This window comes from Rhizobium sp. NZLR8 (assembly GCF_019685025.1).
Taxonomy (GTDB): Bacteria; Pseudomonadota; Alphaproteobacteria; order Rhizobiales; family Rhizobiaceae; genus Rhizobium.
Map to the genome: position 1 here is coordinate 172599 of NZ_JABDVY010000008.1, position 57333 is coordinate 229931.

The 57333-nt window shown below is 58.9% G+C and carries 51 protein-coding genes and 2 pseudogenes (2 of these 53 running past the window's edge); 22 read left to right on the forward strand and 31 right to left on the reverse strand.

Translation table 11 applies throughout. The features are described from left to right. From HJB89_RS19095 to HJB89_RS19110, 4 genes are all read right to left on the reverse strand, one after another. A protein-coding gene (locus HJB89_RS19095) for a sugar ABC transporter substrate-binding protein (protein WP_207585753.1) crosses the window boundary here: on the reverse strand, nucleotides 1–622 show its 5' end (the start). It extends 635 nt beyond the left edge of the window; 622 of the gene's 1257 nt are visible here — the first part of the coding sequence; it begins with the start codon at nucleotides 620–622; its stop codon lies beyond the left edge, outside the window. Nucleotides 623–654: 32 nt separating this feature from the next. Continuing rightward, on the reverse strand, nucleotides 655–1614 hold the full coding sequence (locus tag HJB89_RS19100) for an N-acetylglucosamine kinase (protein WP_221150397.1): 960 nt from the start codon (nucleotides 1612–1614) through the stop codon (nucleotides 655–657). Further along, a complete protein-coding gene (locus HJB89_RS19105; RefSeq protein ID WP_221150418.1) occupies nucleotides 1611–2405 on the reverse strand; it encodes a DeoR/GlpR family DNA-binding transcription regulator in 795 nt (264 codons plus the stop codon). The genes HJB89_RS19100 and HJB89_RS19105 overlap by 4 nt, the downstream gene beginning before the upstream one ends. Before the next feature lie 161 nt (nucleotides 2406–2566). After that, nucleotides 2567–3883: an alpha-glucosidase/alpha-galactosidase gene (locus HJB89_RS19110; RefSeq protein WP_221150398.1), complete on the reverse strand. Its 1317-nt coding sequence runs from the start codon at nucleotides 3881–3883 to the stop codon at nucleotides 2567–2569. Nucleotides 3884–3985: 102 nt separating this feature from the next. Between HJB89_RS19110 and HJB89_RS19115 the strand changes: the two genes are divergently transcribed. Beyond that, nucleotides 3986–4852 (forward strand): helix-turn-helix domain-containing protein, encoded by an 867-nt coding sequence (locus HJB89_RS19115; protein ID WP_221150399.1) that lies wholly within the window; start codon nucleotides 3986–3988, stop codon nucleotides 4850–4852. Nucleotides 4853–4981: 129 nt separating this feature from the next. Here the strand turns inward: HJB89_RS19115 and HJB89_RS19120 are convergent, their stop codons facing one another. The 4 genes from HJB89_RS19120 to HJB89_RS19135 form a co-directional block, all read right to left on the reverse strand. Next, a complete protein-coding gene (locus tag HJB89_RS19120; protein ID WP_207585758.1) occupies nucleotides 4982–5413 on the reverse strand; it encodes a type II toxin-antitoxin system VapC family toxin in 432 nt (143 codons plus the stop codon). Next, nucleotides 5410–5664, reverse strand: coding sequence for a FitA-like ribbon-helix-helix domain-containing protein (locus tag HJB89_RS19125; RefSeq protein ID WP_221150400.1), 255 nt, complete (start codon nucleotides 5662–5664; stop codon nucleotides 5410–5412). The genes HJB89_RS19120 and HJB89_RS19125 overlap by 4 nt, the downstream gene beginning before the upstream one ends. 180 nt (nucleotides 5665–5844) lie before the next feature. Next, nucleotides 5845–6831 carry a quinone oxidoreductase gene (locus HJB89_RS19130; protein ID WP_207585760.1) on the reverse strand — a complete coding sequence of 329 codons (987 nt, stop codon included), beginning with the start codon at nucleotides 6829–6831 and terminating at the stop codon, nucleotides 5845–5847. 78 nt (nucleotides 6832–6909) lie between these two features. After that, nucleotides 6910–7146 (reverse strand): nitroreductase family protein, encoded by a 237-nt coding sequence (locus tag HJB89_RS19135; RefSeq protein ID WP_259672079.1) that lies wholly within the window; start codon nucleotides 7144–7146, stop codon nucleotides 6910–6912. Nucleotides 7147–8150: 1004 nt separating this feature from the next. Between HJB89_RS19135 and HJB89_RS19140 the strand changes: the two genes are divergently transcribed. The 4 genes and pseudogenes from HJB89_RS19140 (at nucleotide 8151) to HJB89_RS19155 (ending at nucleotide 12477) form a co-directional block, all read left to right on the forward strand. Continuing rightward, on the forward strand, nucleotides 8151–9335 hold the full coding sequence (locus HJB89_RS19140; RefSeq protein ID WP_221150401.1) for an MFS transporter: 1185 nt from the start codon (nucleotides 8151–8153) through the stop codon (nucleotides 9333–9335). A gap of 399 nt (nucleotides 9336–9734) precedes the next feature. Further along, nucleotides 9735–10940 (forward strand): MFS transporter, encoded by a 1206-nt coding sequence (locus HJB89_RS19145; RefSeq protein ID WP_221131283.1) that lies wholly within the window; start codon nucleotides 9735–9737, stop codon nucleotides 10938–10940. 25 nt (nucleotides 10941–10965) lie between these two features. After that, a pseudogene (locus tag HJB89_RS33780) lies at nucleotides 10966–11391 on the forward strand (Lrp/AsnC family transcriptional regulator); the annotation flags it as partial. Nucleotides 11392–11808: 417 nt separating this feature from the next. After that, entirely contained in the window at nucleotides 11809–12477 is a 669-nt protein-coding gene (locus HJB89_RS19155; protein ID WP_221116258.1) for a hypothetical protein, read from the forward strand. Nucleotides 12478–12750: 273 nt separating this feature from the next. Here HJB89_RS19155 and HJB89_RS19160 read toward each other — a convergent pair whose 3' ends face one another. After that, the gene (locus tag HJB89_RS19160) at nucleotides 12751–14532 is read right to left on the reverse strand and encodes a hypothetical protein (protein WP_221150402.1); all 1782 of its coding nucleotides are present in this window, start codon (nucleotides 14530–14532) and stop codon (nucleotides 12751–12753) included. Nucleotides 14533–14787: 255 nt separating this feature from the next. Here HJB89_RS19160 and HJB89_RS19165 point away from each other — a divergent pair, with 255 nt between their 5' ends. Both HJB89_RS19165 and HJB89_RS19170 read left to right on the forward strand, forming a co-directional pair. Then, entirely contained in the window at nucleotides 14788–15249 is a 462-nt protein-coding gene (locus HJB89_RS19165; protein ID WP_207585932.1) for a hypothetical protein, read from the forward strand. A gap of 36 nt (nucleotides 15250–15285) precedes the next feature. Beyond that, nucleotides 15286–15789 carry a CYTH domain-containing protein gene (locus HJB89_RS19170; protein ID WP_207585765.1) on the forward strand — a complete coding sequence of 168 codons (504 nt, stop codon included), beginning with the start codon at nucleotides 15286–15288 and terminating at the stop codon, nucleotides 15787–15789. A gap of 96 nt (nucleotides 15790–15885) precedes the next feature. Here HJB89_RS19170 and HJB89_RS19175 read toward each other — a convergent pair whose 3' ends face one another. From HJB89_RS19175 to HJB89_RS19185, 3 genes are read right to left on the reverse strand one after another with little or no spacing between them, the layout of a single operon-like run. Further along, nucleotides 15886–16818 (reverse strand): DUF2950 domain-containing protein, encoded by a 933-nt coding sequence (locus HJB89_RS19175; protein WP_221116257.1) that lies wholly within the window; start codon nucleotides 16816–16818, stop codon nucleotides 15886–15888. Nucleotides 16819–16851: 33 nt separating this feature from the next. Next, nucleotides 16852–18249, reverse strand: a complete 1398-nt coding sequence (locus tag HJB89_RS19180; RefSeq protein ID WP_221150403.1) for a DUF3300 domain-containing protein — start codon at nucleotides 18247–18249, stop codon at nucleotides 16852–16854. A gap of 41 nt (nucleotides 18250–18290) precedes the next feature. Next, complete coding sequence (locus tag HJB89_RS19185; protein WP_207585768.1) at nucleotides 18291–18602, reverse strand: hypothetical protein; 312 nt, start codon at nucleotides 18600–18602, stop codon at nucleotides 18291–18293. A gap of 320 nt (nucleotides 18603–18922) precedes the next feature. Between HJB89_RS19185 and HJB89_RS19190 the strand changes: the two genes are divergently transcribed. From HJB89_RS19190 to HJB89_RS19210, 5 genes are all read left to right on the forward strand, one after another. Then, the gene (locus HJB89_RS19190) at nucleotides 18923–19264 is read left to right on the forward strand and encodes a DUF3302 domain-containing protein (RefSeq protein ID WP_207585769.1); all 342 of its coding nucleotides are present in this window, start codon (nucleotides 18923–18925) and stop codon (nucleotides 19262–19264) included. Then, complete coding sequence (locus tag HJB89_RS19195; RefSeq protein ID WP_207585770.1) at nucleotides 19264–20421, forward strand: HlyD family secretion protein; 1158 nt, start codon at nucleotides 19264–19266, stop codon at nucleotides 20419–20421. The genes HJB89_RS19190 and HJB89_RS19195 overlap by 1 nt, the downstream gene beginning before the upstream one ends. 120 nt (nucleotides 20422–20541) lie before the next feature. Next, nucleotides 20542–22242, forward strand: a complete 1701-nt coding sequence (locus HJB89_RS19200) for a SulP family inorganic anion transporter (protein ID WP_246762909.1) — start codon at nucleotides 20542–20544, stop codon at nucleotides 22240–22242. A gap of 17 nt (nucleotides 22243–22259) precedes the next feature. After that, nucleotides 22260–23102 (forward strand): polyphosphate kinase 2, encoded by an 843-nt coding sequence (gene ppk2, locus HJB89_RS19205; RefSeq protein ID WP_207585772.1) that lies wholly within the window; start codon nucleotides 22260–22262, stop codon nucleotides 23100–23102. Nucleotides 23103–23134: 32 nt separating this feature from the next. Continuing rightward, nucleotides 23135–24244, forward strand: coding sequence for an AI-2E family transporter (locus tag HJB89_RS19210; RefSeq protein WP_207585933.1), 1110 nt, complete (start codon nucleotides 23135–23137; stop codon nucleotides 24242–24244). Between the two features lie 93 nt (nucleotides 24245–24337). Here the strand turns inward: HJB89_RS19210 and HJB89_RS19215 are convergent, their stop codons facing one another. The 9 genes from HJB89_RS19215 to HJB89_RS19255 all read right to left on the reverse strand — a co-directional run bounded on the left by HJB89_RS19215 (nucleotide 24338) and on the right by HJB89_RS19255 (nucleotide 35382). Further along, on the reverse strand, nucleotides 24338–24574 hold the full coding sequence (locus tag HJB89_RS19215; RefSeq protein ID WP_207585773.1) for a hypothetical protein: 237 nt from the start codon (nucleotides 24572–24574) through the stop codon (nucleotides 24338–24340). 220 nt (nucleotides 24575–24794) lie between these two features. Continuing rightward, entirely contained in the window at nucleotides 24795–25130 is a 336-nt protein-coding gene (locus HJB89_RS19220; RefSeq protein WP_207585774.1) for a potassium channel family protein, read from the reverse strand. 257 nt (nucleotides 25131–25387) lie between these two features. Continuing rightward, the gene (gene cax, locus HJB89_RS19225) at nucleotides 25388–26482 is read right to left on the reverse strand and encodes a calcium/proton exchanger (protein WP_207585775.1); all 1095 of its coding nucleotides are present in this window, start codon (nucleotides 26480–26482) and stop codon (nucleotides 25388–25390) included. 22 nt (nucleotides 26483–26504) lie between these two features. Beyond that, on the reverse strand, nucleotides 26505–27431 hold the full coding sequence (locus HJB89_RS19230; RefSeq protein WP_207585776.1) for an amino acid ABC transporter substrate-binding protein: 927 nt from the start codon (nucleotides 27429–27431) through the stop codon (nucleotides 26505–26507). A gap of 16 nt (nucleotides 27432–27447) precedes the next feature. Continuing rightward, on the reverse strand, nucleotides 27448–28803 hold the full coding sequence (potE, locus tag HJB89_RS19235; protein ID WP_207585777.1) for a putrescine-ornithine antiporter: 1356 nt from the start codon (nucleotides 28801–28803) through the stop codon (nucleotides 27448–27450). Beyond that, nucleotides 28800–31187, reverse strand: coding sequence for an ornithine decarboxylase (gene speC / locus HJB89_RS19240; RefSeq protein ID WP_221150404.1), 2388 nt, complete (start codon nucleotides 31185–31187; stop codon nucleotides 28800–28802). The genes potE and speC overlap by 4 nt, the downstream gene beginning before the upstream one ends. Next, a complete protein-coding gene (locus tag HJB89_RS19245) occupies nucleotides 31184–33445 on the reverse strand; it encodes an arginine/lysine/ornithine decarboxylase (protein WP_207585779.1) in 2262 nt (753 codons plus the stop codon). The genes speC and HJB89_RS19245 overlap by 4 nt, the downstream gene beginning before the upstream one ends. Before the next feature lie 163 nt (nucleotides 33446–33608). Continuing rightward, a complete protein-coding gene (locus tag HJB89_RS19250; RefSeq protein WP_221116262.1) occupies nucleotides 33609–34535 on the reverse strand; it encodes a cation diffusion facilitator family transporter in 927 nt (308 codons plus the stop codon). A gap of 487 nt (nucleotides 34536–35022) precedes the next feature. After that, complete coding sequence (locus tag HJB89_RS19255) at nucleotides 35023–35382, reverse strand: hypothetical protein (protein WP_207585780.1); 360 nt, start codon at nucleotides 35380–35382, stop codon at nucleotides 35023–35025. 280 nt (nucleotides 35383–35662) lie between these two features. Here HJB89_RS19255 and HJB89_RS19260 point away from each other — a divergent pair, with 280 nt between their 5' ends. After that, on the forward strand, nucleotides 35663–37018 hold the full coding sequence (locus HJB89_RS19260) for an amino acid permease (protein ID WP_221150405.1): 1356 nt from the start codon (nucleotides 35663–35665) through the stop codon (nucleotides 37016–37018). Between the two features lie 117 nt (nucleotides 37019–37135). Here HJB89_RS19260 and arcC read toward each other — a convergent pair whose 3' ends face one another. The 4 genes from arcC to HJB89_RS19280 form a co-directional block, all read right to left on the reverse strand. Beyond that, entirely contained in the window at nucleotides 37136–38071 is a 936-nt protein-coding gene (arcC, locus tag HJB89_RS19265; protein WP_221150406.1) for a carbamate kinase, read from the reverse strand. A 1-nt stretch (nucleotide 38072) separates the two neighbouring features. Next, the gene (locus HJB89_RS19270; protein WP_207585783.1) at nucleotides 38073–39077 is read right to left on the reverse strand and encodes an ornithine carbamoyltransferase; all 1005 of its coding nucleotides are present in this window, start codon (nucleotides 39075–39077) and stop codon (nucleotides 38073–38075) included. Nucleotides 39078–39114: 37 nt separating this feature from the next. Continuing rightward, on the reverse strand, nucleotides 39115–40344 hold the full coding sequence (arcA, locus tag HJB89_RS19275) for an arginine deiminase (RefSeq protein WP_207585784.1): 1230 nt from the start codon (nucleotides 40342–40344) through the stop codon (nucleotides 39115–39117). Nucleotides 40345–40490: 146 nt separating this feature from the next. Next, entirely contained in the window at nucleotides 40491–40697 is a 207-nt protein-coding gene (locus HJB89_RS19280) for a hypothetical protein (protein ID WP_207585785.1), read from the reverse strand. Nucleotides 40698–41195: 498 nt separating this feature from the next. Here HJB89_RS19280 and HJB89_RS19285 point away from each other — a divergent pair, with 498 nt between their 5' ends. The 3 genes from HJB89_RS19285 to HJB89_RS19295 all read left to right on the forward strand — a co-directional run bounded on the left by HJB89_RS19285 (nucleotide 41196) and on the right by HJB89_RS19295 (nucleotide 44939). Next, on the forward strand, nucleotides 41196–42443 hold the full coding sequence (locus HJB89_RS19285; RefSeq protein ID WP_207585786.1) for a sensor histidine kinase: 1248 nt from the start codon (nucleotides 41196–41198) through the stop codon (nucleotides 42441–42443). Next, on the forward strand, nucleotides 42409–43071 hold the full coding sequence (locus HJB89_RS19290; RefSeq protein WP_207585787.1) for a response regulator transcription factor: 663 nt from the start codon (nucleotides 42409–42411) through the stop codon (nucleotides 43069–43071). Before HJB89_RS19285 ends, HJB89_RS19290 begins: the two co-directional genes overlap by 35 nt. A gap of 62 nt (nucleotides 43072–43133) precedes the next feature. Continuing rightward, nucleotides 43134–44939 carry a hypothetical protein gene (locus HJB89_RS19295; RefSeq protein ID WP_207585788.1) on the forward strand — a complete coding sequence of 602 codons (1806 nt, stop codon included), beginning with the start codon at nucleotides 43134–43136 and terminating at the stop codon, nucleotides 44937–44939. A 66-nt stretch (nucleotides 44940–45005) separates the two neighbouring features. On the opposite strand, the gene HJB89_RS19300 is transcribed toward HJB89_RS19295, so the two are convergent. Next, complete coding sequence (locus HJB89_RS19300; RefSeq protein ID WP_221131127.1) at nucleotides 45006–45971, reverse strand: hypothetical protein; 966 nt, start codon at nucleotides 45969–45971, stop codon at nucleotides 45006–45008. A gap of 150 nt (nucleotides 45972–46121) precedes the next feature. Here HJB89_RS19300 and HJB89_RS19305 point away from each other — a divergent pair, with 150 nt between their 5' ends. Beyond that, nucleotides 46122–46766 (forward strand): helix-turn-helix domain-containing protein, encoded by a 645-nt coding sequence (locus HJB89_RS19305; RefSeq protein ID WP_207585790.1) that lies wholly within the window; start codon nucleotides 46122–46124, stop codon nucleotides 46764–46766. A gap of 147 nt (nucleotides 46767–46913) precedes the next feature. Beyond that, complete coding sequence (locus HJB89_RS19310) at nucleotides 46914–47264, forward strand: hypothetical protein (RefSeq protein ID WP_221150407.1); 351 nt, start codon at nucleotides 46914–46916, stop codon at nucleotides 47262–47264. Nucleotides 47265–47398: 134 nt separating this feature from the next. Here HJB89_RS19310 and HJB89_RS19315 read toward each other — a convergent pair whose 3' ends face one another. After that, nucleotides 47399–49324 carry a mechanosensitive ion channel family protein gene (locus HJB89_RS19315; RefSeq protein ID WP_207585792.1) on the reverse strand — a complete coding sequence of 642 codons (1926 nt, stop codon included), beginning with the start codon at nucleotides 49322–49324 and terminating at the stop codon, nucleotides 47399–47401. Nucleotides 49325–49335: 11 nt separating this feature from the next. Next, entirely contained in the window at nucleotides 49336–50547 is a 1212-nt protein-coding gene (locus tag HJB89_RS19320) for an alpha/beta hydrolase (RefSeq protein ID WP_207585793.1), read from the reverse strand. A gap of 333 nt (nucleotides 50548–50880) precedes the next feature. Between HJB89_RS19320 and HJB89_RS19325 the strand changes: the two genes are divergently transcribed. From HJB89_RS19325 to HJB89_RS19335, 4 genes and pseudogenes are all read left to right on the forward strand, one after another. After that, nucleotides 50881–51120, forward strand: coding sequence for a hypothetical protein (locus tag HJB89_RS19325; protein WP_246762910.1), 240 nt, complete (start codon nucleotides 50881–50883; stop codon nucleotides 51118–51120). A gap of 190 nt (nucleotides 51121–51310) precedes the next feature. After that, complete coding sequence (locus tag HJB89_RS19330; protein ID WP_207585794.1) at nucleotides 51311–51838, forward strand: sigma-70 family RNA polymerase sigma factor; 528 nt, start codon at nucleotides 51311–51313, stop codon at nucleotides 51836–51838. 16 nt (nucleotides 51839–51854) lie between these two features. Beyond that, nucleotides 51855–51980: pseudogene (locus HJB89_RS33785) on the forward strand (cytochrome C); the annotation flags it as partial. Between the two features lie 73 nt (nucleotides 51981–52053). Next, nucleotides 52054–52275, forward strand: a complete 222-nt coding sequence (locus HJB89_RS19335; protein WP_221116248.1) for a hypothetical protein — start codon at nucleotides 52054–52056, stop codon at nucleotides 52273–52275. Between the two features lie 91 nt (nucleotides 52276–52366). Here HJB89_RS19335 and HJB89_RS19340 read toward each other — a convergent pair whose 3' ends face one another. The 3 genes from HJB89_RS19340 to HJB89_RS19350 all read right to left on the reverse strand — a co-directional run. Further along, nucleotides 52367–52750 carry a response regulator gene (locus HJB89_RS19340; protein WP_207585796.1) on the reverse strand — a complete coding sequence of 128 codons (384 nt, stop codon included), beginning with the start codon at nucleotides 52748–52750 and terminating at the stop codon, nucleotides 52367–52369. Then, the gene (locus HJB89_RS19345) at nucleotides 52743–56717 is read right to left on the reverse strand and encodes a CheR family methyltransferase (protein ID WP_221150408.1); all 3975 of its coding nucleotides are present in this window, start codon (nucleotides 56715–56717) and stop codon (nucleotides 52743–52745) included. The genes HJB89_RS19340 and HJB89_RS19345 overlap by 8 nt, the downstream gene beginning before the upstream one ends. Nucleotides 56718–56781: 64 nt before the next feature. Then, nucleotides 56782–57333: the 3' portion of a chemotaxis protein CheB gene (locus HJB89_RS19350; protein WP_221150409.1), read on the reverse strand. It continues 471 nt past the right edge of the window; the window shows 552 of its 1023 coding nt (coding positions 472–1023); the start codon falls outside the window, past its right edge — the gene reads right to left on this strand; its stop codon occupies nucleotides 56782–56784.

Here is a 57333-nt window from a genome sequence, read left to right on the forward strand (position 1 = left end):
CCTTGTCGAAAAGCTCACCGCCGAAGGCCTTCGTCAATAGATACCAGCTCGTCGAAGCACCCTCCGTTGCCGAAAGCGGCAGGCCGATCGGATACTGGGCGATGCCCTTTTCCTTAATTTTCTTGGCGGCGGCGACGAGGTCGTCCAGTGTCTTGGGCATTTCCGACACACCAGCATCGGCAAAATGCTTCTTGTTTACCAACATGACTCGGAAGTCGTTCGTATAGGGAATGCCGAGAAGCTTCCCATCGACGGTGAAGATCTTCGCCACACCGATATCCTTGAGAGTATCGGCATCGATCACATCATCCAGCGGCAGGAACCAGCCCGCCGCACTGAACTGCCCTGTCCATGACCAGTCGAATTCGGTAACGTCGGCCGGCGCGGTGCCCGCGACCAGAGCCGTCACCAGCTTGGGCCGGATATCGTCCCAGGAGAGCGTCTGTAGGTCGACATGGATGCCAGTCTCTGCTTCGAAGTCCGCCGCAATGGTCGGACCCTGGGGTGACGGCATCAACACCGTGATCGACTGGCCGGCGAGCGGTTTTGCGTCGTCCGCCAAAGCGGGCACGGCAAAGACCAAGGCCGCTGAACCAAGTAGTCGCAAGACAAATTTGTGCATGTTCCCATCCTTCATTGTTCTTGATGCTCGGTTTAAGTCGCGTGCGCGCCAAGGCTCTGAGCAGTGGCCGCGATTTGCCCGAACCAGCTCTCGTCCAAGGGCCAGTCGAGAAGTTGGGCAGCAGCCAGAAGGGCGCCACCAATGGGGGGAAGTTTCGGTGGCGCCGGAGGCTTTCCAATCCTCCGCTCGAGTGCTCCCAAAAGGAGCCGGCTGGAGAAGGTGCCGCCAGCATAAGTCCAATCGGCATTGGCATCGCAATGCCCGGAAATCGCACTGTGGTGCTTTGAGAGTTCACCGGCTGCCTGCTCCAGCAACCCCGTGGCACCCTCGTCGCCATCGCACGCGACCCGATCCACGACAGCCGAAATCGCCGCGATCTCCGCCCTTGGGTTTGAAAGCGCGCTTGCCCAGTCGCCAAGCCCGTTCATGGGATCGGCAGGATCGATGCGGAGGTGGTCGAACAGGGCCCTCGCCAGAGCGGTCGCCGCGGCGCGCCCGTCCAGGCTTTGGCTGACGAGGTTGAGTGCCCTCTGCCCGATCCAGTGACTGCTTCCTTCGTCGCCGATCAGATCGCCCCACCCGCCGGTGCGTGCCGAACTGCCCGTCTGATTACGCGCCCAGGCCATCGAACCCGTACCGGAGAGAATGAGAATGCCGGGCTTGCCGCCAAAGGCGCCAAGATGTGCCGCATCGACGTCGTTGAGAACTTGGCGGAGAGCATTCGGGAAGGCGCGCTGGATCGCATCGCGTTGCAAGGCCGACAGGCGTGCGACCTCGCCATACGCGGGCAGCCCTGCGGCGACCGCCATTAGCTTTGGCTCATTGCGAAAAGGAAGCAGATGCTGCTCCAGCTCTTCCAGCCAGTTCGGATTGTCCATCGGATTGACGCCGCGGCCGCGGGAGCTGCGCAGGATTCGGCCGCTCCGGTCTGCGAGGGCGACGAAAACCTTGCTTCCGCCACCGTCAATACCGAGGATCAGCTCGTCGCTCATTCCTTGGCCCCCAGCTCTGCGATCGTCGCGTCGACGCCGAAATTAGCCAGTTCCTCGCGCCAATGGCGCGGGAGTGCGGAATCGGTAATGACCTTTGCACTGTTGAGCGGCGCCACCTTGTAGGTCGCCATCGTTCCGAACTTCGATGAGTCGGCCAGGACGAAGCGATTTGACGATCGAGCCAGCATACGTCGATTGAGGCTGGCTTCCGCGCTATCGACGCTATAGATGGCGCCGTCGGGACTGATGGCGCTTGCGCCAAGAAAGAGCTGGTCGAACCAGATCGTCTCGATCATCGCTTCTGCCTGGGGCCCGACCAATGATGCGTTTTCGCTGCGCAGCTGGCCGCCGAGAAGCACCACTTCGAGGTTCGGAATGTTCAGGAACTCCTGCGCCACCGTCAAGCCGTTCGTGAATATCCTGAGTGGAATCGGGTTAATCCTGATGAGGCGCGCAAGCTGCAGGACGGTGGTGCCGGCATCGAGGAAGATTGCCGTGCGCGGATGCAGCACTTCATAGGCAGCGGTGGCAATGGCGCGCTTGGCCGATAAATGGCGCTTTTCGCGCTCCTGAAATGCGACCTCGACCGACGACCCATCCGCAATGCGGGCTCCGCCGTGCACACGATCGATCGCCCCCTCCTGCTCAAGAATCTGAAGGTCTCTGCGTACGGTGGCGAGCGACGCCCCGATCGCGTCGGCAAGCGCCTGGATCGTGGAAAAGCCGTTCGCGTAGAGGTGGCTGCGGATGGCATCCAGACGATCAACCTTCACTCCGCCTGCCTGATTCACCGGAAAGCTCCTCCAACAATGTTCGCCATATTGATCATATTTCCACTCTAATCGATCAGAGTCAATCAAAGTATTGGTGTTTTATGATTTTATTCTGGTCACTGACGAAGAAACGCGCCGCGGATGCCGCGGCGCGTCTTGGAGAAGCAGTGATGATGATTTCACTGATACTGAGGCAGGAGATCGCCGTGAGCGTCGATAAGATCGTCGACCATGCTCCAGATTTGGTCGGGCGAGAGTTCTGCGGAGGTATGAGGATCCAGCAGAGCGGCTTGATAAATGCGCTCGCGGCTCTTTGTGAGGGCGGCCTCCACGGTCAACCGTTGCACGGAAACACTCAAATTCATGACAGCCGACAGCTGGGACGGAACCCGTCCGATGCGAACCGGCTGGATGCCGTTTCTGTCGACGCAGCAGGGCACTTCCACGATGCAGTCCGCAGGCAGGTTCTCGATCAGGCCATTGTTTGCGACATTGCCGTAGATCAAGGCCGGAGTGCCGGTTACCGCAGCGTGGATGATGCCGGCAGCATATTCATTGCTACGGCAAACCTCGATCGGTCTCTCGCCTTCTAGCTCCTGCCGCAGAGCATGCCATTCGCCTATCTGGACCTCGCAGCGGCGGAGGTATTCATCCAACGGAATGTTGAGCCGGTCGATCAGGTCGTTTCGACCCTCCTTGATGTACCAGGAGGTATATTCGGAGAAATGCTCGCTGGACTCGGTGACGAAGTGGCCAAGGCGCTGGAGCACGTCGAAGCGTACGCGGTCATCGACCGGAACACGACCCTCGACCGCCAGCGCTTTCAATCGCGGATAAAGGTCTTCCCGGCGGCCGTCGCGATGAACTTTCTCGTATTTCAGGAAGAAGGCGACGTGATTGATACCGGCGGACACGTAATTGACGTCGGCAACGTCTTCGTCCAGGCATTTTGCAAGATGGGCGGCAGTGTGTTGAACGCTGTGACACAGGCCGACCGTGCGGATTTCCGGCGCCAGTTCGTTGATCGCCCAGCAATTGATGGCCATCGGGTTGACGTATTGCATCAGCAGCGCTTGCGGGCAGACATCTTGCATATCCCGGCAGATCGCTTCCAATACCGGGATCGTGCGCAAGCCGCGGAAAATGCCGCCGATGCCGAGAGTGTCGGCAATCGTTTGACGCAAGCCGTATTTCTTCGGAACGTCAAAGTCCGTCACCGTCGCCGGCTTATAACCGCCGACCTGCATCATGAGGATGACGAAGTCCGACCCGCGAAGAGCGTCGCGCCGGTCCAAAGTGGCTTCAATCTTGACGCTTGAACGCCCCAGTGCCTCGCAAATCCGGCGAGCAACGATTTCGGATGTCTTTAGCCGCTCCGGGTCGATATCGAACAGGCTGATGACGTAAGCCCCCTGCGTTTGCGAGGACAAGACATCTCCCAGAATGTTCTGCGCAAATACGGTGCTACCGGCGCCCACCAGGCAAATCTTCGGCATTGCAATCTCCCTATCGGTTATGATTGCTTAGTGCTCCTTCTGAATCAGAATTTCCTCCTGCTATCCGACTAATAATTCCGGAATTCGAGTCGAAGCCAGAAAATGAAACGGAATCACGATCGCGCCGAATGGATTGCATCCAGAGATGCATTCCTGATCGAGCGTCACATGGCCGATGCGATGGCAGCGCCGCACTGGCACGACCACGTCGAGTTGAACCTGTTGATGGAAGGCCAGATGACCTACCTGTTCAACGGCAGACAGGAACAGGTAGAGGCCGGGCGGCTGGTTCTGTTCTGGGCGGCGATCCCGCACCAGACGATCGCCGTTACCGAAAACGCGCCTTTGGTGTGCGCTTATCTTCCCCTCGTCGATTTCCTTGCCCTGCCGGTAGACAGAGGGGCCAGGCAATTGATCATGCAGGGCCGCTTCCTGACGCAGGGACCTCAGGAAAACCCGGATGTTTCGATGTTTGCACGCTGGGAAAGGGAATGGCAGTCAGGGAGTAAGGCAAGGCGCAAATTGATCGTGGATGAGGTGCGCCTGCGCATAAGACGCCTGATCCTGGACAATGCTAAAATCGAGACCGTGCCGACCCAATTGTTTCCGGCGCCTATGGCCGGCCACGCGGTGGGATACGTCGAGGGGCTCATCGACCTGATCAATATGCACTATGCAAACCCGATCAGCATCCCCGAGCTCGCGAAGCGCGCAAATATCCACCCGAGCACGGCCAACAGTGCTTTCCGCAAGGTGTTGGGAATATCGGTCAACGAGTATTTGATCCGATATCGGATGGCGCGGGCGATGCAGCTTCTGACCGACACCGACGCTCCCATCCTGCAGATCGGCTATGACTGCGGCTTTGGCTCCAGTAGTCGCTTCTACGAGATATTCAAGGGGCGAACGGGGACCACTCCGCGTCATTTCCGCGAATCGGTGAGCGGGATGAACCCTTTGGCAGGCTGAATTTGTCGGAAGCGCAACGTCTTCCGCAAGAAGTGCACCTCTGAAATTACGATGTGTTCCCAAGGCGCCCAGCTGAGGCCCGGATGCGGATAAAAATGCTGGGGTCTTGAACGATACGAAGCTCGACGTTCAAGATGATTTTGGTGAAGACCAAGGATTGATCACCTTCAGCCCGGCGGCCTCGAAAGGGCTCGTGTCGCGCGTCGCGACCGCGAGACCGTGCGCCGCTGCCGTGGCCGCAATATATCCATCAGCTTTGCCGATCGCTTTCCCGGACAGCCGAGCACGCGCCATGAGGTCTGAATAAAACTGCGAGGTGGTGACGCCGAAGGGTAGAATGCGCTCGACAAAATGCAGAAGCACTTCGCGCTCCAGGCGATCGTGAAGGATAGCCTGCCGTTTGCCTGGGGGCATGGAAGCAATCCCAAAACGAAGTTCGGCAATTGTTATGGTAGAAAGGAACAGTGTCTCGATTGCTTGTGCGTCCAACCAAGCGATCACTGCCACGTCGGGAACCGATCTCCACGGCTCTGATATGACGTTGGTGTCCAGCAATATCATTCGAACGTCATCGGCTCCGCAGGTGCCTTATCGCGACCCTGCTGCAGGGCTCCAACATCATCGTCGGAAAGCTCGGCATCCCGACCTATCGCCGCAAGTAAAGAGCCGAGTTTCACGCGCTCAGATGGACGAACGGCAGCCTCGAGGATGTCACGGATTTCAGCCTCGGTGCTTCTGCCATGATGAGCTGCTCGCACCCGCAGGGCGCGATGTGCCTCATCCGAGAGATTGCGAATGGTGACCGCTGGCATTGATATCATCCAACCAAACATGATTTCGTTGATATCAAATTATGCCGGATGATTTCTCTTTTCAAGTGGATTCAGAAGCATCGAAATAACTTCAGTGTTATCAGATCAAGCGAGACCTGAATTGATGAAAGACACCCGCCCTGGACAAGTACGACCGCCGCGCGGCTTCCGTTCTTTTCGCTACTGCGTCACGCGAAGGACCGCTGAACCCGTTGTCAATCGACCTTCAAGATCCCGATGAGCCTCGACGAGGTCGTCGAATGAATAGATGCGGGTAGGGTCGACCCTCAGGACACCCGATTTGATTGCCGCAAACAGATCGGCGGCGGCCTCAGCGGTCTGGGCAGGCGTTGAAACGTAATGCTGCAGCATTGGCCATGTCAGATGCAGCCCTCGCGGGCCAAGTTCATAGGGATCAAGTGGAGTAATTTCGCCGGATACCTTACCGAACTGGACCAAGGTGCCACGAACTTTGAGTACGGCAAGCGAACCACGGAAGGTGTCTTCTCCGACGGAATCAAACACCGCGTCTACGCCAACTCCATCAGTCAGTTCGAAGGTGCGCGCCACGAAATCTTCCGTGCTGTAATTGATGACGTGGTCACATCCCGCCCGGCGTGCAACGTCTGCCTTGCTTTGGCTGGATACTGTTCCAATGACACGATACCCGAGTGACTTAGCCCACTGCACGAAGATCTGGCCCACGCCACCCGCGGCGGCGTGATAGAGGATCGTGTCGCCGGGCTTCAAAGGTACAACGTCCTTGACCAGATATCTCGCCGTCAAACCCTTCAAAAAACTGCCCGCGGCCTGCTCGTCGGTGACACCGTCCGGTATAATCACCAACCGGTCGGCGGGATGGAGGCCCGCACTGGCGTAAGCGCCTGTGCTGTGACCGAAGACGACGCGGTCGCCGACTTTCACCGAGGCAACGTTTCTTCCGACGGCCTCGACGACACCCGCTGCCTCGTTGCCGATAATTGCGGGAAATGACGGAACCTCCATCGTGCCGCGTCTGAAATAGACATCCACAAAATTGAGGCCAATGACTGTGCTGCGGACACGGACCTCTGCGTCACCAGGATCTGGGACTAGGATGTCTTCGAACTCCAGGACCTCAGGCGGACCGTACTGATGAATGCGTGCTGCTCGTGCTTTGAGCGACATTATGATTTCCTTTCAGCGAAATAGCGGCACTGTTTTGCGTGACGGTCACAAAGACTGGCGTTCGACATATTGAACGTTTCAGCCCGTTTGATAGTCCTGTTGCTTTCTTGTTCGTCCAGGGTCGCCGGCGGCCACGGTTTTCCGGCGCGCTGCTTGCTCGGCAAGCGTCGCACCACTCACCATGGAGGTGTTACACGGCTGTATATTCGATCCAGACGGCGCCCAGCTCGCGACGGACAGCACGCGCTCCAGCACTTCCTTCGGGATCTCGCGGTCGGTGAACCTGCGCGCCTGTCGGGGTCGTGACCGCCTCATACGCGTCCATGATCCTTGCTCAGACAATCACAAAGATATCAATTCGAGATGAGCCGGCCAATTCTGCTCGGTGTTAGTCCGCACACTCCATTTGGTGGCCGAAATCACACCAAGGGTGAGAGAACGTCCTACCGACGTCGAGGATGTGGGGAGTTGAACAGCCGATCCGCTGTTTTCAGGATGCCGTTGGGCGGAGACAACAGTTGCCCGGGCCTACAGGCCTGCTGGTGCGCACTTTATGCCGGCGTTACTGCAATCAGCCGCGCGCCTCGCCTGACGTCAAAATGCGCAGTGGATGAGGTTCGCGCTCGAACAGTGGCCTATCGCGCAAGGGGATGAAATGACCACGCGTGATGTCAGGGGCGTTTGCTTTTATCCCGGTTTTGTCGGGATCCGGAGTTCAGACCGTCTGAATTCGGGACAAAGACAACTGGGCGGCGAGTTGACCGGCTACCGACAGCCCTCTAATTTTCCAGCTTCGCAGCTGCAATAGCGTGCGGCATTAGGAACGCAGCAAGCTCCGGGATGACATTCCTCGCCCCCTCAAGCGAAAAATCCCGGGCACAACGGCCTATGCCGATCGGGCTCACGAAATATGCCGCAGATCGTTTTAGACAAGAAGGAGCCGAGATCATGACTCTCGGCTTGTCGCCGCTGGCCAACGTCGAAAAAAGCCAATTTCCCGAGAGCACCTTTGTGCTACCTCTATCAGCGCGTATTCCTGTCACTGCTCGTTAACCGCCGGATTTTCAACGTTCAGGGCCAAGCTGAATTCAAGCGCAGGTTTCACGGTAACGAGGTGCAAACTTATATTGGCTTGCGGGGCTCCCACCGAAACCGTCGCGCTGCCGGGACTAAACACCCAGGCAAATCGCCGGTCTCTGAGATCGCCTGCTCCGTCGCATCTCCTCAGAAAAAAGTTTTGATCTCCGGCCCTGTGAGTTAGACATCACAAATCCAAAAGCGCGCGTTCGGCTTCGAGCGTCAATTCCCGGAGTTGGATCATGAAAATCGCGCCGCAGCAGCGGATCTATGTCTGCTTCTTTCTCTTCGCCGTGTCGCTGGGGGCGCTGCTGTCGAGGATGCCGGATTTGCAGGTTGCGCTTGGCGTCGACAAGTCGGAGCTTGGGTTGACGTTGATAGGGGCTGCGATCGGCGCCTTGATTTCGTTGACTTTGTCTTCGCCCGTGATCACCCGGCTTGGTGCGCGGACAACGGCATTCGTTACCGTTCTCGGCACGTCTGCGTTGCTATCGCTGGTGCCGTGGATCGATGCGGCGCCGGTCGTGTTCTGTGTGCTTTTCGTCGAGGGGATGCTCGCCGGGGCGCTGGAGATCAATCTCAATGTCGAGATTGATCGCATCGAAGCACAGCTAGGACGCGGTGTGATGAACAGGGCGCATGGTTTCTGGAGCCTCGGCTTCTTCGTCACGGCGCTTGTCTCCTCTGTCGTCCGCCAAGCCGGTATTTCGATGCAACTCCATCTCGCCGTGACCTTTGCCGCGGTGCTTGTGCTCGGCGTCTGGGCGATTTCCGGCATGCGCAATGCGCCACCGCGGACCCCGTTGAATGAAGGCAAGGCGTCGCTGATGGCGCTTCCCACCTGGGGCCTTATGCCGCTCTGCGTGATCGGCATCGCGGCTTTTCTCGTCGAAGGTGCCGGGATCGACTGGTCGGCGATCTATATGAGCGACGTGTTTTCGGTCGAGCCCTTCGTTGGCGGACTGGGATTGACGCTCTTTACCTTTTGCATGGCGCTGGCGCGCCTGTTCGTCGATCCACTGGTCGATCGGTTTGGCGCGCGGGCCGTCGCCACGATGCTGCTTGTTCTTTCGGCGATCGGCATTTGTGCCGTCTGGGGCGCTCCGCATGCCTATGTGGCGCTGGCGGGCTTTGCCTTGATGGGCGCTGGCTGCAGCGCGGTCTATCCTCTCGCCGTCTCGGCGGCGGCCCAGCGCACAGATCGCGCGGCGTATCTCAACGTCGCCGCCCTTGGCCAGATGACCTTCGTCGTCTTCTTCCTGGCGCCGCCGCTGCTCGGTTTCATTGCCGAACATGCGGGCATCAGGACATCCTATCTCGTCTGCCTTCCGTTGATCATCTATGCGCTCTTTTCGGTCAAGGTGCTTGCCAAGCGCCGGGCGGCCTGCGACGGCAGCGTTGCGAGCGTCCGGAGCGTCAAAGGGTGATCGATCGAGCTGGCTGTTTCGGCGGCTCGATTGGTTCAGCGAAAAGCATAGGCGAGCACGCCGTGGCGGCGTGCTCGGTGCTCCCTTAACGTGTATACGTTTGATGTCCGTCATGAATTTTAAGAGAGCGTTTCACTTCGCTGGGTCCAAAGCTAAAGGAGCACTCGGCAATGCGCCGCGAGTGAGGGTCTTGAACAGGAGTGCCGGTGCTTTGATGGTTGGGGTACGACGACGCCAAGGTCCGCGCAAGACTATTGGCGCGCTCGATGCCGAGACACCCGAAGCGCGGCAATATTGGCAGCCGGCGTCGCAGATCCGACAGTCCGCCGGCTGCCCATGCTAGATGATCATCGCGTCGAGCGGGAGCGTGAACCCGGTTGCCAACAGAGGCCGATCATGATGACTAGCGTGCGTATCCCAGGTAATGTTCTCGTGGCCGTCATGATCGCCTGCGTCGGCACGTGTTACGGCTTCGGCCTCAGCCTTTTTCCTCAGATCATCCCAGACATGCGGAAAGATCTTGCCTTCGACTATGCGTTCGTCGGCACGGTCACCGGCCTAGTCCAGTTTTCCACGGTGGCATTCGCCGTGCTCGGTACCTGGCTCGTCCATCGCATCGGTGCTGCACGGACGGTGGTGGCGTCCGTGTCGCTCTGCGGGCTCTGCCTGTCGGGCATCCCCATCATCGACAATCTCTATGTGGTTGCCGGCCTGCTGATGGTCGCCGGCGCGACGGGCGCATCGACTTTCGTGCCGATGATTAATCTCGCCTCGCGGGTGGTAAGAGCAGAACAGCGCGGCTTTGCCATGAGCCTGATCTCCAGCGCCCCGGCCTTTGGCGTCCTCATCAACAGCGCACTCGTGGCGGCATACGCCGGAAGCGGTCACTGGCAGATGGTCTGGTCCCTCACAGGCGCGGCCACGATCGCACTGGCCGTTGTCACCCACATTCTCTTCGGGCGGGCCGGCCTCTTCGACAGCGGGACAAGTGACGAAACGCTCGCGCCAACTGCCGGCGGTTCAGCAAGCCTGCGCTCCATCATGCCATGGGTGACGCTGATCTTCGCGCTCGGCTTCATCAACGGCCTGATGCCATATCCCTATCTCACCTATCTCTCGCCGTTCCTGCGCGAGGAACTCGGCTATTCCGTCGGCTTTGCCTCATGGCTCTGGGCAACGATCGGGGCGGTGGGGATCAGCGCAGGCTTCGCCATTGGCACAATATCGTCGCGTCTCGGATCGCGCTATGCCATGCTTACCTGTTACTCAAGCTTCCTTGCCGCCGGCGCCCTCGTGGTCCTCGATCCCTCGATGGAACTCTCGATCCTGTCAGGCATCTTCTTTTCGCTGGGCTTTTATCCGATCTATGGCCTGCTGCCGGCCTATGTCTCACATCGCGCCACGCCCCGCGTCGCGGTGACTGTCTTAGGCATCTGCACCGTGTTCCAAGGCATCGGCGGCACTACAGGGAACTTCTTTGGCGGCGTGATCAAGACATCGACGGAGAGTTTCAGCGGCATCTATCTCGCGGTTGCAGTCACGGCCGCCGCCGCCGCGGCGATGACGATCTCGCTGCCGAAGGACCAGAATGTGCAGGCCGTGTAAGCTCGAAGGAAGCTAGAGGCAACAGGACCATGTTGACGCACGCATTCTGGCCGCGCTCGATTCGGATGCCCGCTTATCGATGAGCGAGCTTGCCCGCCTCATCGGCATGGCCGCGCCAAGCGTTTCGGAGCGTGTTCGCAGGCTGGAGGCAACCGGAGTTATCCGGGGTTTCACGGTCGATGTGGACACGCGCGCGATCGGCTATCAGATCCGGGCGATGGTGAGGATCAGGCCTCTCCCCGGCAAACTTCATCTTGCCGAAAGACTCATTCAGGAGCGGCCGGAATTTATCGAATGCGACAAGATCACCGGTGACGATCCTTTCCTCGCCGGCTTGGTCGTCCATTCGATCGAGCAAATGGACGATGTTCTTGAAGCTCTCTCTGAACACGCCGTCACCAGCACGGCTGTCATCAAGGGCACCTCCGTCAAACGCCGCCTGCCGCTCCTGCAGCCAAGGCCTGGTTCATGTCCAAATCCACCTCTCGCTAGAGTCGCGGCCATCACCGGGATCTCGCTCGGACGAAGAATGTGGTTCGAGTTGCAGCCGAGACAGACGAGGGCGATCCCTCCGAGCGCGTCCGACCAGTCGATTTGCCATAATCGCTAAATCGTTCGAGGCCCGATTATCGGGAGGTCCTTGAAAGCGAAGCCGCTCGATCTCATTTGAGATGCTGATTGATCGTTGGACCAACAGCTCATTGCCAAGGCTTCAACGGAACTGAGGTCGTCACGCTCGATGGAGAGCATTCCGGCGAAACCGAGTTCCCTATCATTTCAGTTCAAGGCAAACTGGAACGGAAAGTGCGGATTCCGTCAGCGTCTGCTGCTTGACGCAATTCACATCTCCTATTCAACGAGGTGACTATTGACGCAGTTCTTCGAAACCACTCAAGGGATCATGGCAATGGGAGCGTTCATAGGCGCTGGCAGTTTAGCTGCTGGTTCCTTGCTTCCGAACGTCATTCGACTTGTGAAGACGGGAATCAACCGGCGCCCAAAGGCCGAAACGAGAAACCTCGCGATGATGACGGTGCTGGCGCTAGATGACTTTGTCGGAGCCAGCTATGCTGCCGTTCACGACATGCCCGAATTCAATCCTATTGATGAAGGCGAATTCGTGTTCCACGTTCCAGATCCGACCCTTGTGCTACCAGCGAACGCCAATTGGAACATTTTCGATGCCGAGCTTTCGGACGAAATTCTGTGGCTGTCGAACCGCGTGAAAAACCTCTCATACGCCTTGGATAGTCTCGACCTTTCCAAGCCGAGATACGGTGGCTTCTTCGAGCGACGCCAAGAAGGTTATGCTAATCTCGCGGCTGAAGCGATGGACATCATTGAGCGTATGCTAAAAGAGTTCGACCTGACTCTGCCTGCCAAGCCCGACTATTATCGCCAGCGCGAAGGGCTCGTTTCAGCTATTCAAAAGGCTGGACAAAGCGGTTCGCGACGCCGAAAGCCAGGCACTCCAGCGTCCTCGAACGGGTCAAATGTGCTTGAACTGTTTCCCAGGGCGAACGAGGACGCCGAGTAAACCAAGCGACCGCGTTAGTTGGTAAGAGCCGAGCTGTTTTTTGCGGGCTGCGGTCGAACGCCGTGTACGTCTCATTCATGCTTGCCCTGGAAAGTCAGTTGGGATGTCTTCGCTTTGCTCAGACAGCACCCTGACCAGTGTGCGCTCGTCGAATCTTTATCGTGGAGAAGGAGTTTCGACCGGTGACGCGCAACGATTGACCTCAGCCGAGGAGGCAGGCGCTCATCGGGCAACTTGGGCCATCCGCTCAGGCACGGCGGCTGATTGAATCCGTCATTCCTTCGGCGTCTTGTCGTTTGGCATGGACAGGCCGGCGGCCTCTATTCCTGCGAGAAACCGCTCTTGATCTTCGGTCCGCGCCAGCCGTGTGACGACTTCGGGCCTGACGTTCGAGATCAATGCAGGTGATTTGCTCTTGATCCATTCCAGTTGCTCTTGGGCCTCCTGTTTCTTTCCAAGCGCCCCGAGAATCGAAAGCAATACGAGACGATGCATCGGATTGTAGTTGAGGTCCGACATGTGCGACCATAGTTCGGCAGCTTGCAAATCGCCCCGCATGAAAGCGCACAGCGCCATTCCAACCTCGTAATATCCGCGCGGACCGGCATTTTTCCCGACAGCCTCGGAAATCAATCCGCAGCCTCTATCCCACTCCCCCGACATTGAAAGGCGCAAGCCATATTCACCGACCACTTCGGTATCGTTCGGGTTGCTGGCATAGGCAGCGGCGCCGGCATCTAAAGCCCCAGCCTGATCATTGCCGAAAAAGTCGGCAAGCATCAGCGCTTGATGCGCACGCGCATTCTTCGGATCGAGCCGCACCGCCAGTTGGGCAAGCGCCTTCGCGACGCCAAGCGTCGCAGCGGTCGGTTTCGTGTGAAGCTGGTATGAAAAGCGGAACTCGTCGAGATTTATCAGCGAAAGCAGCGCCGCAACATTGGAATCGGCAGGCGCTTTTTCCACCGCCGCTTGCAGGCAATGTTTTGCCACCTCAAGGGCCTGCACCGTCATTTCGCTACGGTAGCTGTAATAGGAGAGAATGCACGAAAAAGTGTCCGCGCTTCCGGCGATGGTTGCGGTATCGCTCTCAAACATCACCCCGAATGGGCGCGCGACCGCCGTGGCTATGTCCCCAGCGAGGCTTGCTTGGGCTTCTGGAATGCCTTGCACTTTCGTGTCCACATCATAGTTACTTGCCCAGATGACCGCCGCGTCCGCCCGCCGCACGAGCCTTACGATTGACCGCAGCCGGTTGCCTTCGAGCTCCACACTTCCCTGGAGGGCGTAGAGCGGCTGTGACGAAGGGACGCCGTTATTTCGCGGCATGGCGGTGACCACAATGATTTCATTGAAGCGGACCATCTTCTCGATGATGTCGTCGGTCATGCCCCGAGCGATATCGGTCGCGGGCGCCCCCCCGGACGGCGCGTCAAGACGCTCGACGATAATGCTGGGGCGGGTATCGGCTCCCTGTGCGGCCCCATGATCCGAGCGCGGCGACCCCACTTGCTGAAATATGCCCACTGCCGCGGCGAAGACAATCACCGCGCCTGCTACGAGAAGCCAATGCCGCCTCGATACGTGTCGGCGCACCTCGCCGATCTCGTCTGCCGCCGCTTTGGCCTGCTCGCCGTCGTCGCCTGAGAACGCCGAGCGAAGAGGCTGCTCCACCGGCAACATCTCGATCAGTTCAGCATCGGGGTTGACTTCGAAGACTGGCGCGTATCCGCCCTTGGGAATTGTGATGATAACCCGATCAGCGCCGCCATCGGTCAGGTAATAGTGTTCCAGCTCGCGTCTCAGCCGCCCTGCTTCGATCCGGACACATGGATCCTGTTGGGCATCGAATTTCGCATCCCTGCCAAAAACGGCTTGTGCAACGGTAAACGCTTTCAGGTATTCGCGGCGGCCTGCAAGCGTTTCCATCACCACGAATTCGAGGAATCTTCTCGCCCGTTCCGGGAGGCGAAACTCCCGGCTGGCAAGAATACGCTCGAGTTGCTGATGCACCTCGTCTTGCGAAGCGATGCTCCTGTTAATGCCTGCACTCGTCATCAGGCCCCCCGGATTCCGATTTCCAACAACCTGCAGTATGCTGCCCAACACTAATCTCAGCCTGGCGTAACGGCAATCCCGACCCAACCGAGCAGCCCAATAATGGCCAAAGGGATTCGCGCAATAGTCAGATGAGGTATGACGTCACAGAAATCCCAGCGTAAGATACCGTATTCTACCACAGCCGACATGTATTTTACTGCCTTAATGCCCCAGCTCCCCCTATCATCACCGGATATTCTGGAGGAAGCTGCCATGACTGAGCCCTCGACCCCGCATCCCATGACAAGCGCGGAGGAATTGCGCAAACGTGCTCTGGAGCTTCAGCTTCTCGAGATGGACCGTAGCGACAAGATCAAGGCGCGTGAAGCAAAAAAACATGCGGATTTCGTCGAGGATTTTTTTCGAAAAAGTATCGGCGAAGCAGAACGCACCGTTATCAAGCGGCTGGTGATGAAAGCCGCCGCAGACGGCAAATACGAGGCGCTGATCTACAGTTTCCCGTCGACATTCTGCTCGGACAGCGGCCGCGCCATCAATAACAACCTACCCGGATGGCAGAAGACCCTGCAGGGGAAGGCAAAGGAACTCCTCGAACTCTTCGAGCAGGTTGCGAGGCCGCAGGGCTACGGGCTGAAGGCCATGATCATCAGCTTCCCGGACGGCATGCCTGGAGATGTCGGCTTCTTCCTCACTTGGGAGCCGCCTGTCGACTGACCGCAGGAGCCGCTGGTCGGGGCGGAGGAACATCACTTGAAAGCGACCGAGATCGAACGCAAGTTCCTGATCCGCGATAATAGCTGGCGCGATAGCGCCGGCAACTCGCATGTCCTGCAGCAGGCTTACCTGTCCCGCGAAGACAGTTCGATACGCGTCCGCCTGATCGACGGGCATTCTGCGTGCCTGACGATCAAGTTCCGCATAGCGGAGCTCTCAAAGGAGGAATTCGAGTACGAAATTCCCGTCGAAGAGGCCCGCGACCTGCTCCTCCATGCCACCGGCCACGTCATTGAAAAGACGCGTTACCAGGTCCTCCATCACGGCAGAAGCTGGACCATAGACGTCTTTGCTGGGCTCTATGAGGGATTGACGCTCGCCGAGATAGAAATGGCAAGCGAAGATGATCGGCCAGACCTGCCGAGCTGGCTTGGGCAAGAAGTCACAGGCATTAAGCGCTACTCCAACCGCGCCATGGCCGCTGCCCTGGACCTTCCCTCCCGGGCGCAAGGCGTCACCGCTAGAACAGGATTATTGTAGGCCGGGTCGGCCAAGTCTGAATCCTGTTTCCAATGAGAGGGCAAGGATGAAGTCGCGCGAAAATACTCACAGTTTTCGGGCGACACGCTCTTGGATCTACTCGCTGACAACCGTCCAGTTGGCGTCCGGATTGAATTCCTTGATCGCCGCGGCGCGCTGTTCCGTTTGCGGACCGAGGTCGCGCTGATAGATGACACTCGCCCCGTTGATGATAAATGTCTCCACGCCGGTCACCCGATATGCGACGGGCCAGGCGAGCAACGCAAAGCCGGCGGTCATATAGCCGTTGACGACGTAACTTTGTTTACCGCCCAGCACATTGTCACCCTGGGCGGTCAGGATGCGATAGCGGTATCCGAAATAACCTTCGCCGCGTTTGGCGGCGCCGAAGGCAGCCGTCTCGACCAAGGCGCTTGCCGGGCTTTCTTCGCCAAAGACGCTCGGGTCCCAATACAGGCCGTCCAGCTTGCCCGGACTGCTAATCAATTTTTTCGCGAACTCGTAAATGCCATCGCCATCTCGGTCCTCGGACGCATATTGATACTGAGCCGCGACATATTCGTGCATGGTGTCGATCGTCGCGAGTTCGTTTTCGCCGATCCGGCGATTGATGATCTCCTGAAGGCCGCCCTGGGTGTCAAAGGACCATTTCCCGTCCTTTTCCGTCAGCGGGAAGGGCAAAGGCCAAAGCCGGTCGCCGATCGCGACGAACTTCCGTCCACCGAGATCCTCCAGGATGATCTGCCGTGCAGCGCCTTCGCGGATCAGCCCATAGGTGATCATCGCCTCGTTGCTGGACCGCAGCTTGTCCGCCTTCAGGCCGAGAAGACCTGCGAACCCGTCGACATCGTTGTTAGCCAGCGCTGCCTTCAGCCGATCGAGAACCTCGGCCGGCGTGCCAAACGACGGCGTCGGACCTTCCGCCGCAAACTCGGTGAGATCAGTCTGCATCCGCGACACTGACGGGGTCGCGGAAACGCAGAGCGCGGTAGAAAGCATAAGCAGGATCAAGGGTGATTGAGTTCTCATCATATAACTCCGGCAATTTTGGAAGGAAGACATTTATCGCCGGCCGCCGCCGCCACGGCCACCGCCGCCACCACCACCACGGCCACCACCGTGGGATACTGGAGGGCGGGAGCGCTGTGGCGCGGCGCGCGGCGCAGAGCGCTGTTGGCCGCCCATGCTCTGCGCACCCCGCTTCGAAGAAACCGCTTCCCGGCGGCCGGATTGGACATTGCCAAGCGCACTCGGCTGCCGGTTGCGATTGTCGGACCTGGCGGCCATTTGCGGTTTTTTGGCTTTCTGCGCAGGCCTTGCGGCCGGCTTGTTCGGGCGATTGGCCGACTTCGCGGGGCGCGCGTCGGGGCGTGACGCCCCCGGACGATTGGCCGCGTTCGGCGCTCCGGGTCGCGGCTTTTCCTTCAGCCCCTGCACCGTTCCCTTCCGGATATCGTCGGCGCGGGCGCCGACATCACGCGTGCCCGTCCTCTGGCTTGCATTTATTTCGGACGCTCTGTTGCGCAACTGATTGCGATTGTCGGCCTGCAATCCGGATTTGATCGACGAACGGTCCAGCTTGGCAAGCTGGTCCTTGCCGATGCTCATTTTGCTGCGGTCGACATTCGACCAATCGACATCGTTAAACTTCATCTTCCCGTTGAAATTTCGACCGTTCAGGCAATTGTTGCAGTCGATGTCGACGTCACCACCGCCCCAGCGACCTCCCCACACACCCCAGTCGTCCCAGTTCACGATGGCGGCAAAGGCGACCCCGGTTACCGCGCCGGCAAAGAAAGCGGCTCCGGGATAGTAATAATTGTCGTACGGCTCCGGATAGTAGGAGATCGGTTCAGAAGCATAGCCCGGCTCGTAAAGCATCTCCGGCGGATATTGCGGGATATAGATTTTTTCCGGATCGGTCGGACGGATGATGACATTGTCGTTTTCCGTAACGACCGTCACCTTGTCATCCGTCTTGATGATGTTTTTTGCCACCGCTTCGTCGCGAAGTTGCTGAATGGCAATCAGCACATCCTTCTGCTGATTGGTGAGCGCATCGGCAAGCGATTGGGTCCAATCGAGATCCTCGCTCATCATCTTGACGATATCGGGGTAGTTGAGCAACGAGACGACGCTGCCGTCCCAGTCGCTTTTGGGCTTGAGGTCGGCATTCTTCTTTTTCGTATCCAGAAAACGCTGGGCTTCGATGATCTGCAAGGGAAACAGCGAGGCGGCCGAAATCGCCGCGACCAGTTCGTCCGGATAGAGCGCGATCCGCGCCACGAGCACTTCAAGTTCATCGTCTGAAAGGAGTGTCGCCGTGGACTGTTCTGCATCCGCCTGGTTGGGCGCCGCAGCTGGTGCAGGAGCCTGCGCTCTGACAGGAAGTGCCGGCTGCAACGCGATGATCGCCAAGGTCGACAACCCAACCAGCAGCTTGCGGGAAACTCTATTCATCGCACAAGGACCTCCCTTTAATCGTTGAATGGCAGAAGCGTTCACCGCAGTTTCGGACTAACTGGCGTCCGCCTGAGCATCACAATTTTCGATTGTGCTATCGCTTCCCTCATCTCTTTCAGCAATGCGTCGACCAAGCCTGCATATTCCAGCCGCCGCGCCTCCCTTACGGCGTCAGACAGCTGTTCGACATGCGCCAATGCCTGCGCCGCCGCAGCGAGATCCTCGCACATGCTGTGAAAGGCCTCGTTTACGTAGAAAAGTCGCTGCACGAGCCTTGCCTGGTCGGGAAAATGAGCTTCTGCCGCTTCGAGGGCGGACAAATATGTCGAACCACTTTCTCCCGACACCATCTCCGCCCCCGCCACCGAACTGCGCCAGCAGATACGGAACTATATATCAGGCGAACCGCCTCAAGACGTAAAATACGCGATCCTACGCTCGCCGGCGCTCGAATCGATTTGCGCATTCGACAACCAAGCCATGGAACGGGATGCATCTGCCTATCCGGCGTTTTTCCGTCCCACTCCGGCAATCCACTCAGGCAGATCGGCTGGGGACGCCCCGATAGAGATTACGCGATGCTACGGGTCTTTGCGCCGAAAGGGGCCTACTATCCAATCCTCGCTTGCGATCAAGATGGCTCGGGCAGACCAAGCCAGAAGGGGGATCCGTGTTTCTCGACTATTTTGCCTTGGGCGTCTTGGTCTTCGTCGTGGTCACCCTTTTCTACGCCGTGATTGCAATTCACGACATTCCCCACCTGATGGCCAAGGCACGAAACCACCCCCATCAGGACGCGATACACGTTGCAGGATGGGTCAGCCTCTTCACGCTCCACGTGATCTGGCCGTTTCTGTTCATTTGGGCAACGCTTTACCGCGAAGACAGGGGCTGGGGCATCCGGCAGGACGGAAAGTTATCGGCGGAAGCTGAGGCGAATGCGGAAATTGCTCGTCTCCATGCAAGAATCGCCGAGCTCGAGACAAAGACGCCGGAGAAGGAGAACGCCTGATGGATCTGCTCCTCATACTCACCTACGCCGCGATCTGCTGGGCAGTCTTTAAAATATTCAGGATCCCTGTGAACCAGTGGACGCTCGCAACCGCGGTCCTTGGAGGGATCTTCCTCATTTCTACCCTGCTGCTGCTGATGAGCTACAACCATCCCTATTCAGGCGACGGTCGCATCTACTTCACCTCGGCTCCGGTCATTCCCGTCGTCGGAGGCCAGGTCGTCGAGGTCCCGGTGACAGCGAATGCGCCGTTGAAAAAAGGCGACATTCTTTTTCGCATAGATCCGAGGCCCTACCAGTTCACCGTCGATCAGAAGAATGCCGCGCTCGCCGAAGCCAAGCAGTCCGTCCTGCAATTGAAAGCGGCCATGGATGCAGCCAATTCAGGGGTCACGGGCGCAGAGGCCTCGAGGGACAGGTCGCAGCAGGCCTTTGAGAAATTCCAGCAGTCGAACGAGAATGCGAAGTCGAGCGGCAAGGGCGCCGTCTTTTCCGAACTTGAGGTCGAGAACCGGCGCGGCATCTACCTGACTTCGCAGGCTGCGGTCGACACGGCCATCGCCCAAGCAGTGCAGGCGAGACTTGCCTATGAGTCAGAGATCAACGGAACCAACCCGACAGTTGCAAGGCTGCAAGCGGAATTGAACAACGCCGAATACGAACTCGACCAGACGGTCGTGCGGGCTCCGACCGATGGCTACGTCACGCAGGTTTTCCTCCGCCCCGGAATGATGGCCAACCCTCTGCCCTTGCGGCCGGTCATGGTCTTCATCGACAGCCAGGACCGCATGCTGGCGGCAGCTTTCATCCAGAACTCGCTGCAGCGAGTGCGCGTCGGCGATGAAGCGGAGGTCTCCTTCAGAGCCGTGCCCGGCAAGATATTCAAGGCCCGGGTGCAGGGGGTCATCGATGTGATGGCACAGGGCCAACTCCAGCCGAGCGGTGCGCTGATCGATCCGCAATCGCCCGAGCGCATATCGCCCGGGCAAACGCTGGCTCAGATCGAGTTGCTCGAAAACACAGACGATTATCAACTACCGGGCGGCGTCGTCGCCGATGTCGCGGTCTACACCCACCATTGGCACCACGTCGCAGTCCTTCGCAAGGTCCTGTTGCGGATGAGCAGCTGGATGAACTTCGTGTTCCTCGAACACTAACGGCATGTCCCGCAGAAACCCTGCGTCGGTTTGCGCCGCAATACCAAGATCCGACGCGCGCCGAGCGGGCAAGGGCCAACGGCAAGGGATAAGGAGCCAGTGGTGATAGGAAGTCTTCCCATGTTGCGGGGCCTTGCCGGCTTCAACAGAGCCTGGCTCCGCAGTGACATTCCGGCCGGCCTGTCGATCGCAGCCGTTGGTTTGCCGAGCGCCATCGCCTACCCCGCCATCGCCGGTTTGCCCCCTGAGACGGGCATCTATGCCAGCATCGTCGCGCCGATCGCCTATGCGATCTTTGGACCTTCCCGGCTCTTGGTCGTCGGGCCCGACGCCGCGACCATGACCGTGCTGGCGGCCGCCATGGGTGCGATCATCGCAACTGGACCGGCGGCGACCGATACCGACAGGATCGCCATCGCGTCGGCCCTTGCCCTCGGTGTCGGTGTCTGCTGCATTGCTGCAAGGTTGTTGAGGCTCGGTGTTCTCGCGAGCTTTCTGTCGCGTCCCATTCTGGTGGGGTTCTTCGCCGGCGTGTCGCTGTCGATCCTTGTCGGACAAATCGGCCGCTTCACAGGGCTCAAGATTGAATCGGATGGGTTGATCCCGCCACTCGTCGAGCTCCTCGCCAAGAGCAGTCTGATCCATTGGCCTTCGCTCCTTCTCGGCCTCATCATGTTCGCGTTGTTATGGGTCGTCCGGGCCTTCCATTTCAGAGTTCCGGGCCCTGTTCTGGTGGTCGTCCTATCGGTTGTTCTCTCTGCGATCTTCGACTTCCAAGGCCGGGGTATCGCGGTTGTCGGTGACATCCCGAGCGGGCTGCCGAGCCTGTCCCTGCCCGCATTGCATCGGATGCCTCTCGATAAGATCGTGCTCGGTTCAGCCGCCATCTTTCTCGTCAGCTTCGGCGCCGGCATCGTCGCGGCAAGAAGCTTCGCTTCGCGAACCGGAGAGGAGGTCGACGCCAATCAGGAATTGATCGGACTTGGTGCTGCCAATATTGCACCCGCCCTCTTCGGCTCGTTTCCGGTCAGCGTTTCGGATTCGCGAACCGCGATAAACCTGTCGACGGGCGGCGTCTCGCAGGCCGCGGGACTGGTATCGGCAGCGACCCTGATTGCCGCTCTTGTTTTCCTTCACAGTGCCTTGCGGATACTTCCCATTCCGGCGCTGGCGGCAATCCTTGCAACGGCGGCGATCAGCCTCATCGATGTTCACGAACTGAAGAAGATCTGGCGTGTCAGCCGGATGGAATTCATCTTTGCGCTGATCGCCATGTGGGGTGCGATCAGCTTTGGGGTCCTCAACGGCGTGGTCGTCGCTGTTGCGGCGACTTTCGCCTATCTGCTGCGTCAGACGATGTTCCCGCGCGACGGTCTTCTCGGCCGCATCGAGGGACGGCATGGCTTCTTTGATCTTCGCCGGTTTCCGGAAGCCCGCTCGGTCGAGGGCGCGGCCGTCTTTGCCATTCAGGGCAGCATTCTGTTTTACAACGCCGACTACCTGCGCATGCGGCTGACATCGGTGGCAAAGGAGCTCGCTGTCGGGACCAGATGCCTCGTGCTGGATGCGAGCGCGATCACGCATATCGACAGCACCGGCGCAACGGCACTGGAGGCCGTGGCCGAGCTCCTTGCGCAGCGGAACATCATCTTCGCGATTGCTGACCTCAGCGAAGAGAGCCGCGGCATTCTCGAACGCGCCGGCGTCATCAAGGCGATCGGAGCCGACAATCTTTTCAACGGCAGGGAAGAAGCCCTGCGAACGCTGATCGGCGATTTCGATCAGACCGGGACGGCAGCTTCGGAAGCCAACGTACCTTAAGCACAGGAGGGAGAGCCATGGACGAGAATTACGAACCGAGCCAGATCGATGTGAAAACCGACAATGGCGGCAAGGACAAAAAGAAAAAGAAGTCGTGGGATTATGAAAAAGAAATCGGCCGCATGCAGGTGGAGCTTGCGCATCTGCAAGCCTGGGTGAAGAAATCCGGTGCGAGGATTGTCATCATCTTCGAAGGACGCGACGCCGCCGGCAAGGGCGGCATGATCAAGCGGATAACGGAAAAGGTCAGTCCGCGCGTTTTCCGCGTCGTGGCGCTGCCCGCTCCGACCGATCGCGAGAAATCACAGATCTATATGCAGCGATACATCGCCCATCTGCCGGCAGCCGGCGAGATCGTGATTTTCGACCGCAGCTGGTATAACCGTGCCGGCGTCGACCGCGTCATGGGTTTCTGCAGCGAAAAGAAGGCAGAGCGCTTTCTTGAATTAGCGCCTCGCTTCGAGGCTTCGATCGTCGAAAGCGGCGTTGTTCTGCTGAAATATTTCCTCACGGTCGGCGAGGAGGAACAGGAGCGTCGTTTCAAGCGTCGGATCGACGACCCGCTGCGGCAATGGAAGCTGAGCCCGATGGATGTCGAATCCTATCAGCGCTGGTGGGATTATACGCGCGCCTATGACGCGATGCTGCGGATGACCGATACAAATCACGCACCGTGGTGGATTGTGCCGTCGGACGACAAGAAACGTGCGCGGATCAACTGCATCTCGCACATCCTGCAATCCATCCCTTATGAACGCGTCAAGTTTAATGCGCCGGATCTCAAAAAACGCCAGAAGCGGCCGGCCGACTTCGTGGACGATCACAGCATCCGACATGTCGTGCCCGACGTCACGCCATAAACAAAACGAGCCTGGAACTGGCGGGCGCGATGATGGACAGATCAGCCGAGACGACGACGCAAAGCAGCGAGGCCGGACAGGTTTCGATAGAGGCGAAAGTTAGCGATCTGGTTCGATTGGGCATCATCGGGCTTTTTACCTACTGGACCATGGTTCTCATCGCGCCCTTCGCACTCATCGTCATCTGGTCGGCCATTCTTGCGGTCGCACTGTTCCCGATGTTCGAAGCGCTCACGCGGCTGATCGGAAACAGACCGAGAATTGCGGCGACGGTCATTGTCGTCGGCTGTCTTGTCCTGATCATCGCACCGCTGGGCCTCGTTGCCGTCAATTTTGCCGATGCCGCGCAGGCGTTGATCGGCAAGTTGTGGACAGGAAACGTCACGCTCCCCTCCGCCCCGGCGGCGGTGCGGGAATGGCCGATCGTCGGCGAGCGAATCCATGACACATGGAACCAGATTGCCGGTGACCTGGCCTCCACCATCGTCAAGTTTCAGGCGCCCATTCGTGAGGTCATGGGCGTTGTTGTTGCAAAGCTCGCCTCGGTTGGCGGCGGCCTGTTGAGCTTTGTCGTATCGATCATGCTTTCCGGCCTGCTTCTGACAAGGGCGGCGCGCTTGGCGACAGCAATTCAGGCGCTGGCGAGCCGGGTCGGCGGGGACAGAGGTGTCGGCTTTGCCCGGCTGGCCGGAACGACCGTGCGAAACGTATCGCGCGGTGTCATCGGCGTTGCCTTTCTGCAGACCTTGCTTTGCGGTTTGTGTTTCGCCGTCTTTGGCATGCCGGCGCGCGGCGCGCTGACTTTTCTGGTCTTCATGCTCTGCGTGATGCAGCTCGGGCCCGGCCTGGTGCTCCTGCCCGCCATCATCTGGGCCTGGTTCTCCTGGTCTCCCGTCACCGCCTTCGTCTTTACCTGCATTGCGGTCCCCATCACGCTCATCGACAACATCTTGAAGCCGATCCTGATGTCTAGGGGCCTCTCGACTCCCATGCCGATCATACTAATCGGCGTGATAGGAGGCACCCTATCATACGGTCTGCTGGGGCTATTTTTGGGACCGATCGTCCTGAGTGTCTTCTATGAACTTCTGAGAGCCTGGGCATGGCCATCAGATGCACCAGACGGATCGAACGCGGCTTGAAATCAGTCGGCCCAAACAGATTCTGACGTCGTGCGACGGCTTAGATGAAATATCTCCGTCTGTTCGATGAACGCTCTCGGGTGTTCTCCGTGTTCAGTCTTTGGTGCAATAGACGACGACCTCTTGCTCTATTTCGCGGCAGACTTGTTCGTACTCGTTGATCAGCGTCTGTTGCCTTGGATGCTGCCTTCGGAAGCGGTCCAGAGCATTGGCGGCAAGATCATAAGCCTCAAAAATCTCGCCCAGCGCCTCACTGGCCTGATCGGCCAAATCAGGACGGAACTCGGGGAGCCTCAGCATCAATTTCCTCCGTCCACACTCTTTGCCCATCGATTAGCTCCGCACTCACGTCCGCAAGGTGCCCGAACTGCATCAACATCAGATCGTTCCCGCGCAGATCCATGCAATTTCAAAATGGAAGGTTCGGCCGGGCCGCTTTGGGATCGACGCGTCGGCCGTCGAAGGGATGTACGGTGAACGCCGAGATACAAGCACGAAAAAACCGTCCCTTTATTTGGCCCAACAGATAGCAGCCGCAGCCGCATCGGTATCAGGGCTCATCTGGTTGGTATCTCCCATTCCGGCTGTCTTGATCGGTTGCGCTCAAGGCCTTCACGGTGACAGCCGCAACGACGCCGGTCAGCACGATTCCGGCAAAACCGATCACCAGGGCAAACATCCGAGCCGACAGATGTTTGGGCGTAAAATCACCATATCCGATGGTAAGGCCGGTCACAAAGGTGAAGTAGAGGGCTTCGTCGATCCTCCAATTCTCGATGCGCCATATTGCCAGGCCAGAAACGATCATTACCGACACGATGCCGGACAGGATTGGCCAAATGATACGAAGCTGCTGGGCGAGCGCAATGAAGAACAGACGTCTCATTTGCCTGGCGCCGGGCTCATCGCCTTTTCCTACTGGCACGATTTCCACCTTTCTGCAGTTCAGCCGCGTGTGAGCGGTTTCCGGAGGACATGATGCTATAACTATTAACGTAGAACAGGATTCAGGCCGACCTGACCTACAACCATCCTGTTCTAGAGCGTCGTTTGCGCGTCGGGAAAGATGCACGGCGCTGTCGAGCATCGCGGAACCCTTATCGCACCGCATCGGGCTCGGGCATCATTCCACTGCAGCCGACGTCACTGCATTTGCGGGGGCAGGACATACAGCGTTATGGCGAAGATCGAATAGACCATCAGCACCAACACGCCGACAAACCATGCCGACCGTCCGCTATTCGTCACGAACATCGCCGTGATGGTCGCAAGGAGGACCATCACCACGACTCCCGGCCAGAACTGCAGGTTCATCGGCGACGGACCGATCACGTAACTCAGCAAAACCAGGACGGGTGCAACGAACAACGCAATCTGGGAAGCGCTTCCGAGCGCGATGCCGACGCTGAGATCGAGCCGGTTCTTACGAGCGCCTGAGAACGCCGAAGCCATTTCGGCGGCCCCGCCAACCAGTGCGACGACGATGAAACCGACGAAGGCTGGCGTCATTCCGAACGCTTCAGCTGCCTTTTGCACCGATTCGACGAAGATCTCGCTCACCAGCGCGACGAGGACGGTGACGCCAGCAAGCGTGGCAAGGGCGAGGCCGATCGGCCACGGCATCTCGTCGCTCTCCGCATGCTCTGCTGCGGCGAAAATCTCGCGGTGTGTCCTGAGGCTGAACAACAGCCCCAGTCCGTACCCGACAATGAGAAGAACCGACAGGCCGAGACTGAGTTTTTGGGTGACGGCCGACGCCGAGGTGGAGTCCATTTCAGCAACCGCCGAGGGCATCAGAAGCCCAACGGTGGCGAGAAAGAGAAGGCCGGCTTGAAGACGCGCACTGGCTCGGTTGAACTCCTGGAAGTGGTATTTAAGCCCGCCCAGGAGAAAAGAGGCGCCCAGCATGAACAGCGTGTTGGTGACGATCGCGCCGGCAATCGACGATTTTACCAACGTATACTCGCCGGCGCGCAGGGCAGCCAGCGCAATGACCAGCTCGGTGAGATTTCCGAGCGTCGCGTTAAGCAGCCCGCCTGCGGCGTCACCCGTCTTGGCGGCTACGGATTCGGTTGCGTGACTGAGCAACCCGGCCAACGGTACGATGGCAAGCACCGACAGGACAAAGAGCGCCGTGTGGGCCTCAGGCATCACCGCCGCAGCAATAAACACCACCGGCACTGCGACCAGCAACCACAGCATGGGGCTGTCGCGGATCTCTTTCAAAAGGAGGCTCAACCGTTCGCTCCCTTGGGTGGTGTTATTCCGGCAAAGCCGTCTGTTGGAAGAAGGTGACTGTCGCCTCATCCGGCGGACCGAACCATGTTGCAAACAATGTGCGGAAATCCTTCGCCGCATAGGCTTGGCTCAATGCTCGATCGACCGTTAGCCGGAAGTCCTCGTCTGTTCGCGCCAGTTCAAGACCGAGCGGCTCATAGGTAAAATGTCGTTTTAAAACAATCAGATCTCCAGAATTATCACTGCGCGCCGCGGCGTCCATCAGAAGCGGCATGTCTCCGAAAAAGACAGCTGATTGGCTGTCCAGGACGCGCTCGATCCCTTTCTGGAAGTTGTCGACGGATGTCGCCGTCGCGGCGAGCTGGAAGGTCTTGATCCTGTCCGACAGCCAACGCTCGCTTGTCGTGCCCGCTACGGACGAGAAGGTCTTATGCTCGAGTATCGTGCGCGCGGGCGAGCCTCGCCATACAGGCCGGTTCGTCGGTTCGCCATACTCTAGCACCTCCCGCAAAGCCAACGGGGCGCTGGCGCTGACCACGGCCCCGGTGCCGCTCGGAAAGATTGGGATTGAGAATGAGACCTTTTGCCTGCGGCTGAGGGTGACCGGCTCTGCGCCACAGACGAGGTCCACCACGCCATCCGTAACAGCATTCGCCCGCGCGTCGGCGCTCAGAGATACCCACTCCACATCGAGCCGCGACAGTTTCAGTTCGGCTTTCACACTGTCAGCAACCTTGTTGCAAAGGGCAACCGCATAGCCGTCGGGTGCTCCATTGTCCGTCTTGAACGAAAACGGCCTCGCATCGGGCTCGTAGCCCAATTTCAACGAACTGCTTGCGCGGACACGGTCCAGCGTCTGAGCGACAGCGGGCGCTAAACCCACCGACGACAGCGCCACTATGAAGATGGAGGCGCCCGTTGCGATCCATCGACCTTTGCTGATAGGCATGGTTTTTCCTCTCCCGCTACTCGGACGGCACACGGCTCACGCCGACGGCGAAGCGCGGTGCGATCAGGCCGTAGATAATGAAGCTGATCCCTGTCACCAGCATTCCCCCCATCACCGCATCCTTGCCGGAAGCATAGATTGCGAAGACGCTGTAAAGCATGCCGATCATGCAGATGACGGCGTTCAGCCGGTATTTCGCAGGCGGCACCCGCGCCGCCTTCATGATGACGAACAGTGCCGACAGTGAGATGATATAGGGCAGCACATTCGTCACGACCGCGAGGTTGACCAATGCGGAGAACTGCTCGCTGAGCGTCGGAGAAATGGTCATCAGGGCAAGGCATGTCTGCACGATGCCAAGGATGATCATCCCCTTCACCGGCGCGCCCATCTCGTTGACGTGCGAGAATATGGCGGGGAACATTCTCCCCTCGGCGGCGGTGCGCGCGGTCTGCGCTATCGTGAATTGCCAGCCCAAAAGCGAACCAAGACAGGCAAGGACTGCAAGCGCCATGATGATCGAGCCGATCATCGGGTTGAACATCTTGGCATAGGCCAGCGCGAACGGACCGGTTGAGGCTGCGAGTTCCGGGTTCGGCACGATGCCCTGGATGACTGTGGTCGACAGGATATAGATGACGGCTGCGCCAAGCGTGCCGAACATGCAGGCAAGGGGCACATCACGCTTCGGGTTTTCGACGGCATCCGAATTCTGCGCTGCCGATTCCATGCCGAGGAAAGCCCAGAGCGTCAGCGAGATGCTCGAGCCCATTCCCTGGCCGAGGCTCAATCCCTTCGGGTTCCAGGCCTCGGCAAAGGTGCTCGAACTGAACCAGAGCCATCCGATGATCGAAAGCAGCCCGACCGGGATGATCACGCCCCAAACGGTGATTGCGCCGATACGCCCGGTGATGCGCGGTCCGCCGAAATTTGCCGCCGTCGTCAGCCAGAGCAGAACGATCAATGCCAGACAGGTCATGATCGGCGTCGAGGTCAATACGGGAAAGAAGCCCGCGAGATAACCGACCGCAGAGATGCCAATCGCGACATTGCCGATGGCAAGCGACAGAAAATACAGAAAGAATACCAGGAAAAAGCCATCCTTCCCGTAGGCGTCCTCGGCGTAGGCCGACATTCCCCCCGGGCGCTGGTTGAAGATACCGGCCTGGGCGAACCCCCAGGCGATAGCCATTGAGCCGATGGCAGTCACGAGCCAGGAAAGCAGCGAGATGGCGCCGACCTGCGCCATGTTTGCAGGCAGCATGATGATGCCGGATCCCATCATGTTGACGGCGACGATGAAGGTGAGCTGAACCAGGTTCATCTTCTTAGCGGCCGTCTCGGTCGCAAGATGCATTGTGTTCTCGGTCATGATGAGATCCTCTCGCCCCCCTGCTCGCGCACGACGTAGGTGTAGAACTTGATCCGGCCATCGATCCGTTCCTGGAACACGCCCTGGACTTCGTAGTTGAAGCCGGGGAAGCGGTTGAAGGATTCTTCGAAAGCCAGGAAATAGTCACGCATTGGGCGCGCCCTGTCGTCCCAGCGTTCGCCGGGGACGATCACGCCGATACCTGGCGGATAGATCAGCGCCAGGGTTGCGGAGATGCGATTGGCAGCCTCCGTCAGCGGCACGTAATCGACGTTGTTGGCCACCAGCGCTTCGTAGGCCTGCTTCGGAGCAATTGCCGGTTCGGGGAAACTTTCCGAGCGGAAGCAGAGGCGTTGCAGCTCCTTGACACCGGCCTCACGATAGAAGCTGTGCATTTCGCGGCAAATCTGCCGGACCGTGTAGCCGGCATAGCGCTGGCGATTGGCGGCAAACACCGTGGGCAGCACTTCCTGCAGCGGCGCATCACGATCCCACAGGTTCTTGAACTTGACCAGCTTGGCGACAAGGGTGTTCAGCTTGCTCTCATCCTCGGCCGGCGTCAGCAGGAAGAGAAGACTGTTCAGGTCGCATTTTTCAGGCACGATCCGCTGCTCGCGCAGATAGTTGGCGACAACCGTCGCCGGAATGCCGAACTCGCGATACTCGCCGGTCTTCCGATCGATGCCGGGCGTCAGCAGCGTAAGCTTGTTGGGATCAACCATGGTATAGCCGGGCGCATATCCGGCATAACCGTGCCACTTTGCCTGCGGATCGAAACGCCAGCATTGCTGCTCGCGCTTGAGCACGTCTGTTGGGACATCCTCCCACCGTACATCTTCGAGATCGTTTGTGTGTTTTGAACCGGAAACACTGACCTTGTCCGGCACGAAGGGATCGAAGAACCACTGTTCCTCAGTGCCGGCGGCGTTGGACTCGTAGTGCTGAACGAAGCCGCGCAGCTTCTTGCGCACCTCGATCCCCAGCTCGATGCAGCGGTCCCACAGCATCTCGCCGGCTTTGCCTTCATGAACCTTGGCGTTGACATCCAGCGAGGCGAAGAGCGGATAGAATGGAGAGGTCGAAACGTGCATCAGCAGCGACTCGTTGAACCGCTTGTGCTCGACGAACCGCCGCTGGCCGCTGATATGTTCGTCCCGCTTGTGGATTTGCGAGGCCTGTGAGAAGCCCGCCCCCTGTTTGTGCACGGATTGGGTGGAAAACAGACCCGGCATGTCCGCATGAAGATCCTCGAGCCGCATCGGGCTGTGTCCCTCGAAGAGCGGATGAAAGGCATTGTAGCCGATCCAGGCTTCGTCCCAGAGCACGTAGTCGCAGAGGTGGCCGATCTTCTTCATCACCTCCCGCACGTTGTAGATCGTGCCATCATAGGTCGCGAGCTGGATGCAGGCCAGCCGGAAGGGCCTTTCAGCTTTCGCCCGGCCTTTGTCGCTGACGAGAGGATGCTCCTCGATCTTTTGCCGGAGCCATTTCTCGTCCCAGGCGGCCCAGTCGACCGCCCCGATCATGCCGAAAGCATTGCGGGCCGTCGGCAGATAGATCGGGATCGCACCCGCCTGCACCAGAGCGCCCTGGTGGAGGGACTTGTGATTGTTGCGGTCAAAGAGCACGAGATCGCCGCTGCGCAGCACCGCATTGGCGACGACCTTGTTAGAGGTGCTGGTTCCATTCAAGATGAAATATGTGCGGTCGGCGCCGAAGATGCGCGCCGCCTGCTTCTGGGCTTCCACGGCAGGCCCCTCGTGGATCAAAAGGTCGCCAAGATCGACGTCCGCATTGCAGAGATCGTTGCGGAAAATGCTTTCACCCAGATATTTGAAGAACAGTTGCCCGGCAGGTGACTTGCGATAGAACTGGCCGCCTTGATGACCCGGGCAGTCGAAAGCGATATTTGCCTCACCATCATAAGCCATCATGCCGCCAAAAAACGGGGGCAACAGCGTTTTGCCGTAGTTGACCGCGCTGGAAATGATCTGCTTGGCATAGAAGGCAGGCGTCTGCTGTCCGAGATAGACGAAGCCTTCCACCTCGCCAGCCATTTCGACCACATCCATATCCGCAACGGTCAGCGTATCCGCCATGGCCCAGATCGGCGTAGCGAAGCCGATATCCCTGACGGAGCGGAGGAAGCTGCGCGCGGCCGGCAGCCAGCCGCCCTCGACCGAGCCGATATAGGCGCCGACGGCTGCATCTTCGGACACGTCGGCAGAGTAGCCGTCGCGCAGTTCCACTTCGAAACCCTCGGCGGCAATCTGCGCCAGCAGCTCCACAGCCTGCGGATTATCGCGATCGACGACGGCCACGATCTTCAGCATTTTGTGAAACGGTATGGCGACCGTCGGAGACTTCACATCTCGCGGGATCATTCTTGCGCCCCTTCTGCAATGCAATCGATCAGGTAGCGGCGTCCGCCATCGCCTGGAGCGAAGCGAAGACCATGGATATCCGTCTCGAAACCTGGGAACTTGCTGTCGAAATCCCGGGCATACAGCAGATAATCTTGAATGGACTTCGTGGATGGGGTGATCCGCTCGCCGGGCATGATCAGCGGAATTCCCGGCGGATAGGGAACGATCATCACGGCGAGGATGCGGTCCATGAGATCGTCGATCTCGATGCTCTCGATCTTCCCCTTGACCAGCCGGTCATAGGCATCGGCAGGACGTAGCGCCATTTCCGGCAGGACCGTGTACATGTCGCGCTGGGCCTTCGGCACGTCGTCCTTGCGATAGGTCGCATGGATGTTTTCGCAGAGATCTCGCAACCCCATGCCCGCATAGGCCTCCGGATGGGCTGCGGCGAGTGCCGGCAGCACGCGCGTCAGCGGCGCATTGGCGTCGTAGAGGTCCTTGAAATTGATGAGCTCGGTGACAAGCGTACTCCATTTGCCGCGCGTAATCCCCATTGAGAAGAGAATGAGGAAGGAATAGAGCCCGGTCTTCTCGATCTCGATGCGACGGGAGGAGAGGAATTTCGTGATGACCGCGGCGGGAATGCCGTGTTCTTGCATCATGCCGTTTGCGGACAAGCCCGGCGAAAGGATGGTGACTTTAATCGGGTCGACCATGACATGATTTTCGGCAAGGTCCGCGAACCCGTGCCAGGCCTCACCCGGCTTGAGGACCCAGTCGGCATGAGTGTCGCTAGGCGTCTCGTCGGCAATCGTCGGCTCCCACACATCGAACCACCAGCTTGCTTCCGTCTGTTTTCTGACAGCGTTCATCGCCCGACGGAAGCTGATCGCTTCGTCGATCATTTCCTGAACGAGCGCACGCCCTGCCGGCTGCTCCATCATCGCAGCCGCGACGTCGCAGGAGGCAATGATGCCGTATTGCGGCGAGGTCGAGGTGTGCATCATGAAGGCTTCGTTGAAGCGCGTAATGTCCAGACGCTTGGTGGCGGCATGCTGGATGTGGATCATGGATGCCTGCGAGAATGCAGCCAGAAGCTTGTGCGTCGAATGCGTGGCAAAGGTGATCGCGGTTTTGGATCGCGCCGGCTTCGTCGACGAGATTCCGTGAAAACCATCGTAGAATTCATGGAAGTTGGCATAGGCATACCAAGCCTCGTCGAAGTGCAGCACCTCGACGGCGTCGCCCAATACCTCTTTGATGGCGTCGACATTGTAGCAGAGCCCGTCATAGGTCGAGTTGGTGATCACCATCAGCCGGACCTTGCCGCTGGTCTGCCCGGCAAAGGGGCTTGCGGCAATCTTTTGGGCGATTGATTCCGGCTTAAACTGGTCCTTCGAGATCGGGCCGATGATACCGAGCCCATTGCGCGACGGCGTCATATAGATTGGCGTCGCGCCCGTCATGATCAGAGAATGCAGAATAGACTTGTGGCAGTTGCGATCGCACAGCACGAGATCGCCACGTCCCACCATGCCGTGCCAGATGATCTTGTTGGCTGTCGAGGTACCGCCGACGACAAACATGGTCTCGTCCGTGCCGAAAATACGCGCCGCATTGCGCTCACCCTCGGCGATCGGTCCGACATGATCGAGAAGCGATCCGACACTGCCGACCGATACGGAGATATCGGAACGAAGCGTGTTTTCGCCGAAGAAGGTGTAAAAGAGCTGGCCAACCGGGCTCTTGCGGAAAGCGACGCCACCCCCGTGGCCAGGTGTGTGCCAGGAATAAGCGCCCTCGAGTGTATAAGCCATCAACGCCTTGAACATCGGCGGCGGCAGCCGGTCGAGGTAGTTCCGCGCAGCCTGCGCTATGGCGCGCGCCATGAATTCCGCTGAATCTTCGAACAGCCGGAAGAAGGCATTGGTGTGGCGCAGCACGGTAGCCGGGACGTCTTCCGCAGTCGTGCTGTCGCCGAAGAGGAAGATCGGCAGGCGGTCGTTCCTCTGCCGCTTTGCGGTCAGAACCTCTTCCAGCACCTGCCAGCGCGTAGTCTTGTCCTCGGAGCCGTCGACGGAAATCAACCAGCAGGATTCGGTGTTGAAGATCTGAACGAGCCGGCGCGCATCCTCATAAGACACGCCGGAGACGATCCGGAAGCCTTCTTTTTCGATCGCGGCCGCCAGATCACGCATGCCGCGTCCGGCTGCGTTCTTGCCATCAAAATCCTCGTCGATAACGGCTATCGGAAATGCCATCTGGAATTCCATGCATTCCTCCAGAAACCGGGGGTCAAAGACTGTGGCCGCCATGCAGCGGCGTGCATCTCAGTTTGGAGGATCGTACATGACGCGTGGAGCAGCGTCGTTGATTGCAATCAACGTGAAGCGAAGCATTTCGATATCAGCAGGGAGCGACAATGCCTGACAACGGCTACTCTGCCCATTCCGCGTCGGCGGTGAAGGCGATCGTCAGCCAACGGTTGGCGCTCTCGTCCCCGATCGCCTTCCCTATGTCGTCTCTCAGCGCGTCCCATTCCTCCACGGTCTTCGGAGGAAGCCCTTCGGGCACGATGAAGTAGAGTTCGATCTGCGTTGCTCGGCCGACCCGGGCCACATAGGCGCGGTGAGAAAGGAAGCCGAGGCGGCCAACCATTTCGGCGGCGACCCGGTCGACATGCTGCTGGAGTTCGACCGGGGCAATCAGCAGAATTTCGCTCAGCGCCTTCCAGACGGTGCCGATCGGAAGCGGGATCATGACCAGGCAGACCAACGTCAGGACAAGCGGATCCATATAGCTGGCAAGCCAAGCGGCTTGCGTCTCCTGCACGGCAATGCCGACGAGGAACGCGAGAAGCAAGGCAAACGCAATGCCGCCCGACATGATCCAGGCCTTGATGTCGAGCGAGACGAAATCGGAGTTGATCCGGCGGTTCAGCCGGATGCCGAGGACGGCCATGATCACGCAGACAAGCAGGGTCGCCGCGGAATAGGCGACCGCCATGCCGAAGCGCAGTTCATGGCCGCCGCTCAAGATGCTGATGATGGCGCTGATCAGCGCATAGACCCCGACCGTCATCAGCAGGCAGCCATTGAGCATGAGGACTATCGGCTCCAGATGCCAGAAGCCCATGGTAAAACGGTTTCGAATCCTGCCGGACCGGGCGTCGCTCTTAGTCGATCTTATGATCAGGCTCGAAACCCAGAGCGCAAGCCCGGTCATGGCTGCATCGGCGAGTGAATAGACGCCATCGAAAGCGATCGAGAACGAGCCCGAAAGGATGCCGAAAACGACACCGAGTACGGCAACCACGATGGTCGCAGCGATCGAGATCCGCAAAAATCCCTGTTCGTTCGACATCGCCACCTCCCGCGCGGTCACCGGTCCGCCCATTCTAACGTCTCCGCGCTAATCTTGAAGGCATTCAGCATGGAAGATTCGGAACGATCGGCGACTTTGCATCGACCGAATTGCAGCGCCTAAAGCGCGTCGCATCAAACTTGATTCATGCGACGCGCTTTAGTCCTCTGTTTTTATGCATGTCGTTATCCCGGAACCGCTGCACCCTTCCGGGCGACATGCTTTAGTTTGGATGGAAATCTCGCTTGTGATGGCTATTTGCGAAAGCCAGGGCAGCGGTTAGACAGCCTCATCGCCCAATGGCAGAAGCCTGGCAGTCTCGGCCTACTCCGCTACCGTGGTGGGAGCACGGTGGGCCAGGCTTGCGTCTTCCGCTCGGTCGAGGTGAGCCGCTATACAAACTCGCGATCATCGTCTGGGAGATCATGGGAGGCGGTGCGACCCGCCTCGACCTGACATTCGTGGGGCACGTCAGCGCCGATAATCGTCATTTAGTATAAAAAGTCATGTTGCCGTTGCGTGCCCGTGACACCCACTCGATATCGTTCGGCCCGAGCTTTTTGGTCTTGAGCTGCGCCACGAGCCATTTGTTCGACCGAATTGCGGCTCTGATAGCTGAAACGTGTTCTTCACTCCCTGGTTGTGGGTGTGAACCGGTCTCCGAAAAACCTGCGACCCTGTAGCTCACGATCGTGAATCTTTTGCCGTGATAAGCCCGCACCGCGTCAGGCAAACTCTCACTCCAGTTCATTCTTCGAAATTCGCGTCGATCCTGCTGGGCTTGTATCGGAAGGGTACCGGCGAAAGCAGTCAACGCGGCAACTCCAATGATCACGGCCATCTTCATCTCTTTAACTCCTGAGAACAAAATGTTCCTCGGCGCGAAAGATAGCCCATGCGCAGGAGCCGGGCATTGAGTTCGATCAATGGTGTCCAGGCGAGAGCATGATGAATGGAAAGAGGCCATTCCCGCATGGCCACGCACACTGTTCTAGCGGCAAAGTGGACGGTTGCAGACTACGCATTGAACCGGATTGCGGCGCCTATTGTTTGGGTGGAAGATCATGCCGAGGAACCGCTGTCCGAAAGCGCATCGGCACGGAAAGGAAGATTCTCGGGAGGTCTTCATGACAACGTCGCCAAACGGCAAGAGCCTGGGGCTTGCCGCCTGCACCGCCATCGTGGTCGGAAATATGGTCGGGTCCGGGTTTTATCTTTCCCCGGCTGCCGTCGCGCCCTATGGCAATCTGGCGATCATCGTGTGGATCCTTATGGGTGCCGGTGCGATCTGCCTCGGTCTCACCTTCGCGCGTCTTGCAAGCCTTGTGCCCGCCGTCGGAGGACCCTACGCCTATACGAGAATCGCCTACGGCGATTTCGCAGGCTTTTTGATCGCCTGGGGTTACTGGATCTCCATCTGGACATCGCTGCCCGTCATCGCCATTGCCTTTACCGGAGTGATGGTCGATCTCTTCCCTGCCCTTGGCAATCGCTTCGCCGCGACCGTGCTGACCCTCGGTGTGATCTGGGCGATCGTGCTCGTCAATCTTCGCGGCGTTCATGCAGCCGGCCTCTTCGCGCAGGTTACCACCTATGCCAAGCTGCTCCCGTTCGGTGCGGTCGCCATTATCGGTCTTCTCTATATCGATCCGTCGCATTTCTCCGAATTCAATCCGAGCGGCCAGCCGCTGCTGCAATCGGTCGCGACGCTGGCGCCACTGACGATGTTTGCCTATCTCGGGCTGGAATCGGCGACCGTTCCTGCCGGTGATGTCGAGAACGCCGAGCGCACCATTCCCCGGTCGACGGTGATCGGGATCTCGATCGCCGCCACTCTTTACGTGCTTGGCACCATCGTGGTGATGGGCCTCGTCCCGCGCGAGCAGCTTGTTCATTCGGTAGCACCCTTCTCCCAGGCCGCCGGGATCATGTGGGGGCGCACCGGCGAACTGGCTATCTCTATCGCGGTCCTGATCTCCTCGATCGGAGCGCTCAACGGCTGGACCCTGCTCATGGGCCAGGTTCCGATGGCGGCTGCCCGCGACGGGCTGTTTCCGCCGCTTTTCGCGCGGCTCTCGCCGCGCGGCGTGCCGGCATGGGGCATGGTCATTTCAGCCTCGTTTGCAACGCTTCTGGTGCTGGTTCAAGCGATCGGCTCAGAAGGCTTTGCCGCCGTCTATCGGCTGATGGTCGGGCTGAGCACGATGACCGCCGTCGTTCCCTACGCCTTCTGTTCGCTGGCCAGGACCCTTGTGGCAGGCGTGACGCACGGGCACATGCCAAAGGTCAGCACAATCGAGCTCATCGCCTTTCTCTTTGCGATCTTCACTCTCTATGGCTCCGGCGCCGAGCCGGTGCTTTATGGCCTGGTCCTGTTGATGCTCGGCATCCCCGTCTATGTCTGGCAAAGGCGAAATGCAGCTGGTGCGAGAGACAAAGAGGCGGCTCCGAGTGCAGCAACGCACCCGGCGCTCTCGCGATAAGTTTGTCATGAAAGATCAATGCATGTCGCCCGGAAGTGTGCAGCGGTTTCGGGATAATGACCATGCATAAGAACAAAAAGCTAAAGCGCCTATCAATCAGATTTGATGCGACGCGCTTTAGTGCCAGGTCAGGCCATCAAAGCCGCTATTGATGATCGTCCCGCGCTCGCCGCGCACCATTCCGGCAATATCGGCAAGCGAGCCAATTGCCGCCGTCCCGCCCACTGTGCGCGCAAAATGGCAGGCGGCTTCGACCTTGGGACCCATCGATCCAGCCGGGAAGGAGAATTGCTTGAAATCATCGGGGCGGGCGCAATGGATCGCCTTCTCTGACGGTTTGCCCCAGTCGGTGCAGACGGCCTGAGCATCGGTCGCCATGATCAGAAGATCGGCGGAGAGCTCGCGCGCCAGAAGCTCCGAGCATAGATCCTTGTCGATCACCGCCTCGACACCGATCAGCTTCCGGTCACTCCCTTTTTCGTACATCGTCGGGATGCCGCCGCCGCCGGCGCAGATAACGATCGTGCGCTGTTCCAGCAGCCAGCGGACTGGACGAATTTCGAAGATGCGCATGGGCGCCGGCGAGGCAACGACACGCCGCCACTTTTCCCCATCCTGCTTGAAGACCCAGGCCTTTTCGGCGTGCAGCCGGTCCGCTTCCGCCTTCTCATAAACAGGACCGACGAATTTGGTCGGGTTCTGGAAGCCCGGATCGGCGGCATCGACTTCTACCATGGTCAGCAGCGTTGCCAGAGGCTGCTCGAACGGCAGCAGGTTGCCGAGTTCCTGCTCCAGCATGTAACCGATCATGCCCTCGGTTTCAGCGCCGAGAACATCGAGCGGATAGGCTTCCTCCGGTTTATAGGCCGCGCCCTGAAGCGCAAGTAGCCCCACCTGCGGGCCATTTCCGTGCGTTATGACGATCTCATGCTCGCCCGCCAACGGCGCAATCGCATGAGCCGCGGTCCGCGCATTCCGTCTCTGGGCATCGGCAGTCATGGGTTCCCCACGCCGGAGAAGCGCATTGCCGCCTAGCGCTATAACGATCCGCATCCTAATCTCCCAAGGTAGCGACAAGCAGGGCCTTGATCGTGTGCAGGCGATTTTCCGCCTGCTCGAAGGCGACATTGGCCTCGGACTCGAAGACGTCGTCGGTGACCTCAAGGCCGTTGCTCATGCCGTAATCTTCCGCGATCTGCTTGCCCAATACCGTCTCGGTGTCGTGGAAAGCCGGCAGGCAATGCATGAATTTGGTCTGACGATTTCCGGTTGCCTTCATCAAGGCTTCGTTGACCTGATAGGGCGTTAGCAGCTTGATGCGTTCGCGCCACACATCCTTCGGCTCACCCATCGAGACCCAGACGTCGGTGTGAACGAAGTCGACCCCCCGGACCGCCTCATTGGGATCATCAGTGACCAGCAGGCGCGCACCGGACTTCTGCTGCAGGTCCTTGGCGATCGTCATGTACTCGTCGGAGGGCCAGAGCGACTTGGGGCCGCAAATGCGCACATCCATGCCCAGTAGGCAGCCGATGATAAGAAGCGAGTGCCCCATGTTCGAACGCGTGTCGCCCACATAGGCATATTTGATGTCGGCGATCGGCTTGTCGCTGTGCTCGCGCATCGTCATCACGTCGGCGATCATCTGCGTCGGATGATATTCGTCCGTCAGGCCGTTATAGACCGGCACGCCGGCGTAGCGCGCAAGCGTCTCCACGCCGTGCTGGGCGGATCCGCGATATTCGATCGCGTCATACATGCGGCCAAGGACACGCGCCGTGTCCTTGAAGGATTCCTTGTGGCCGATCTGCGAGCCGGATGGATCGAGATAGGTCACGTTGGCGCCCTGGTCCGAGCAGGCGACCTCGAAGGCGCATCTTGTCCGCGTCGAGGTCTTCTCGAAGATTAGGCAGATCTCCTTGCCCTTGAGGTGCTGCTGTTCGGTGCGGGCATATTTGGCACGCTTGAGATCGCGGGCGAGATCGAGGAGGTAGCGGAATTCGCGTGGCGTATAGTCCTGCACGGTCAAAAGCGAGCGATTGCGCAGATTGAAGCTCATTGTCTTGCTCCGTCGGTGTGTTTCATGGGTGAAAACGTCAGTATGCAGGCTCGCGCCAGATGGGGCATGTCATGCAATGCCCTCCACCACGACCACGGCCGAGTTCGGAGCCACGGATGGTAATGACCTCGATCCCTGCCTTACGCAGAAGTGTGTTCGTGTAGGTATTGCGGTCGTAGGCGACGACGACGCCGGGCTCGAGTGCGACGACATTGTTGCCGTCGTCCCATTGTTCGCGCTCCGCCTGGTAGGAATTGCCGCCGGTTTCCACGATGCGCAGTTTCGGCAACTCGAGCGCCTCGCTGACAACATCGAGCATCGACTGACTTTCGGGGTGAATCTCGAATGTTCCGTCGTCATCCCTAGGGTACATGCTGTAGCAGCGGATCTGGTCGACGACCTCGGCAAACAGCGTGACGACATCGCGATCGCAAAAGCTGAAAACGGTGTCGAGGTGCATTGCCGCGCGGCTCTTCGGCATCAGACAGCCGATCACCCTCTTGGCCGCCTTGCTCCTGAACAGGGCCTGCGCCACCTGGCCAACGGCCTGGTAAGTCGTGCGCTCACCCATGCCGATCAGGACCGTGCCGTTGCCGATCGGCATGACATCGCCGCCCTCCATCGAGGCATTGGCGAACTGATTGTCTGAATCGCCCCACCAGATCCGGAAATCGCCACCCAGAAAGATCGGATGAAACTTATAGATCGCCCGCTGGATCAGTGTCTCTGCGCGTCTCGCCGGCCAGAACATCGGGTTGCAGGTCACGCCGCCGTAAATCCAGCAGGAGGGGTCGCGCTGAAACAGCGTGTTCGGGATCGGCGGAATGACGAAATCCGTTTCCGGCAAGGCACTGAGCATCAGCGACTTGGCCTTGACTTCCGGCAGATCGGAGATCGCGATGCCGCCGATCATGAACGCGGCGAGCTGTGTGGCCGGCATCTCGTCAAGCCATGGCCGCATCGCCTCGGCAATCTGCGAGCCGAGTACATTCGGAGTGATGCGTCGGTCCAATATGAAGTCACGTGCCTGCTTGTTGGTCAGCGCCTGGCCAAGCAAGTCGTGGAGTTCGAGAACTTCTACGCCTCTTTCCTGCATCTTCAGCACGAAATCGAAGTGATCTTTCTGAGCCTCATGCACCCATAGGACATCGTCAAAAAGCAGGTCATGGCAGTTGGCAGGCGTCAGGCGCTGATGCGCCAGAGACGGTTTGCAAACCATGACAGTTCTGAGCTTTCCAACCTCCGAGTGAACGCCGAAACCACGCATGTGGCCCTCCCTGCAGCTTTTTGGATCGCGGCGCCGCCGCTGGTTATTGGCCATCACACTATTTGGGCCGGCTCGGTCATGTCATTGATCGCAGACAATCGGTAACGCAGTATGTGGTGGGTGAAGCCAAGGGAATGCGGTCGCATTCACTGGAGGCCCGAAACGACACATCGATAGATTTGCCATACCCGCCAATGGGTGGGGTGAACGTCGAGCACTTCACCCGTCATGGCATTGATCCAGCCACCGGGGAGACGCTGGCAAGGAAAAACCAGCGCATGAACGCCGTCATCGTCGATGACAGCGAGCTCTATATCAAGTTCGAACGGAGCTTCGACAGGCAACCGCCACATCGCCGCGCCCTCCCCCAACGATTCATCGGGTTGACCGGATGCGAGGTGTCATTCAGGCACGCTATTCCACCGGCATGCCTTGCCTCGATCAGCTGCCTATGGCCATCGAATGAACCCGCTATGCGCTGGCATTGCGATAAGACAGCAATCACGCGCCTTGTGTGCGGAGATAGATCCGACCGGCTTTTGGCATCGCTCATTCGAGTAAAAGATCAGGTTGCCATCAGGACAAACGTTCTGATCATTCAACTCCCTCACATGGCCACGTAGCCTTTGCTTCTCACAATAATAGAACAATGAAGCGGACGCATTGAGCCGAATCAATAGGGTCATGGCGAGCGCTAACGACAGGATCGCGTCAAAAGCCCCAAGGAAGAACAATAGAGGCTACGCGATCCTACACCGGTTCCTCATCCAAAGATGGTAGTATTACGCCATCGGTCGAGAAGAACGACGGTCCCAAGGGCCAATGCGTCTCAAAGGGCGGAGGAGACCATCATGTCCATCAAGATGGAGGCACCGCATGTCGTTGCCGAAACCAGTGCCGCCGCCGCGATTGTGGTGGGTCAAGCATGGTCCTTGACGCCGCAACTGCCACACCCCGAGCCGGTGGGCGCTTTGACCGAAGAAGAAGACGGGCTGCGGATGGATTGGATCCGGCAACTCCACGAAGACATGCCGGATGCGGTGTTTTTCATCAGCCATCTCCACGAAATTTCAGCTTGCAACAGGGCTGCGGTCGCATTGTTCGGCTACGAAGAGCGCGAGTTGATTGGCCGCAAGATCGATTTTGTCTGGCGTGCGACACCGAATGTTCAACTCAAGGGACGATGGGGAGACCGCGGCGCAGTGCGTGCCGGCTTGGCGATCACCAAGAGCGGAGCCCAATTCCCGACTGCCTTGACCATCGTCAGAAAGCACGGCGAAAAAGGCTTCTTCACCGCGGCGATTTTCGAGGACTATCAAACCGAGAGCGAGACTTTGCTGCAAGTTCAGGAGCTTCAGCACGAGGTTGCCCGCCTTGCAAGAGTGATTGAATTGGGAGAGATGGCATCCACCCTTGCGCATGAACTTTCCCAGCCACTGTCGTCCATCGCAGCTTATTCCCAAGGCTGCGGCCGCCTCGCCACGGATGGCCCCCGGCGCGACGAAGAACTCCGTGAAGCACTGTTGGAAATCACACAGAATGCGCTCTGGGCAGGTAGTCTTGTCCAGAACATAAGAGAATTCGCCGTGCGCGGCACCTCCGAGCGGAAACCGCAGGAGATGCACGAACTGATCCATCGGGCGATAAGACTCGCGCTTATGGGGTCGCGGCGAAAAGACCTTCATACGAACTTCCAACTCAAGGCAGCGCGGGACGTCGTTCTCGCAGACAGCGTTCAGGTGGTGCAAGTGCTCACAAACCTCCTCCGCAACGCTTTGGAGGCGACGGAGTGTGCCGAGCAGCCCTCTATCGGGATCCGGACGACAGTAGAGAACTTCTCGTCTCTCGTCGTTGAAGTGTCCGACAACGGCTGTGGGATTGCAGCCGAGATGGAAGAGACGTTGTTTCGCCCCTTCGTGAGCGGCAAGCCACATGGCCTCGGTATGGGCCTGGCATTGTGCAAGCGCATTGTTGAAGCGCATGGGGGCCGCATAAGCGCACACAAAGGAAGAGAGAGCGGTTCGATCTTCTCGTTCTCAATTCCGCTGGTGGAGACCAAGACAGATGGCGAACGACCTTACGATCCATCTCGTCGATGACGAGGAGTCGTTGAGACGATCGTTGACATTTTTGCTGGTGTCGGCAGGTTTTGCCGTGCGGGCGCACAGCTGCGCAAACGCGTTTCTGGAGCTTCTGCCCCTTTCGGGTAGAAGCTGCCTGATCACGGACCTGCGCATGCCCGATGTCGACGGCATCGAATTGCTTCAGCGCCTGCATCGGCTGAGTGCGGACGTTCCGGCAATCGTCATTACCGGCCAGGGCGATGTCGGTGCAGCCGTTAACGCGATGAAGGCGGGGGCATCGGATTTCCTGGAAAAACCTCTCAGGGAGGAAGCGCTGATCGCGGCCATCAACCTGGCAATGGGTCAAAGGCGGCAAAGTCACACAATCGTCGATTCCGAGAGCGTCGCGGCGCGTGTTCGTCAGCTCACAGATCGCGAACATCAGGTTCTGACCGGCGTGCTCGACGGCTTGCAGAACAAGATGATCGCCTATCATCTGGGTATCAGCTCGCGTACGGTGGAAGTCCATCGCGCCAACGTGATGGCCAAGATGGGCGCCCGCAATCTGGCGGAACTCATGCGCATGGCCATGACCGTTGACGCGGTTGCGCAGTCGACTGAAACCGGACCGACCTCACCGGTCTGGCCAGCCTACGCTCGATAGGCCAAAACTAACCTTTGCAACTGCAATCTACTCAGCTATGGTGCTTTAGAAGACGCTTATAAATGCGTGATCAAGTCGTGGGGGCGATCATGAGAAACGCAGCAAAGGTCAATCTATTCAGCACGCTTACACCGACCGCTGAGGAAATCTGCAAGCAAGTTCAGCGAATTCTCGGAAGCGAAGAATTTCACGCGCCGAAACGTGGGCGAAATTTCCTGGAGTTTGTTGTCAACGAAACGCTCGCTGGACGAGCAAGCTTCCTGAAGGCATTTACTATTGCAAATGTGGTTTTTGGTCGGGAAGCCTCATTTGACCCGCAGAATGACCCGGTCGTACGCATAGAGGCTGGCCGGATACGAAAAGCCCTGGAACGCTATTATCTCGTCGCAGGCCACGCGGACGCGGTCGTCATAACGGTGCCTAAGGGCGGATACGTGCCGCATTTCGAATATACCCGGGACGCGTCGGTACCGGCGCCACCTCGGAGCGACCCGGAAAACGCGCCTGCCGCAGACCTGGCGGATCAACGACATCCGCTTCAGGAGGGGCAGCCTCCGGCGCTGCCGACCGCTCGCGGCGTCGCAACCGGACTTCTGGCCGTATTCGTGCTTCTTTTCCTCGCGCTTGCCTCGGGACTTTTGGTTGCGCGACATGCCCAGACCAGTTCTCCGCCGTCAGCTGCCTCCATGCCGACGGTCGCTGTCGAGTTTTTTGCAACGAGCAGCTCCGTTGACTCCAGTTTGGATATCGCCCGCGGCCTGAGGGACGACATTATTGGCCAGCTCGCCCAACGCGATGACATCGTCGTCGTCGCCGATCCGTCAAGAAATGATCATACCGCTGTTGCTGACTACGCGCTTCAAGGCAACATCCAGATGGACGGACGCAAGCTGCGCTCGGTTGCAAGGCTGGTGCGCCAAGCAGACGGGGCGGTCATTTGGGCCAGTAATTTCGATGCCGATCTTCGCGCTCAAAACAAGCTCGGCATTCAAACAAGTGTCGCCCGGCAAATCGTCGGCGCCATAGCGCAGCCCCATGGCGCCATCTTTCAGGCCGACACAAGTGTGCTCGCCACGCCAATGGAGAAGGGCAACCGGGATGCCTATGTCTGTACCTTGGCCTATCAGAGTTATGTCCAGACGATGACCGCTCAAAGTCATAGCGCTGCACGCGAATGCTTGTGGCAGGCAACCCGGCGAACGCCTGATAGCGCTACATCCTGGGCGCTCTTGTCCATGGTCTACCTTGACGAAATCAGATTTCGCTACAAGCTCGGGACATCGCCCTCTGTCGAATCTCTCGAACTTGCAACCGTTTCGGCCGAACGGGCCGCTTCGCTCGCGCCGCACGATCCCCAGGTGCTGCGGGCAAGTATGCTGGTGAACTTCTTCAGGGGGGATATCGACAAGGCACTGGCGGCCGGGACTGCAGCCTATGCTGCAAATCCGAACGATGTGGAGGTTGCGGGCGAATACGGCCTGCGACTGGCGATGTCCGGAAAATGGCAATCAGGCTGCGAGTTGATATCAGTCGCAATCGACAAAAATGTCGGCCCCCAAGGCTATTACCAAGGCGGCATGGCGCTCTGCGCATTTATGCGGGGCGATATGGAAGCCGCGGAACGGTGGTCTCGAAAATCCGATCTCGACTGCAGCCCGATGCGTCACCTCGTATTGCTATCCATTCTTGGAGCCGCTGGGAAGATGGATGAAGCCAAGCTGGAACAGGATTGGCTCCATGTCAATGCGCCCGCATTGATGACGAACATCCGCCAGGAGATTTCCCTACGCCTTAAGCGCCCGGAAGATCAGGAGCGGTTTTTTGACGGGCTGCGCGCCGCTGGCGTGGCCGTCAACCTCCCATCGTAAAAATAGCGCGTCGCCCCAAAATCCGATCACCCGAGAAGACGACGGTAAAGACTCAAAATGCGACGGCTATGGCTCGGAGCCCGAACGGCCCAGCTTGCGGCTGGTTGAAATCTCCTTCGTGATTTGAGCGGCAACCTCATCCTCGACATCGAGAATGGTTTGATCACTGAGGTCGCGATCATATTGATTTGCCCAGACGACCGTGCCATCGGCGCCGTTTATCAGGCGGACATGCAGACGTAGAGCCGCGCCGCCCTCGACAAGAGCACTTCCCTGCAAATTGAAGAGCGGGCCGATAGGCTCCATGCCGGATTGCCCGGGAGCGAGCACGACAAAGTCGTCCACCTTGACGAGCTTGGCGATGAGTTGATCGACCACTCCCTTCGCAAAGTCTGCTCCTTGCGCGGTAGCCCCGAGGGCTGCGAAGGGTTCGACGACAATCCTGGTCTTGCTGTTCAGCATTGACTGGGCAGGAGCTGGCAGCGTCCCCGCCGGCAAGAGGTAGGATGCGAGGGGACGGATGAGGGCGAGAACCGCCATAGCGCCCAACAGGGCCGGAATGCCGATCGGCAGGAGGAGATCTCGATAGGTCAGCGGTCGCTCGTGTCCGGGGGGATTTTCCTTTTTCTCGTAACTTGGCGCAGACACGTCGCCTGGCTTGGAGTCGTTTTCACCGCTCGAAAAGTGCGGAACATAGCCCCCCTTGGGAATGGTGATCCGAATCGGGTCGCTGCCTCCGGAAACGAGATAGTATCGTTCGATTGCGCGACGGATACGCCCCGCCTCGATACGGACAACAGGATCGTTCTGCGCGTCGAAGGAGGCATCGCGTCCGAATACCGCCTGCGCAATCGTAGAGGCCTTGAGCTGCTCGCCGTGCCCATCGAGCGTCTCTTCTACGATATATTGGAGAAAGCGGCGCCCGCGTTCGGGAGCGAGGAATTCCGAACTTGCGAGCATACGATCAAGCTGAGCACGAATGCTTGCGGATTCTTGTCGTGCCTGGCTGTCCCCTCCCTCTTCCGGTGCCATTTAGACCTCCCGCGATACGGCTCTCCAGGGGCAATAGCTTATACACCAGTCCGTGATCGCCTGCTTCCGTAGCAATACGTAAGGGGTATCTCGAATACCGGGACATGCAACGATTGCTTATGCTGCAGCGTCGGATGGGGGGCGATGCACATGTTTCAGGCTCAGGCGATCGGAAAATACACGACGGTTCCCGACCACCGCCACAGGGCGGGTTCAGGGGCGGCAAAAGATCAGTCAATAAAATTCAGCGCCGACGAGACGATCTATAGCGAAGGCGAACACGTTATTGCGATCTACCAGGTCGAAGCAGGCGCAGTCCGGATATACCGCCTGACATCGAACGGCCAGCGGCACATCTTATCGTTCTGCGGCAAGGGCGAATGGTTCGGGCTCGAGATCGGAAATGTGCGAACCGATTTTGCAGAAGCCATCTGCGAAACTCGCATAAGACCGTTTCGTACCAATCAGGACGCAGTCGTTCCCATCGATCTTTTGCAGATTGCCCTGACGGGCCTTGCGAAGGCACAGCAAAAACAACTCATCATCAGCGAGCAAAGCGCGCTGAAGCGCCTTGCGGCCTTTGTTCAGGAGATGGTTGACCGTCATCCCGAGGATCCGGAATTCGATATCATGATGTGTCGCAGCGACATTGCCGACTATCTTGGCCTGACGGTTGAAACGGTTGCCCGCTCTTTCACGAAGCTGCGGGAAAAACACATCCTTCGTCTCAACGGCAAATCGCAACGAATTGTCCGGCTTCTCGACCGCGATGCACTCATCGCCTTAACGATTTAGCGAAAGCGGCCATCGCCTAAAGCATGTCGCCCGGAAGTGTGCAGCGGTTCCGGGATAACGACATGCACAAAAACAAAGGCCTAAGGCGCGTCGGATGAATAAAGTTTGATGCGACGCGCTTTGGACCGCAACAAAGGGGATTGAACCATGACAGATGCGTCCCGCAAAAGACCGACCAAGGGATTTGTTGCAGGCTTGATCGGCGCGGCAGCGTTGTGGGCGGTTTCTCAAGTGACCGTCGCCCGCGCCGAGGACGATCCCTTCTCCCAGTTTCCGTTGGTCATCCATTGCAAGTACAATGAGACGTACCATGCGTTTTACATATCGCGGGTCTCCCATGACGGTGTGGCGACTTATGTGGCATCTGATCGGATCGCCGGCACGATCACGCTTGATGGAAAGGCTAAGGCGATCGGTGGGGCGGGAGGCGGCAGCTGTGTCGGCAAGACATTGGTGGAGCTTCGCGCATCGCAACAAGCTTATGATTTGAAACCTTAGAGATGCCGAAAGTGTGAGCGGTTTTCGGACGAAATCATGCTTTAACCGATTAATTTAGAACAGGATTCAGACTATGGGCTGGCCGGCTTGAAGTCATCCTGCTCCAGCGCGTCTCATCGGCTTTGCCGGCAGGCTCACTTAGCCGGCGTCGCCGCGTTTGCCTGCTGCGCGCGGATTGCTTGAGCGGCTGCCGCGGCGCCCTTTTCGTCTCCTCCGACCTGCACCGTCGGCTGCGCGAATGCGATCCCGTTGGCCAGGAACACCTCGCGAATTTTGGCATAGGCCTTGCGACGGATATACGTCTGCATACCCGGAACCGTAGTCATGGCGAAGCTCAACACGATGCCGTAGTCGCCGAACTGCTCGACGCCCTTCATTTTCAGCGGCTCGAGGAAGTTCGGCCCGAGTTCCGGATCTTCCACCAGTTCTGCTCCGATCTTCTTGGTCAGCTTGCGCGCCTTGTCTATATCGGTATCGAACCCGACGGTGATCCTGAACTTGTCGATCACCCAGTCCCGGCTCATGTTTTCGACAGCACCCAGTTCGCTGAACGGCACCGTGAACACTGGGCCGCGATGATGGCGCAGACGAACCGAGCGGAGGCTGAAGCTCTCCACCGTTCCCTTGTAATCCTTGGCCTGGATGTATTCGCCCACACGGAAAGCGTCGTCGAGCATGTAGAACACACCGTTAATGATGTCCTTCACCAAAGTCTGTGAGCCAAAACCGATGGCCACACCGAAGATGCCCGCTCCCGCGATCAACGGACCGATCTGTACACCCAATTGCGCCAGCACGATCAGTCCCGCCATGACCGCAACAGCGACGGCCAATGCGTTGCGAAAAATCGGAAGAAGCGTGCGGAACCGGGCACGTCGGGCCGCGTCCGCCGGCGCGAGCGATGTCGTGCCGGTCGATACGCGCAACGTTCGGTCGATCCAGCCCCGTGCCATCTGCCAGAGAAGGTCGGCAACCACGAGGATGAGAACGCTTTTCAGGCCGCCGTAAAAAAACGCGGCGATCATCGGATCGCGCTGACCCAGCGTGTCCGGATTGAGATGCCAGACAAGCGCCAGCCATCCCACGGCGAGGACGAGAACCGCGGCGCGTGCCCCTCGCGCGACCAAGATACCGTGCAGGCTACCGGGATCGCTGGTGAAGGATAGCGCCAGGCGACCGACGGCGTTCAGGATACCCGGCAACACCAGCGCGTAGATGCCGATCCAGAAGAGGCCCCTCATATTGAGACACCAGACGAGCCACAGGACGACGAGGTAGGCCGTTATCGCCACTTTCCAGGCGCGGCTTCCCTCCCAGATCGACCATGCTGCCTCGATCGCAAGCAGCAGTCCAACCACCGAGAAGCAGTAGCTGATAGCATAGCTGATCTCAGGGGAAACGCCGAGTGGCTCGCCGACGGCCGCGGTGGCGAGCGCAAAACAAATGAGCCCGGACAGGACCAACAGCCTCCTGCGCAGGGCGGAACCCATTGCCGCCACGGACAGGAGCGCGGCAGCCAATCGAAACAGGATAAACGCCGAGAGATAAGCAAGAAGCGTCACACGTGCGAGTGGCGGCCAGTCGATCGCGAAAAATACGATACCCATCGCTCCGGCGAAGATGCCGATCGGGATAAGCCGGCCAAGCAATGCCTCGCGGCGCGCGGCAAACCTGCGATACACCGCCTCGGCGGCGAGACCGAAAGCGACCAAGCCGCCGAATATCACGAAGACCGGCGCATAGCCCCTGCTGGCGGCTTCGCGCCTTGCTCTCGTCGCCGCCGCCGTCACTTCCGCCGGTATCGCAGGTATCGCCGAAAGGATCTGGTTCACCCGCAGCCGCGCCCCAGCCTCCCACTTAGCCAAGGCCGAATTGCCCGCCGGTGAAACGGGTGTCGCAAGCTCGCTCTGCTTGCGGCTATCGAGCCAGGCCTTTACGTCCGGATCCTGCAGCAGGCGAACGAGTTCGTCGATTTTCTGCTGCGGTTCCGCCAGTGGAGTCTGCGCCCATGCATTTAACGCGAAGAGAAAAACGGCGATGAAGGAAAGAAGCCATCTCAACCTGGAACTCCTCACTGCGTCAGCGTTTGTTGCTTCAGGTCGCCGTCGAGTGTCTCCTTAGCGGATCGTGGGGGTCTCTTCTGTATGACGGGCTGCTCGATGATCTCAATCGGTGCCGCGACCGCGGTAGCGGCAACGGTGCCGATATTGGTCACCGTTCCGCCGACGACGGCCGTAATGCCTTGGCCCAATGTGACCTTGGAATCGGTAAGGGTCTGGCCGGTCATGAGGCGCTGACCGATGAGTTGGACAATCTCGGGACTTTCGGCGAATTTGCCATGGTTGAGACTATCGTTGCTCTTCACCTTCGTCAGGTCGATGGCGGTGATGCCGGCTTTTTCCAGCTTCGAGCGGTAGGGCTCTTCGGCCGGATTGATCGCGCCGAGACGGGAGACGCGTCCCGTGATGAAGCTGGAGATCGCAAGCGCCTTGTCATCCTGAGAGACGAAGATCGTGAATTTTGGACGTGGCTCGCCCATCTCCACATATTGTTTGGCGAAGACCTGGATGTCGATGTCAGGCGAGGCCAGTATGACATTGTGGATCTTCGAATTGACGTGGCCGTCGCGTATCCCCATCTGCCGCAGAGATTCCATGGCAAGCCAAGTCCCCATCGAATGGGCCATGATGGTGATGTCCTTGACGTTGGGATCAGCTGCCAGCGTGCGCAGTGCCTGCTCCAGCGCCGTACGCGAATAGTTCGTACTTTCCTTGTCGTATTCGTAGGCGGTGATCTCCGCTCGCGACGGCCAGGTGAACAAGACCGGCGTCGCCTGCATCTTGCTATCGTGGACGATCTGCGCCAGCCGGAAAACCGAATCCTCATAGGTGTTGTTGAAGCCGTGAACGAAGACGAGCGCATGTCCGCCGTTCACATGCTGCCGGAACCAGACGCGGCCTTGTGCCACCGTGTCGATCTGCTGAACACTGGTCACGGCAAAGTCGGTGGCAGGATTCGGAGGAAGGCGCTTTGGCCACTGCACGGTGCCGACTTCGCGCTTTGCCGGGATAGAAATCGAGATCTGGGTCAGATGCGGTTTGGGACTGCGCTCGCCGTTGAAGAGCGTGGCCGGGCTTCCCGAAGGCTCGCGCGTGGTCGCGACCAGCATGTCGACCCTAGCTGTCGGGGGCATCGACGATGACGTTGAAACCGGTGTCATCACGCCGCCCGGATGCCCGCAACTCGTCAGAAGAAGAAAAAGAGCCACACCACATTTTGCCATGCACGCATCCACGCATCCTGCGATCGCTCAGGAGGAAGCTTTCCGAGCCCAAACACTAGCAGGCTGACCATGCCGACACCTGTAGCATCACGTAATATCTGTAGGTTTTCCGATGATCAGCCATGGTCTCAGCTTTCCGAATTGCCGGATCCCGACCGCAGATGCTTGCGCCTCTACCGAAGGGGACGGCGACCAATGAGAACTGCGCAATTGCCGGTCGCGATCGCTGGGATGGCCTTATCAGCGGGAACGAAATCCAGACGCCATGGTTAAGCCCTGGAGCGGCGCCTCGTCCCGGGAGCCGCGCGAGGAGATGTAGCCGAGGAGCATGTTGTGAATGTCCTGATGTTCAACAGAGTGAGAAACAGTCACGACGGTCCCGATGCCCCTTTCGTGACCACGGACGGTGATAATCGGAAGCTCTACAGGTTCGCTCTGCAATACGATATGGACGGCAAAAGCTGGGCGACTGAAATATGGGCCTATTCCTCTCAAGATGCCGAAGAGCGCGTGGCCGCGATGCGCCGATCGATGACGATGTGCGGCCAACTTTACGGCGAGGTGGAAGTTTAAAGCCCCGAGGTGCTTCGGCATCTCCGATCATGAGCAACGAAGATATTCGTCTGTCTCCAGCCCTTCGGCCGGCTGAAAGCGTCAATCTCGTGGAAAATCGGTCGATCGATCACAACGATGCGGTTTGTCCGGTATCGTACAGCAACGAAGAGCGCGCACACCGCTTTCCTTCTTATTACGGGAGGAAAAAATGAAGCGCTCGTTCCCAACAAGCTCAGCGTCGCATTGCAAAACAACGTCCGCCATTGAGTCGGAGATCGTCCAGTTGACGCCGGCGTTACGTGCATTTGCCCGGAGGTTCCTGCGCAGCGAGGACGACATCGATGATCTAGTGCAGGAAACGCTGCTGAAGGCATTGAACTCGCGACACCTCTATAAGCCCGACACCTCTCTCAAATCCTGGCTGTTCACAATCCTGCGAAACACATTTTGCACCAACTACCGCCGACAGAAACGCGAGCCGACCGCAATGGACGCGGCCATGGAACAAGTCGCGATTGCGCCCAGCCAGGAATGGGCGCTGCGGGAGCGGGAGCTGCAACGAGCACTCGTGCAACTTCCAGACGACAGGCGCCGGGCACTGATATTGGTGGCGACCGGAACGAGTTACGAGGACGCTGCAAGGCTGTGCGGTTGCCGGATCGGCACGTTGAAAAGCCGTGTAAGCCGGGCACGCGGGTCCTTGCTCTCGATGCTCGGAAACAACCTCATCGACTGATCGTCTTTGCGCCGGCAACAATTCCGCCGACAACATCGTCGGCTGGATCGTCGCGCCCCAGATCTATTCTCCCAAGACAGCGATGCCGGCCACCGGAATATCCGAGAAGGAAGCGCGTGACCTCGCGGCCTATCTCGATGCCGCGAGCAGTGATTGGCCGTTTCCTAAGCTCGTTAATAAGCGCATGATCATCGCTGGGAGAGAAGGACATTGAGATGGACAGAGGTATGGTGGAGAAACATCTGCAGCAGGCACGAGAGCATGTGGCGCTAGGAGGACAGCACATCGCTCGGCAGCGCGAGATCGTGGCTGAGATGACCGACCGCGGCTCCGACGCGAAAGAAGCGCAACGACTCCTGGTGATTTTTGAAGAGTCGCAGGTCATGCATGTTGCTCACCTTGATAGGCTTAAGGCCGAGTTGCTTGCCCTGCGATGAAAAGCATGGGCCCCGGTATAAGCTGGGTCGAACCGTTGCGGTAATTGTCGACGGATCAGCAGAGGATTTCGGTCCATAGCGGACCACGCGGCTACGCCTGTCGTGAGGTATCGATAGCAATTTGCAACGCTTCCAACAGCCGCGTCATATCGATGGGTTTGGCACAGCAGCCAATTAATTTGAACCGCGCCGGCAAAACAGAGGCGTCGTAGCCGGTCGTGAACACGAAGGGAACATGGAGTTCCAGAAGCCTGTCGGCAACCGGGTATACCGGCTCACCATGCAGGTTGACGTCCAAGACCGCTGCGTCAAGAACATCCGATACGGCCAGCAGCTCAATCGCATGTTCCAGAGATTGCGCCGGGCCAATGACGATGGCCCCTGCGTCAGCCAGCTCCAGGGATAGGTCTTCCGCCAGCATGAATTCGTCCTCGACCACAAGCACGCGGTATCCGACGAGCATCCGTTCAGCCATGACCATCATCCTCGACCAGGTTGCTGAGGGAAACAGGGATTGCGATCGTGCAATGGACTCCATCCTTACCAAGAACATAGGACGTCTTCGCATCGAGCTGGTAGGGCAGCGCACGTTCGATCAGTTCACGACCTTGGCCGCCCCCTTGCGGTCCGGAATCGGCGGGCGACATCTTCACCCGGCTCTCCCGCCAATCGACATGCAGCCATGGCTTGCCGCTTTCGCCTTGTTGCTCGACACGCCAAACGATCGCCAGATGCGCCTGCGGTTGGCTAAGCGCTCCGTATTTGGCGGCATTGGTGCCAAGCTCGTGCATCGCCAATGCCATCGTCTGGACAGTCGTCGAGCGAAGCCTGACACCTTCCGGACCTTGCAAGGTAACCCGGCTCGTCTCGCCTTCCGGCACACCGTGGGCTGCCAGTTCGGAGCGGATGAGCTGATCGAAGGTGATACGATCCCCCTCCTGTAGCCGCGACAAGAAGCCCTGCACCCGCGCCAGCACATCCAGCCGGTCGCGGAACTTCTTGTGGAAATCCGCCAGATCGGTGCTGGTACGCATGGTCTTGTCGGCTATCGACCGGACGACGGCCATGAGGTTGCGCGTGCGGTGCTGAAGCTCGGCGACGAGGACTTTCATACGGTCGGCAGAGGCCTTTTCATCGGTGATATCGCGGCCGATACCACCGATCTGCGTGAAATTTCCTTCCTCTCCGAAAAGCGGGAACTCGGCGTTACGCAACCATCGGATTTCGTGGTCAGAGGCGCGCCTGATGCGGTACTCGTATTCCGCACGCTCGCCGTTTCGCACGCGACGAATCTCGGAGAGCGCCTGTTCCCGGTCTTCAGGGATGATCAACTCCGCCCAGCTGCGGAAATTGTTGTCCGTCACGGCCTGCTGGCGCTCGACACCATAGATGGTCTCGAAAGCCGGCGCGAGGTAGTTCCATTGCAGCGTCTCCGCGTCGCGGATCCACAACACGTCGGAAGAGGCTTCGCCAAACAGGCGGAACTGCTCCTCCTCCTGCCACAAAGCTGCCTGTGCTTGTTTCCGTGCCGAGATGTCGATGCAGAACTCAGCGATCGTGCCGTCGCCAAGATCGCGCCCGGCAAACAACATCCAGCGACGCGCACCATCGGCTAAGAAATACTCCTTTTCATATGGCCCCATGCGGCCAGTCTCTTTCAAAGCTGCCATCTGGGCTTCGGTCTCGGCAATGTGCTCCTCCGGGGTCAGCCGGCGCCAGTGCAGCTCTGCGCGCTCCATTTGTGACCGACTGTACCCGGACATCTTCAAGAACACTTCATTCGCGTCGAAGATGACACCGTCCTCATTTAGAAAAACCACGCCGACCGCATCTGTCTCCAGAACGCGCTGCAGGCGTTCCTCGCTGCGTCGAAGCGCCATCTCCGCCTCGTAGGTCCCCGTCAGATCTGTGAAGGTGACGACAGCTCCGCTGATATAATTATCGACGCTGCGATACGGCAGCGCGCGCGCGGCGTAATGCCGGTTGTCCGTGGGGTCGCTGACCTTCCGGTCCACGGGCATCAGCGTTCTGAGGACAAGTCGAACATCGTCCAGCAGTTCCGGATAAGCCACGCGCGATACGACATGATCCAGCGGTCGCCCGACATCCGTGTCAAGCAGATGGAATATTTCGGTTGCCGCCGGCGTGAAGCTTCTGACGCGCAGATCGTTGTCGAGGAAAACAGTAGCGATCTGGGTCGCCTCGAGCAGGTTCTTCAAGTCCGAATTCGCGCGGTCAAGTTCGGTGACACGATGGGCCAGTTCGCCGTTGACGGTCTGCAGTTCCTCGTTGACAGATTGCAGTTCTTCCTTCGAGGTTTCCATCTCCTCGTTGGCAGACTGCAGCTCTTCGTTGATCGACTGATATTCTTCGTTGGACGATTTGAGCTCTTCGTTTGTGGATTCGAGTTCCTCGATGGTCGCCTGAAGCCGGTCGCGCGTAAGGCGCAAATCAGTCTCGAGACGCTGGACGTGCTCTTCGCTCGTCAGCCGTCCTCCGTCGGGCGCCGTCCCCTCAGCCACCTGCCCTGCGTCTTGAAACAGCACCATCAGCGAGGTGACGTCGCCGCTGCCGAGAGGTTCGACGATTATATTGACGGCGTAGGTGCGATCGTCCTGGCGCAACAGCACCCTCGGAACTTCGACCTTGACGGCTTCCGTCGTAGCACGCTGCAAGGCGGAGCGCATATCGAGCCGAAGATCGCGATGAGCAAGGCTCAGGAGGTTGAGTGTCGCCATTCCCGATGCCGGTTCGAGATAGCGGCCTGTGCGTCCTGAGAAGTGGAGAACATCATAGTGCGAATCGACGACCACATAGGCTGGGGCGAAGCGCTCTGCTACGACCTCTGCTTGCCGGCTGATGGTTACCGACAGCCGGCCGGTCTGCAGCATGGGAGCTGGTGCCGAGAACGGATGGTCGGGGCTGCGCGGACGTGGACTGAGCGGGAAGTCCGGAATGATCCGGGTTGCCGTTTCCAGCCTTCGAAACAGGCGGTTTTTGCGGTCGACGGGTGCAAAAAGCTTGGCGTGGCGTGTAACATTCTCCGAGGAACCCAAAAACAGAATGCCGCTCGGCCTAAGCGCAAAGTGGAATATCGGCATGACCCTGTTTTGTAATTCGTTGTCGAGATAGATCAGCAGGTTTCTACAAGACAGGATGTCGATGCGGGAAAATGGTGCATCCTTGACGATGTTGTGAGGAGAGAAGATGCACATCTCCCGCAATTCCTTGACGACACAATAGGTATCGCCTTCTCGCACGAACCAGCGAGCGAGCCGCTCTGGCTGGACCTGGGATGTTATCGCAGCGGAATAGCGCCCGGCGCGCGCAATTCCCAGTGCGCGGGCGTCGAGATCCGTCGCGAATATCTGCACTTCCGGGGGATAATCCATGGTGGCCACATGTTCGCGCAGCAGCATTGCGATTGAGTAGGCTTCTTCGCCGGTGGCGCAACCCAGCACCCAGACGCGCACCTGGTCGGTCGGCTCCTTGCCCTCGAACAGCCTCGGAATCTCGCGCTCAAGGGCATCGAACTCGCTCGGATCCCTAAAAAACTGCGTGACGCCGATCAGCAGGTCCTGAAAGAGGTTCTGTACCTCCTCACGGCTAGCGCGCAATCGCTCGATGTAGGTGTCGATGCTGACGATCTGCAGCACCTGCATGCGCCGTTGGACGCGCCGCGTGAATGTCCCGCGCTTGTATCCGTGGAAGTCATGGCTGGTGACATTGCGAAGAACGGTGGCAATCTGGGTAATCTGCGCCTCGATGGCGCCGGACGCTTCCTCGTCCAGACCAGCCTCTTCTTCCTCGATAACATTGCTCGCATAAAGCGCGATCTGCGTTGCGATGCTCTGGGCCGGCAGACGCAGGTCCGCGATCGCCACTGCTCCTCTGCCTTCCTCGAGAGATCCACTTTCTCCATCGCTTATCTCCACGATCGAGAGGCCGCCAAACTTCTTGGTTGCCGCGACCCCAGCCGTGCCGTCATTGTCAAGCCCGCTCAGGATCACAGCAATCGCGCGCTCGTGGGCATGTTCCGCCAGCGAGATCAGCATGGTATCGACCGTGCCACGATGTCCGACGGGTTCAGAGGCCGGCCGGACGCGGATATGACCGTCTTCGAGGGTCATCATGTCGTCGGAGCCACCGATATAGATATGGTCATGAAGGATCCGCTCTCCATCGGCTGCGACCGTCACCGCCAGTCGCTCCTGCCTCCCCAGCGTTTCGAGCACGGTCGCGGCGCTAAGACCCTCCTGCTGGTAAACTGCCACAAGGTAGGATGCGCCGAGGCCCATGCCAATCTCGGAGAATATCTGCTCGAGCGAGCGAAGCGACTGCGCTGAAACCGCGATACCGACGATCACGAGCGGTTGTTCGTGCTGAACCCGTTCAGGTGCGCTTGCCTGTTGCACCATATCTTCCTGTTCGTCGTACGCCATCATCGATCCATGTCTCTGTTCCACCGACTTAAAACGTTCGGCTCGGCACAAAGATACACCTTTATCAGAAGTCTTGAAAACGTGCCGCGCGGCCGAGGCGCGAAGACGTCAAGGCAGCGTCGCGCAGGGTCGCGGAATAGCGCCGATATTCTGCAGCTCTTGCCTCATAGAGTTCAGCGACGGTGGTCCGGCCGGTATCACGCGCGTCCCGAGCCATGCGCTCAACGAGGGTCACCCGCTCCTCCATGACCCGCATCGCAATCCTGATCGCCTCGTCCAGCTCATCGATGTGCCCCGCCAGCGCGTCAGCGGTATAGGCGTGGCCGATCTGACACCGAAACCGCAACGGCCGGGAACCGCGAACCTCCGAAAGCACGCCATGGCAATCCGGGCAAGTCATAGCGATTGGTGACGCGATTTTGCGAAGTTCGGCGCTGCCAGTTTGTCCACCCGCCGCGATTTCGACTTCGAGCCGCAACTCGTCGGACGGCAGATCAAGTTTCGGCCCCGCTTCGCTTCCCGCGATGTCGGTAAGAAGCCTGCCGAGGTCAGCTGCCGAGGCCACATGATCGACCTCTACGGCTTCAAGCGCCGCCAGCGGCATCTGATCCGCCAC

What these genes read in the sequence shown, in the direction of transcription:
- HJB89_RS19340 (WP_207585796.1), bottom strand. Translation starts at nt 52,750, where the DNA reads ATGGCTGAACGGATGCTCGTCGGATACCGCGTGCTTGTGGTCGAGGAC.
- HJB89_RS19345 (WP_221150408.1), bottom strand. Translation starts at nt 56,717, where the DNA reads ATGGCGTACGACGAACAGGAAGATATGGTGCAACAGGCAAGCGCACCT.
- HJB89_RS19165 (WP_207585932.1), top strand. Translation starts at nt 14,788, where the DNA reads ATGACTGAGCCCTCGACCCCGCATCCCATGACAAGCGCGGAGGAATTG.
- ppk2 (WP_207585772.1), top strand. Translation starts at nt 22,260, where the DNA reads ATGGACGAGAATTACGAACCGAGCCAGATCGATGTGAAAACCGACAAT.
- HJB89_RS19220 (WP_207585774.1), bottom strand. Translation starts at nt 25,130, where the DNA reads ATGAGACGTCTGTTCTTCATTGCGCTCGCCCAGCAGCTTCGTATCATT.
- HJB89_RS19135 (WP_259672079.1), bottom strand. Translation starts at nt 7,146, where the DNA reads ATGAGGCGGTCACGACCCCGACAGGCGCGCAGGTTCACCGACCGCGAG.
- HJB89_RS19260 (WP_221150405.1), top strand. Translation starts at nt 35,663, where the DNA reads ATGACAACGTCGCCAAACGGCAAGAGCCTGGGGCTTGCCGCCTGCACC.
- speC (WP_221150404.1), bottom strand. Translation starts at nt 31,187, where the DNA reads ATGATCCCGCGAGATGTGAAGTCTCCGACGGTCGCCATACCGTTTCAC.
- HJB89_RS19195 (WP_207585770.1), top strand. Translation starts at nt 19,264, where the DNA reads ATGGATCTGCTCCTCATACTCACCTACGCCGCGATCTGCTGGGCAGTC.
- HJB89_RS19115 (WP_221150399.1), top strand. Translation starts at nt 3,986, where the DNA reads ATGAAACGGAATCACGATCGCGCCGAATGGATTGCATCCAGAGATGCA.
- HJB89_RS19300 (WP_221131127.1), bottom strand. Translation starts at nt 45,971, where the DNA reads ATGGCACCGGAAGAGGGAGGGGACAGCCAGGCACGACAAGAATCCGCA.
- HJB89_RS19125 (WP_221150400.1), bottom strand. Translation starts at nt 5,664, where the DNA reads ATGCCAGCGGTCACCATTCGCAATCTCTCGGATGAGGCACATCGCGCC.
- HJB89_RS19160 (WP_221150402.1), bottom strand. Translation starts at nt 14,532, where the DNA reads ATGACGAGTGCAGGCATTAACAGGAGCATCGCTTCGCAAGACGAGGTG.
- HJB89_RS19140 (WP_221150401.1), top strand. Translation starts at nt 8,151, where the DNA reads ATGAAAATCGCGCCGCAGCAGCGGATCTATGTCTGCTTCTTTCTCTTC.
- HJB89_RS19290 (WP_207585787.1), top strand. Translation starts at nt 42,409, where the DNA reads ATGGCGAACGACCTTACGATCCATCTCGTCGATGACGAGGAGTCGTTG.
- HJB89_RS19245 (WP_207585779.1), bottom strand. Translation starts at nt 33,445, where the DNA reads ATGGAATTCCAGATGGCATTTCCGATAGCCGTTATCGACGAGGATTTT.
- HJB89_RS19255 (WP_207585780.1), bottom strand. Translation starts at nt 35,382, where the DNA reads ATGAAGATGGCCGTGATCATTGGAGTTGCCGCGTTGACTGCTTTCGCC.
- HJB89_RS19250 (WP_221116262.1), bottom strand. Translation starts at nt 34,535, where the DNA reads ATGTCGAACGAACAGGGATTTTTGCGGATCTCGATCGCTGCGACCATC.
- HJB89_RS19320 (WP_207585793.1), bottom strand. Translation starts at nt 50,547, where the DNA reads ATGGCAAAATGTGGTGTGGCTCTTTTTCTTCTTCTGACGAGTTGCGGG.
- HJB89_RS19110 (WP_221150398.1), bottom strand. Translation starts at nt 3,883, where the DNA reads ATGCCGAAGATTTGCCTGGTGGGCGCCGGTAGCACCGTATTTGCGCAG.
- arcC (WP_221150406.1), bottom strand. Translation starts at nt 38,071, where the DNA reads ATGCGGATCGTTATAGCGCTAGGCGGCAATGCGCTTCTCCGGCGTGGG.
- HJB89_RS19200 (WP_246762909.1), top strand. Translation starts at nt 20,542, where the DNA reads ATGTTGCGGGGCCTTGCCGGCTTCAACAGAGCCTGGCTCCGCAGTGAC.
- HJB89_RS19310 (WP_221150407.1), top strand. Translation starts at nt 46,914, where the DNA reads ATGACAGATGCGTCCCGCAAAAGACCGACCAAGGGATTTGTTGCAGGC.
- HJB89_RS19285 (WP_207585786.1), top strand. Translation starts at nt 41,196, where the DNA reads ATGTCCATCAAGATGGAGGCACCGCATGTCGTTGCCGAAACCAGTGCC.
- HJB89_RS19210 (WP_207585933.1), top strand. Translation starts at nt 23,135, where the DNA reads ATGGACAGATCAGCCGAGACGACGACGCAAAGCAGCGAGGCCGGACAG.
- HJB89_RS19280 (WP_207585785.1), bottom strand. Translation starts at nt 40,697, where the DNA reads ATGTGGCGGTTGCCTGTCGAAGCTCCGTTCGAACTTGATATAGAGCTC.
- HJB89_RS19185 (WP_207585768.1), bottom strand. Translation starts at nt 18,602, where the DNA reads ATGGTGTCGGGAGAAAGTGGTTCGACATATTTGTCCGCCCTCGAAGCG.
- HJB89_RS19180 (WP_221150403.1), bottom strand. Translation starts at nt 18,249, where the DNA reads ATGAATAGAGTTTCCCGCAAGCTGCTGGTTGGGTTGTCGACCTTGGCG.
- HJB89_RS19120 (WP_207585758.1), bottom strand. Translation starts at nt 5,413, where the DNA reads ATGATATTGCTGGACACCAACGTCATATCAGAGCCGTGGAGATCGGTT.
- HJB89_RS19130 (WP_207585760.1), bottom strand. Translation starts at nt 6,831, where the DNA reads ATGTCGCTCAAAGCACGAGCAGCACGCATTCATCAGTACGGTCCGCCT.
- HJB89_RS19215 (WP_207585773.1), bottom strand. Translation starts at nt 24,574, where the DNA reads ATGGGCAAAGAGTGTGGACGGAGGAAATTGATGCTGAGGCTCCCCGAG.
- HJB89_RS19100 (WP_221150397.1), bottom strand. Translation starts at nt 1,614, where the DNA reads ATGAGCGACGAGCTGATCCTCGGTATTGACGGTGGCGGAAGCAAGGTT.
- potE (WP_207585777.1), bottom strand. Translation starts at nt 28,803, where the DNA reads ATGACCGAGAACACAATGCATCTTGCGACCGAGACGGCCGCTAAGAAG.
- HJB89_RS19295 (WP_207585788.1), top strand. Translation starts at nt 43,134, where the DNA reads ATGCGTGATCAAGTCGTGGGGGCGATCATGAGAAACGCAGCAAAGGTC.
- HJB89_RS19270 (WP_207585783.1), bottom strand. Translation starts at nt 39,077, where the DNA reads ATGAGCTTCAATCTGCGCAATCGCTCGCTTTTGACCGTGCAGGACTAT.
- HJB89_RS19330 (WP_207585794.1), top strand. Translation starts at nt 51,311, where the DNA reads ATGAAGCGCTCGTTCCCAACAAGCTCAGCGTCGCATTGCAAAACAACG.
- HJB89_RS19335 (WP_221116248.1), top strand. Translation starts at nt 52,054, where the DNA reads ATGGACAGAGGTATGGTGGAGAAACATCTGCAGCAGGCACGAGAGCAT.
- arcA (WP_207585784.1), bottom strand. Translation starts at nt 40,344, where the DNA reads ATGCGTGGTTTCGGCGTTCACTCGGAGGTTGGAAAGCTCAGAACTGTC.
- HJB89_RS19145 (WP_221131283.1), top strand. Translation starts at nt 9,735, where the DNA reads ATGACTAGCGTGCGTATCCCAGGTAATGTTCTCGTGGCCGTCATGATC.
- HJB89_RS19175 (WP_221116257.1), bottom strand. Translation starts at nt 16,818, where the DNA reads ATGAGAACTCAATCACCCTTGATCCTGCTTATGCTTTCTACCGCGCTC.
- HJB89_RS19230 (WP_207585776.1), bottom strand. Translation starts at nt 27,431, where the DNA reads ATGCCTATCAGCAAAGGTCGATGGATCGCAACGGGCGCCTCCATCTTC.
- HJB89_RS19305 (WP_207585790.1), top strand. Translation starts at nt 46,122, where the DNA reads ATGTTTCAGGCTCAGGCGATCGGAAAATACACGACGGTTCCCGACCAC.